Below are 57,671 nucleotides of genomic sequence, written 5' to 3'. Positions count from 1 at the left end.
TGTGCTATGGTATTTTTATCTATAAATCTTGCTAAGGTATCGATATGATGATCTGTATCATCACCTTTTATGAAACCATTTTCTAGCCAAATAATTTGTTTTAAACCAAAAATTTCTTTTAATTTTATATCAATTTGGGTTTTGTTTAGATGAGAATTTCTATTTTCATTTAAAAGACAATGAGAGCTTGTAAGCATCACACCCTCTCCATTAAAGTCAATACTTCCTCCTTCTAAAACAAAATCCACCTTTTTAAGCCCCTCTTTAAATTTTTCTTTAAAAAGCTTAGAATTTACAGCATTATCAAGCTCACTTTGAAATTTATTTCCCCAAGCATTAAAAGTAAAATCAAGAGCCTTTAAACGATTATTTTCTACTATATCTATAGCTCCAAAATCACGTATCCAAGTATCATTTGTATCACATTTAAAAAACTCAACATTTTTTATATCTTTAAAATTTTCAAAATCACTCTGTTTAGGAGCTATAAGTAAAACTTTTTGAAATTCACTTACCACTTTTACAAATTCTTTATAACTTTGCAAAATTTCCTCTAAATATGGACTCCAATCGCTTTTTTCATGAGGTAAAGAAAGCATGAGGTATTCTTGCTCACTCCATTCAGGAATTGATTTTATCATTTAACTACCTTTTTTGATAATAAAATTATAATTGTATCATTTTTTGGAATTTTGTCAAATTTAAGAAGATTGCCTCGATATTTCGAGGCTTTAGTGTATTATTTAAAAAAGATTTTCATTTCATCATTACTTAAAACAAGTTTTCCATTTTCATTTGAAATTTTAAAAGTTCCTTTGAAATTTGAAAGGAAAGAATTTTCAAAATCCATTACATCCATTGGGTGACAAAGCATTTGAGTTGAAGCTACGCGATCACCTTCGATTTGCAAAGTATCTGCCTTAGTTTGGTAAGAACCAAAAAAACGATTACATCCTGAATAACCATAAAATTTATTATTTTCAAAACTAATATTTGGACTTTCCTCTGCGTTTTTTGGATCAAAAGTTTTACCATTAACTATAATTTTTTCTATTTTGAAAAGCTGGTTCTGCACAAGTTCATTATTACCTTTAGAAGTAGATGAAGTAACAGAAGTACTAGCACAACCCGCAAAAAAAGTTGCAGCTAAAGCAATTTGAAGCGTTTTTTTCATTTTATTCCTTTAAATTTGAAATTGGTTAAGTTCGCTTTCGAGATTATGACACACTATTTTTAACTCATCTGCAACTTGAAGCAGAATTTTAGAAATTTCTTCATTCTTTTCACTTACTTCGACATTTTTTTGCATACGAGAAAGTAAATTTTGTATATTCTCTTGGGAAATTTTTATTTTTTCAGTACATTGAGTTACCAAAGCCCTAGCATCTTCGTTGCATAATTTAACCTCATTAGCATCATCAACCAATAAAGTGGTGTCATCATTTAAAGCTTGTATACTTTGAGCATTTTTCTTTAATTCTGCGCTAACCTCATTAATACTTTGCAAAAGCTCTTTTGTAATTTGAGCTACATTTCCCAAAAATTCTTCACTGTTCTGAGCCAACTGCCTAACATCCTCAGCAATTACAGAAAAACCTCGTCCAAATGCACCAGCCCTAGCTGCTTCTATGCCAGCATTTAGGGATAGTAAATTGGTTTTATCTGCAATCTCATCCATCATTTGAGTTGCTTTTTGTATATTACCTGCTTGATTAACCATGTTTTCAACTTTTTTAGCCAATTCATTTTCATTTTGAGATACTGTTGATACTTTATTAGCAACATTAAACAAAGATTTAAGCATTTGCTCTAATAATAAAAAGGATTTTTCATTGGCACTATTTGCCTTATTTGACAAACTAGCAAGTTCTCCAAGTTCATTGCCAACATTTGCACCAAGTTTAAAACTTTGATCTATTTGCTTATGACTTTGTGAACTGATATCACTTAAAGAAATAGCATTTGAATTTAAAAGATTGCTTTGTTTTTCTACATTTTTTGAATTATGACTTGCACCGCTAACTGCCTTGTGAGTTTTTTCGATAAATTGATTGATATATCCACAAGCTAAAGCAATTTCATCTTGACCTTTAACTGAAATACGAGCTTTTAAATTGCCACTTCCTTGAGCTAATTCTTTAGCATGATTTAAAAGCTCTAAAACAGGCTTTCCAACAACAACTTTAAGCATTAAAAGAACCACACAAAGGGTAAAAATCAAAGCAATAGTAAATATTATAATATAAGATTGACTGGTTTTACTTATATCTTTTTGAACACCTTCTAAAGAATGCGATATATCCATAACCCCTATCACACTCCCTACATTAGCATTTGCATGACAAGCAACACAACTTTCATCTGCAATCAAAGGGCGTATCAATCTTAAATGCACAACACCATTTACATTTTCTTCTAAAGCTTGAATTTTAGGATTTGAAAATTGTTCTATAATGCGCTTATCATTTGAAATTTGAGGGGCTTTCATCTCAAAAAGATCTATAGTATCTTTTGAAGGATAAATTTTAATATCACTAATACCCTCTATACTTTTTGCATCTTCAATGGCTTCTTTAATTTTTTCAGGATCTCCTAAATTCATAGCCATTCTCATTGTTTGAAAAACAGAAGTACTTACGGTATCTAAATTTGCCCTGCTCATTTTATTGGCAGTATTTTTAAAGTCCAAATTTAAAATCACTTGCATTACAATAAAACTTATAAGCAACACCACAAAAATTGCAGCAGAAACCTTAAATCCTATAGTTTTAAACATCATAGTTTCCTAAAAATAAAATTTTTCGGAAATATTTTACACATAATTTATTTAATTTTTATTGAATTATGTGTAAAAAACATAACATTCCATTAAACTTAATGTAAAAAATGTCTTACGCCTGTGAAATAAAGCGCCATACCATACTCATCAGCCGCCTTTACCACTTCATCATCTCTTATGCTTCCGCCTGGTTCTACTATAGCTTTAACCCCTACTTTACTTGCTTCATCTATGCTATCTCTAAAAGGAAAAAAGGCTTCACTTGCTAAAACGCAACCTTGCAAATCAAGTCCCATTTCTTTAGCTTTAGCGATTGCTGCCTTTGCTGCATCGATTCTACTTGTCATACCCATACCTATAGCCACCATAGCGCCATTTTTTACATAAACAACATTGTTTGATTTGGTAAATGCTGCTATTTTCATAGCGATTTCAAGATCTTTTAATTCTTCCTTACTTGCCTCTCTTTGACTCATAAGCTTTGCATTTTTAAGCTCATCTTCGCCTACTTCATCGCTGTTTTGATATACAAAACCCCCATCAATATGTTTAAAATCATATTTATCAAAACTGCGGATTAAAAACGGACTTTCTTGAGTGAAAATTTTAATGCGTTTTTTACCTTCAAACACGGTTAAAGCTTTTTCGTCTACATTGGCTGCAATGATTACTTCTACATAAATTTCATTGATTTTATTTGCTAAAGCCTCATCAAGAGTTCCATTGATTGCAACCACTCCTCCATAAGCACTGACGCTATCGCATTTTAAAGCATGTATATAGCTTTGTACTAAATTTTCTTTTATAGCAAAACCGCAAGGATTTCCATGTTTTACTATAGCAATAGCTGGAGCTTTATCGAAACTACTAGCTAAATTTAAAGCTGCGTTAATATCGGTTAGATTGTTAAAACTTGCTTCGCCTTTAAGGGCTTTGAAATTTGCGCTAAAAAAGGCATCAAACTCGTATAAAGCCCCTTTTTGATGTGGATTTTCTCCATATTTTGTATCAAATACTTTTTGTCCTACTATAAATTTACTCGCTCCAAAACCTCCATTAAAGCGTTCATTCATATAATTTGCAATATAAGCATCGTAATTTGCTGTATGCTCATAAGCTTTTATCATCAAATTTAAACGAAAATTCTCATCATTTTGACCTTTTTTTAAAGTCTCAATCACTTTTTCATAATCAAGTGGATCGCAAAGCACCATCACATCTTTATAGTTCTTTGCTGCACTTCTTATCATCGCAGGTCCGCCTATGTCGATATTTTCTATAATTTCATCAAAATCATCGCTCATAATGGTAGTTTTTTTAAAAGGATATAAATTTACACAAACTAGATCAATGCCTAAAATTTCATTTTCTTTTGCTTGTTTGATATGATTTTCATCGCTTCTTTTATGCAAAATCCCACCGTGAATCTTAGGGTGCAAAGTCTTCACACGCCCTTCAAAAAGCTCAGGACTCTTTGTAAAATCACTCACTTCTATAACTTTTATTCCATTTTCTTTTAAAAGCTTAAAAGTCCCCCCAGTTGAAAGAATCTCAAAACCTAAATTTTCAAGCTCTTTGCCAAATTCTACTATGCCTTCTTTATCACTCACACTAAGTAATGCTCTCATTTTTACCTTTCTAAATGTTTTTTAACTTTTTCATAAGCTTCGTTGATTTTTTGAAATTTCTCTACGCCGATTTTAAGCTCTTCTTCGCTGACATTGTTTGCGTTTAAAATATCAGGATGGTATTTTTTTGCTAAATTGCGGTATTGTTTTTTTACCGCATTTAAATCTGCATTATTTGGAAGTTCTAAAATAGTAAAAGCTTCATCAAGACTTAATTCTTTTTTAGAACTTTTTAAATTTGAAAGACTTGCAATAAAAGCATCTAATTCGCTTTTTGCTATATCAAAGGCTTTAGCGATTTGCTCTAAAATTTCACGCTTTTTAGCATTAAAATCTGCATCGATTAAAGCCATAAAAACAAGCACACGCAAGACATTAAAACGCTCATTTTTAGGTAAAGGCACTTCTTTTAAAAAATCTTTTGCCACATAAAAAGCATCGCTTAAATTTTCTTTATGTTCGTTAAAACTTGCTTTTAAAAAAGCTCTTTCTTTTTCATCTTTGGCATTTGCATCTAAAAGATCTTTGATCATTTCAGCTTCATTTTCACTTACCCTGCCATCGCTTTTTGCAATTTTTGCCAAAAGTGCGATAACATAGTAATTCATACGCCTTTTAAACTCATCCATTCTTTCTTCCATAACTCCACGGGCAAAACCCTTAGCAAAGCCTTTGGCTCCTCTTGTAGCTGAGTTTAAAAAATCCTGCTTTCCCCAAGTTTTATAATACCAATAAAACACTAAAATAACGAGTATAATTAAAACTAGAGTCATTGGATTTGCTCTTTAAAACTTTCAAAATAAAACTTATCAAGTTCAGCTTTACTTAGCTCAATACTATCAAGTTTAAAATATTTTTGGCTTGTACTCACACCTAATTTATAAGCTTTTACTCCAAATTCTTTAGCTAAATTTAAAAAAGCTTCTTCATTTTCTTTACTAAGCCCTACTATAGCACGACTTGCACTCTCATCAAAAATCATTTTTTTATCATCAAAACCACTTGTTAAATTTGCACCCACACTAGAAATAGCAAACATTTTTGCCAAAGTCATGGCAATACCCCCTATTCCTACGCTATTAGCACACTCAAGTAAAGAATTTTGATTGGCTTTATAAAGCAAATTCCAAAGTGCAAGTTCAGCTTTATAATCAAGCTCTTTAAGGCTTCCTGATACTTTTTTATCTTGGATTTTCATTACCATAGATCCACCAAATTCTCCTAAACTTTCACCCAAAAGATAAACGCTTAAATTTTCTTTTTCAAAACTAGCTTTTAAGGTTTTATTTGCATCCTCTAAAACCCCTACGCTTACTATAGTAGGACTTGGATAAATACTTACGCCTTCGGTTTCATTATAAAGTGAAACATTGCCGCTTACTACTGGGGTATTTAACTCTTTACAAGCTTCCTTAATACCTTCGCAACCTTGTGCGAATTGCCACATCACTTCAGGATTTTGCGGATTTCCATAATTTAAACAATCGCTTATTGCCAAAGGCTTAGCTCCTGTGCAAGCAACCTTTCTTCCTGCAGAAGCTACTGCTAAAGCTGCTCCTATTTTAGGATTTACATAATTTAAGCGTGAGTTACATTCTATAGCCATAGCCACACTTGCGCCATTTTCTTTAATACGAATAACACTAGCACCTAATTTTCCATCGGCTTTTATGGTATTGGTTTGCACGCTTGAATCAAATCGATCATAAATAAAAGCTTTGTTATTTATATTTTCATTTTGAAGCATTTGTATAAAAAGCTCTTGAATACTTGATTTTAGCTCAAATTTATAGTCTTTAATTTCACTTAAATATTTTGGCTCACTTGTAGGGCGACTTAAAATCGGCGCTTTTTCACTTAAAGGCTCGATAGGAATAAGCCCTACAAGCTCATCATGCCAAAAAAGTTCCATTTTTCCTGTATTGGTAACCTCACCCATAACCACAGCATCTAAATCCCATTTTTTGAAAATTTCTATAACCTTATCTTCATAGCCTTTTTTCGCACAAATAAGCATTCTTTCTTGAGATTCGCTAAGCATTAACTCATAAGGAGTCATACCGCTTTCACGCATAGGAGTTTTATCTAAGTAAAGTTTCATGCCACTGCCACTTCTTCCTGCCATTTCAAAAGAACTTGAAGTAAGCCCTGCAGCACCCATATCTTGAATACCCACAATATAATCGGTTTTAAAAAGCTCTAAACAAGCCTCCATAAGAAGTTTTTCACTGAAAGGATCGCCAATTTGCACTGTAGGACGCAAAGATTTGCTTTCTTCGTTAAAGCTATCACTTGCCATAACCGCTCCACCAAGTCCATCACGCCCTGTTTTTGAACCCACATAAATCACAGGATTTCCTACACCTTCAGCCTTAGCATAAAAGATATCTTCACTTTTACAAACCCCTAAAGCAAAGGCATTTACTAAGATATTTCCATTAAAACACTCATCAAAAGCACATTCTCCACCTATAGTTGGCACACCCATGCAATTTCCATAATGAGAAATTCCATTTACCACACCTTTAACAAGGTATTTTTGATGTTTCCCGCATTTTTCATCATGAATATTGCCAAATTTTAAAGAATTTAGCCCTGCAACCACTCTTGCACCCATAGTAAAAACATCACGCAAAATTCCCCCTACTCCTGTAGCCGCACCTGCAAAAGGTTCGATAAAGCTAGGGTGATTGTGACTTTCTACCTTAAAAACTGCTGCCATACCTTGCCCGATATCAATAACCCCTGCGTTTTCTCCTGGACCTTGAATCACCCAAGGTGCTTTAGTTGGAAAACCATTAAGATATTTTTTACTGGATTTATAAGAGCAATGCTCACTCCACATCGCAGAAATAACCCCAAGTTCTAATAAATTTGGTTCTCGTCCTAAAATTTCTAAAATTTGTGCATATTCTTCATCGCTGACTTTATGTGCTTTTATGGTTTCTTTATCCATTTTTATCCTTTCATTTTCCTAAACAAAAATTACCAAACATTTCGTCTAAAATTTCATCTCTTTGAAAATCTTTAGTAAATCTTGCAAGTTCATTAATAGCTAAATTAAGTTCAAAAGCAAAAAGTTCTAAAGAACTTTCCTCTAAAAGTCCTTTAGCTCTAAAAATCGCTTCACTTGAAATTTTACAAGCATTAATAAGATCTAAAGAACTTACCATAATACCTTCGCTATCAAAAGAATTAAGATAATTTTGCAATTCTTCTTTTAACAAAGTGATATCTTTTTGAGCACTAAGCTTGATAAAATTTTTATTTTGAGTATTTTTGAAAACATTTTCTAAATCACTTTTATTTAAAATCCAAAAGATTTTTTTATCAGTATTTGCTAATAAGTCAAAAATTTTCTCATCTTCTTTATCTTGCACTCTTGAAGCATCAAAGACTGCCAAAATAATATCTGCATCTTCTAAACTTTTTTTACTTAAAGCTACGCCGATTTGTTCTATAACATCTTTACTTTCCCTAATACCCGCTGTATCTATAATGCGTAATAAATGTGTTCCTAATTTAAAGCTCTCTTCTATAGTATCACGAGTGGTGCCTGCTATATCTGAAACAATAGCTCTTTCATAAGAAAGCAAGGCATTTAAAAGCGAGGATTTGCCTACATTTGGCTTACCTACAATAGCGATTTTAAAACCTTCTATAAGTCCTTTTCTGCTTTGAGAAAGTGTATAAATTTCTTTTAAAATTTTAGAATTTTCTTCACACATAGTAGAAATTTGTTCTAATAAATCAGAAGGTAAATCATCATCAGCATAATCAATGCTAGTTTCTACAAAAGCCAAGGTTTTAACCAAATCTGTGCGAATTTTTTCTAAAAGTTCTCCTAAGTTTCCTTGCATGTTGCGTGCTATAATTTTAGCTGCAAGTGCAGATTTTGAAAGTATGAGATCTTGTATATTTAAAGCTTTTAAAGGAGTCATTTTGCCATTTAAACACGCTCTTTTGCTAAATTCCCCTGCTAAAGCAAGTCTTGCCCCTAAACTCACAAGTTCTTCGAGTAAAACTTCACTCACACTAAATCCTCCATGAGTTTGAAACTCTACTATATCTTCTCCTGTAAAACTATAAGGGGCTTTAAAATATATCATTATAGCTTCATCGATAATTTCATTATTTTGATTAAAAAGTTTTGTAAAAGTAGCATGACGGGGGGTGAGTTTGGTTTTGTGGCTAAGCTTTAAGGCAAATTCTAAAGCCCTTTCACCGCTTAATCTTACAATAGAAATCGAACCCACGCCATGAGCTGTGGCAATAGCCGCTATAGTATCACTCATCTTTTTTGAAAAAGTCGTTTATTACAACAAATCTTTGATCATTATTTTGCTTAATTCCTACATACTTATCTGGAAATTCAGCTCTTAACTGCTCTAAAGCGATTTTTATCAAAACCCCATCTAAAGGTTTGGTTTGTCCGCGTCCATGAATTTTAATTTTTTCAATCACGCTTTGTAAATAAAGCTGCATACCTTGAATTTGATTTTCTAAAAATTGAGCGATCTCAAGGCGCACTAAAAGATTATATTTTAAATTGATCCAATTATGCAAAAGATAAGAAATAGCCTTGTAACGATGTGCTTCTTTGCCTATCATCAAAGCAGCATCTTCCCCATCCAATCGAATCAAAACACAATCTTCATCATACATTCTAAGTTCACTAAGCTCTATTTTAAACTGGGAGCTTTCTAAAAGTTTTACAAGCTGAATACGAATCTCATCTAAAATATCCTGAGTATTACGCACTCCTTTGCTTTCTCGATGAAAACTATCAAAAATTTCATCACTTTTTACTATGTATTTTTCTTTTTGACTTTTATTTTTTTCATTTTTTATTTCAATCTTGTTTTCTTGTTTTGGCTCATGTGTTTCTGGTTTGTGATTTTTTGAACTTGTAAATTCTTTTTTAGGATTTTTTTTCAAAATCCTTTTTTTTGCTTTAGCCTCTATAATTGCCTTTTTTCTTCCAAATCCAAAAAAACCTTTTCTTGGATGCTGAATAATCTCATATTCTAAGTCCATCACAGAACATTCTAAACTTCTTGAAGCTTCTGTTAAGGCACTTTGAAGATCAATGGCTTCGATTTTCATTTTTCATGCTCCACTTGTTTTTTTGTGATGTTCTTTAGCAAATATTTTATTGATAACCCATTGTTGAACCAAAGAACAAAGATTATTTGCAAACCAATAAAGCGTAAGTCCTGCTGGGAAAGTGATAAAGAAAAAAGTAAAAATCACTGGTAAAAATTTCATAATCTTAGCTTGCATAGGATCTTGTATAGTCATAGGTGTGATAAGTTGTTGTAAAAACATCGTTGCACCCATTAAAATAGGCAAAATAAAATAAGGATCCATTACCGATAAATCATGTATCCAAAACGCCCAAGGAGCTGCTTTTAGCTCAATAGCATTAAGCAAAACGCGATAAATAGCAAAGAAAATAGGAATTTGTAAAAGTATAGGCAAACAACCACTCATAGGATTTGCACCATGTTTTTTATAAAGCTCCATCATGTGCATATTCATTTTTTGTGGATCGCCTTTATAACGCTCTCTAATATCTTTCATTTTAGGAGCAAGATCTTTAAGTTTATTCATAGAAATCATAGATTTATAAGTTAGTGGGAATAAAATAATACGCACAATTAAAGTCATCACAACGATAGCCCAACCCCAATTTCCTATATACTGATGTAAGAAATTCAAAAACTCAAACATAGGCTTAGCAATAAAAGTAAACCAACCATATTCAACAACTGCTTCAAGGCGTGGATCTATACTTCTTAAAATCACATGTTCTTTAGAACCTATATAACCCCCTGCTTTAAATTCATTATCACTATAAGCAAAAACTATAGGGTTTTTATTAGCATCCTTGCTGATTGCCACATTTAAAGGTTTATCAAAATTATAAAAGAAAGTTGCATAGTATCTATCAAAAGCCGAAGTCATTACGACATTATTAGCACTTTCATCCTTCTCTACATCTCCATCTTTATAAGTTTCGATGGTTTCTTTATTATCCATTACCAAAGCACCATGAACTGTATAACTATCTACGGCAATATTTGGACGATATCCTGGACTTATAAAATAATTTGCATTTTTGCTGAGTTTAACTTCTATCTCATAATTTCCTTTTGGATAAAAAGTAATATCTTTTTCGATTTTCAATCCGGAAAGATTTTGAGTGAGTTTTAAAACTTGACTTCCATTTTCATCAACAAAAAGATTGCTAGAGTTAGCAATATAAGGAAATTTAAAAGCCTCTGAGTTAATACTTGGATCACTAAAACGCATTTCTAAAGGATAAGGACTATTTTCCTTGCTAACAAGATTTATAAATTCCCCTTTCTCATTTTGGTATTTTTTATCTTTTAAATAAAAAGCAGAAATTCTACCAAAAGAGTCAATTTGTGCTTCAAAATGTTTGCTTTGAACCTTAGATATCACACTATCTTGCGAAACTAAAGCCGCACTTGGAGTATTTGTGGTGGTATTTTGTATATTAGGAGTGTTATTTATGCTTGTGTTTTGTTGATTTTGTTGTGTAATGTTTTGTTCTATTTTTAAAGGTTGCTTTGGAATGAAAAAATAATCATAAACAACAAAAAATAAAAAAGAAATCACAACAGCCAAAAGTATACGCTTTTGCTGAAAAATATTATTTGAATTATTCACTGATTTGTCCTTTTAAAGATGATTTTTATAAGATAAAAACTTTTATTTTTATAAGGTATGTATAAAAAACAAAGTTGTTTTTTTGCTAAAAATATAGGCTTAAAACATAAATTCATAGGATAAAAATTTTTAGAAACTCTAGGATAATCAAATCCCCCTTTAAAAAAAGGGTTACATCTTAAAATTCTAAAAAAAGTAGAAAAAAAAGCTAGAAAAAAATTCTTTTTTTGAAACTGCCAAAGTGCATACTCAGAACAACTAGGATAATACCTACAAGCAGCGGGTTTTAAAGGGCTTAAGAATTTCTGATAAAAACGGAGTATTTTTAGGCATATCATTTGAAACATTCTAGTTTTTTCAATCCCCATTTTAGATTTTTTTCTAACCTAGAAAAAGAAAGTTCAGTGATTTCATTTTTAGCTACAAAAATATATTTGCCATCTTGAAGATATCTTTCAAACTTAGCAAACAAAGCCCTTAAAATTCGTTTTGAACGATTTCTAACCACTGCTTTTCCAACTTTTTTACTAGCAACAACTGCTATTTTTTTTTCATAACTATTCAGATAAAAAATGATCACACCTTCGCAATGCCATTTTTTACCTACTTTATATACAGATGAAAATTCCTCGTTTGTGCTAAATTTATCAAAATTTTTCACACAGCAAGTCTTTTTCTACCTTTAGCGCGTCTTGCATTGATCACCTTGCGACCATTTTTAGTTTTCATACGAACACGGAAACCATGAGTGCGTTTTCTTGGAGTGCCATGCGGCTGATAAGTTCTTTTCATTTGATTTTTCCTTAAAAAATTATAAAATAAACTTGTATTTTATCTTAATCTTACTTATAAATTGCTTTTAATTAAGAGTAATTTTTAAATTCTTTTGATAAATTTTGAAATTATTTTTAAAAGGTTAAAAATGTCAGAATTTAAAATTATTGATTTAAGACAAGAAGATTTAGATATTTTACAAGAAATGATCATAGAATTTGCAAAATACGAAGATATGTTAGATTTTCTTCAATGCACGAAAGAAAAACTGGAACATTCTTTACTAAAAAATAAATTTGCTCGTGCTTTTTTGTTAAAAGAAAATGAAAAAACTATAGGCTACATGATTTATTTTTATACTTTTTCATCTTTTTGGGGTAGCGGTGGAATTTATCTTGAAGATATTTATATACGAGAAAATTTTCGTAAAAAAGGTTATGGAAAAGCTGTTTTTAAATTTTTAGGAGAAATTTGCAAAAAAGAAAATTTAAAAAGACTCGACTGGGTTTGCTTAAATGATAATATTTTAGGTATTAATTTTTATGAAAGTTTAAACGCTAAACATCTTAAACAATGGAGAAATTATCGTCTAAGTGGAGAAAATTTAGAAAAATTGTGTGATTTATGATAAGAAGTCTTTATTATTTAAAAGCTATGGGATTTAACTTTGTTGATACACATATAAACCGCTTTGAACAAGCACAAAATTTTCAAGAATTAAAACAACTTGTTTCATCTTGCGCCTTATGTCAATTTTCCAAAACAAGAAAATTTAGTCTTATGGAACCTAAAATAAAAAATGTCAAATTGCTAATTCTTGATGTTTTTGGGCAAAAGAGTGAAAATGAAAGTGGAATTTTACTTAATTCAAAAAAAGGTGAAAAATTAAAACACTATATTTATCAAATTTTAGGGCTTTGCGATGAAGATTTTTATTTTTCTTATTTATTTAAATGTTTTTGTAATGGAAAATTTGATGATTTTTCGCTACAATCTTGCTTACCATTTTTCTGGAACGAACTAAAACTGATTCAACCTGCTTTTTTACTTTGTCTAGGAGAATACACATTTAAAAGCTTGGGATTTAAAGATTATCACATTTTAAAAGGTGAAGTTTTTGCTTATAAAAATTTTTTCATAATGCCAAGTTATGATTTAGATTTTATAGAAAAAAATCCAAGTTATGAAAAAAATTTCATACAAGATTTAAAAAAAATTAAAGGATTTTTATGAAAAAAATATTTTTAATATTTTTCTTATCTTGCTTTTTGCTTAGTGCAAAAGAGCAAAAATTAGTCGATGTAAAACCTGTTGAAAATTTTTATCCTAAATTAAGCGTTCAAGAATGCAACACAAATTGTCTTTTTGATCTTTTAGAATCAAGATTGTATCTTAGTTTTTTAAGTGAATTTGCAGATCAAAACGATCAATTTTTATCTAATGTTTATGCAAAATTATTAAATTCCATTACTGATTTTGAAAAAAATGTTCAAAAAATTACTTCTGTTAAACTTGCGATAATTATCCCAGAAAAAACCATAAAAAGCTACTCAAATACTATAATAAATTCAAGCATAGCCTATCTTTTAAGACAAAGAGCTGAAATCAAAGTAAAAGTTTTTTTAACTGGCACAGAAGATAGTGATAAAATTCGAGCCGCGCTTGATGCAGCACAAGCTCAAGGATATCAGTATGCCATAGCTGGATTTACTCTAAAAGGTGCCAATGAGTTGAAAAATTACTCAGGAAATATGAAAATTTTTATACCGACCATCCATAAAAACAACATACAATTTTCAAATCAAAATATTATTTTTGGAAGTATTGACTATGATGCTCAAATTACCACACTTTTAAGCAAATCAAATGCTAATATCGCAATATTTAGCGATGGCTCTGCCTTATCAAGCAATCTAAATTCAAGAATTCTTGCTCAAAATAATAATGCTAGAATATATACCATAGAAGGCGAGAAGCTTGATTTTAGCAGACTTTTAAGATCACAAGGCGGAGTTAATAATGCCTCAATATTTTTTAACACTCCATTGATCAAAACAGCTCTAGCAAGTTCTCAACTAAGAATTTATAACATTCATCCTTATGTGCTTTTATCCACTCAAATCAACTATAATCCAACATTTTTAAGTTTAACGCAACAAGGAGATAGAGAAAATTTCATCATTGCTAATTCTATCAATAACCACGATGATAACTTAGTCTATCTTAATGAAATTTTTAATCAAAGTATAGATTATAACTGGATTGCTTATGCCACTAGTATAGGAGTTGATTACTTTTATACCGAATTCTTAAATAAAAAAAGTGAAAGTTTATTTGATGAGAAAATCAAAAATTCTCAAGTTGATTACAAAGTGCGTCTTATGCAAGGCAAACAAGCAAGCTTTGAAGAATTAAAATAATTCTTCAAAGAGCTTTTTTAACTGCATATCCATTCTAGCTGGTTTTTCGTTTTTAATAAAAGCTAAAGTTAATTCCATTTTAAAAAGCAAAATTTCATCTTTATAAATTTCTTGTGAAATTTCCACAGAAGCATTTTTGACTTCTAAAATTTTTGTTTTAATCTCTATTATATCTCCAAGTTTTGCAGGTTTTAAGAAATTGCAATTTGCTTTTGCAAGCAAAAAATGTCCCTTAGACGCATCAAAAATATCTACTTTTTTATTGAAAAAAATTTCACTTCTTGCTCTCTCACAAAATTTTAAATAATTACTATGATACACCACTCCACCCGCATCAGTATCTTCATAATACACACGCATTTTCATCGCTTTACCTTAAAAAATATTTTACATTTAAAAAACATTAGATTATACAACGGAAATTCTTTGATATCGCTTTTTAGCTTATATTAAAAATTCCGTCCAATATTAATTTAATAAAGCTTTTTAATAATATTAAATATATATTATAAAAAATAAAATTAAAAAATAACTTTTTTATTATTAATATTATTTAAATATTTTATTTATAATTAATATACTTAAGAATATTATAATTACGCTTTCTTTTGATAATATTTACAGATATTGTTAAATAGTTAAAATATAATAATCAATATTTAAGGATATCTATGCCAGCCATTAAGCTTTTTAACTTCACGGGGAGGGGTGTAGAGAAATTTTGTTTTAAACTTTCTATTGTTACCTTCTTAAGCATCAATGCTTTTAGTCACTCAAGCAAATACTACAGACAATCGAAATTTCAATATTCCAGAGTATTATTTTAATGATAACAAACTTTATGATAAAACCAATTCTACTTATAAAAACCCCAAGGTATAAATTATTATTCTAAGAGTTCTAAACATGATATTAACAATATTACTTTAATTTATAACAATACTAAAGTAAATATTATAAATATAAACGATTTAAATTTTAAACATTATTTACTTGCTTCTGATATGAGAGAAGATAAAGTTCTTTCTTTTAATAGTGTCAATACAGCTAATCATAGTAATAAAAACAGTTAGAGCACTTCCTTTTTTAATCATAGCAAAAACCGATTATGCTAATGCAAGTTATAATAAACTTATATTAGAACAAGGAGAACTTAGTTCAGTTTTTTATCTTAAACCTAAAGATACTCATATAAAAATCTTAGCAGTTCTAAAAGCAATCAACGCATGAATTTCTTAATGAGGTATAGAAACAAGCAAAGTAGATGGAGTAGAATTTGAAAATTTGCTAAACTTAATGTCAATCTTAACAATACTTATTTCTTTAATGATACCTTTACTCATCTTTTTAGCTTAAATTATCAACAAGTTATTAATGAATCTATTTATACTAGATAATAGTAAAACTATATCTTTAGTAGGTCCTTATGGAGTAAGGGTTTATAATAATGAAGATAGAGATAATGCTGTAGTAGCTAGCTTTGGACTTAGAATGGCTACTCCTTTGAAAGATTTTTATATCACTCCTTTTTATGATATAGGTTATTCTTGGTGTGAGAATGTTTCTAAACTATATAGAGTAAGTGAAACAAACTATATGGATGCCTATGATTTGCAACTGCTTTATAATAAAACAGGAAATTTTTATGTTAAGCTTGATTTAGCTAAAGCTTTATAAAAATGATGATTATAGTTCTAAAGCTTATGTGAGTTTTGGGAAGTATTTTGAGTTTTTAAAAATTTATTTTTGATCAAATATTTAATACATATGAGATTTATATTGCCATAAAAGCTTTTAATGTTATAATTTAGCATTAAAAGCAAATGTCAAGGATAAAAATGCAAGAAAATTTACTCAAAAAACAATTTCTAAATCACCCTTTATACGCTAAAATTCAAGAACTTAAAGCTCTCAATCTTGCTTGTAATTTTTCTTTAGATGATAGTGTAAATTTATCTACAAATTCTCAAGCCAAAGATGAAATCCTAGCTATAACAAAAGAACTTAAACCATGGAGAAAAGGTCCTTTTAAAATAGACGATCTTTTCATCGATACAGAATGGCAAAGTTTTATTAAATTTAATATTTTAAAGCCTTTTATGAACGAAATTTCTCAAAAATGCGTTGCTGATATAGGCTGTAATAATGGTTATTATATGTTTAAAATGCTTGAATTTAATCCTGCAAAACTCATAGGTTTTGATCCTTCTATCAAATACCGTTTGCAATTTGAACTCATTAACGCTTTAGCTAAAACTCCTATAGAATACGAACTTTTAGGCGTAGAAGATCTTCCAAGCTATGGCTTGAAATTTGATGTGATTTTCTGTCTTGGGGTGATTTATCATAGAAGTGATCCTATAAAAATGCTAAAAGATTTAAAAGCAGGACTTAATAAAAATGGAGTTGTTTTTTTAGATACCATGTATATAGAAGATGAGAGAGAAATCGCTCTTGTGCCTAATAAAACTTATTCTAAAATTTCAAATATTTATTTTGTACCAAGCATTAGTGCATTAAAAAACTGGTGTGAAAGAGCAGGATTTAAAGAATTTGAAGTTTTGGCTACAAAAAAAACCGATGAAAACGAACAAAGAAAAACAGAATGGATAGACTCTTTTTCGCTGGAAAATTTCTTAGATCCAAAGGATAAAAATCTTACCATTGAAGGCTATGAAGCACCCAAAAGAGTTTATGTGCGTATTAGGATATAAATTCTTTTTGCTTTTTGTCGATCTAGGCTTTAGATATTTTGAAGTAGATAAGTAGAATTTAAAGGTTAGATATGGCAAAAAAAGATAATTTTGAAGAATATGCACAACTTGAAGAATACGCATCTGCAGAAGATATATCTCGTGTTAGAGCAGAATTACTCACTTGTCCTGAATTAAACACCTCGCTTGCTGGAACCATTATAGAAATGGATAAAAACTATGCCAAATCAATTTTAATAACCACAAGCGAAATGGTAGTAGATGATCAAGGATTGATTTTTGATGCCTTTATTTTCGCTGCGGCAAACTATGTAGCACAAGCCTCTATCAATAAAGAATTTTCAGTGATTATTGGATCAAAATGTTTTTTTTATGCTCCGCTTAAATTAGGCGATGTTTTAGAACTTGAAGCTCATGCACTTTTTGACGAAACCTCCAAAAAAAGAGATGTAAAAGTGGTCGGGCATGTTAAAGAAATTAAAATGTTTGAAGGAACGATACAAGTTGTTAGCACTGATGAGCATATATTTAAACTCAAGCGTCCGCCACTTAATACTGTTAAACCTACAGAAAATCAAGAACAAGGTGCCAAAATCAACAATCCAGAAGCCGTAGCAGCTGCATTAATGGCCTCTGTGGGTGGAAAATAATCAAGGAGTCATTTTAATATCCACCCAATTCTTTGGGCAATCCTTATGATAAGTTCCACTTCCATCATAATACTCTTTACAATCATCATAAAAACGATTTGAAATCCCTCTTTCATTTACAAAACATCCAGAAATTCCTAAAGCTAATAGCACTATTAAAGTATATTTTTTCATGTTTTTCCTTAGAATTTATTGTGTTTTCTCCATTTATAAGGCTCTATAGGATTACTCTCTTTCCAAAGACCTAAATGATTTTTCTTAGCATTTTCTTGTTCTTTGGTATAAGCGTTACTATAGTAAGTATCAGCCCAAGCATAGCCTTTGCTTACCAAAAATCGATTAATATCAACATCATTAAGCTTTACAATAGCAACAATTCTACCATAAGTATCTTTATTTTTATAAATAATTTCAACTTGTTTGCCGCTTAAAATTCTACTTAAAGCTTCTTTTGATTGCTTTCCAAAACTTTGTTTAAGTTCTGGTGCATCTATACCAAAAAATCTTATTCTAGCGAGTTTGTTTTCATGATTAACTTCTATAGTATCTCCATCAATAATTCTAACTACTTTTCCTTCAAAACTAGAATTTTGGGCAATATAGTTCTGGATAAAAACAACTACAAGAGTGAAGATTAATACAGAAAAAAGTTTTTTTGGATCACTTAATAATTTTCTTAGATTAAATAATTTTTTATAATTTATTCTCATTTTTTAATCATTTTGCCTTTAAATTTTAAAAAATATGCCATAATTTTATCAAAACAAAGGAGATAAAATGCAAAATGTTATAGAAAATTTTAAACAATTATGCAAAATTCCTCATTGCAGTTATGAAACAGAACAAATGAAAGAATTTTTAAGCTCTTACGCCAAAGATAAAGGCTTTAAGGTGAGTGTAGATAAGGCAGGAAATATCCATGCCATAAAAGGCAAACCAAAAATTTGCTTACAAAGCCATTATGATATGGTCTGTATGGGCGATGCACCAAACTTAGAAGTTTATGAAGAAAATGGCTTTTTAAGAGCCAAAAATTCAAGTCTTGGTGCGGATAATGGTATAGGTATAGCCATCATGATGAGTGCTATGGCTAAATTTGAAAATTTAGAGTGTCTTTTTACAAACGATGAAGAAGTAGGACTCATGGGAGTGAATTCACTCGAGCACACTTTAGAATCTAAAATGCTTTTAAATTTAGATCATGAAAGCGATGATGAGATCATGATAGGCTGTGCAGGTGGAGTAGATATAGAAGCTAGCTTGCCTTTTAATACCCTTAGAAAAAAGGGTAAAATTTATGAGCTTTGCGCGCAAAATTTTAAAGGTGGACACTCAGGCATAAATATCGTACGCAACGAAAAAAGCTCCATCAAAGAAATGGCTAAATTCATACAAGAAAATAAAGGAGAAATCATTTCTTTTGAAGGTGGAGAAAGAATCAATTCTATACCTAAACACGCCAAAGCTTTAGTGCATTTTAAAAATGAAGTAAAGAGCAATAACTGGATAAAATGCGATTTTAAAGAAGAAGGTGAATTTGAAATTTGCGATCAAAGTAACAAACTTTTAAGCCTTATAAATTCTTTTACTCATGGAGTTAGAGCTTATGATGAAAATCTAGGTATAGTTCAAACAAGCATTAACCTAGCTACTTTAAGAATGCAAGATAAACAAATCAAATTCGCACTTTTTGCAAGATCTAATATACTTGATGGACTTAAGCAAGTAGAATTTGAAACTTTAGAATTTTTCAAGGCTTTTGATTTTAAAGTAAGAAGTTTTAATTTCTATCCACCTTGGGAAGGCAAACCAAACGCACTTAGCGACATGGTTTTTAAAGCGCTTAAAAAAGTATCGCCTAATGCCAAAGTTTCAGCTATCCATGCAGGGCTTGAGTGTGGCATTATAGAGAAAAAACAAGAGCTTTTATGCGCTTCTATAGGTCCAAATATCCATAATCCTCATTCAACTGATGAACATTGCGAAATCGCTTCAGTTGAAAAAATATCTAAGGTTGTTTTTGAAGTTTTAAAAGACAATGCTTAATTCTTTAATCTTGCTTCTTGCAAAAACGCGTTTTAACAAAAACACACAAAGCAAGGAGCAAGATCCCACTATAGCAAGATAAATACCTAAATACTCTTTATAAAAAGCATTGACTATAAAAGGGGTTAAAAAACCTAAAATCGCATAAGAAATATTATAAGCAAAACTAAGCCCGCTAAATTTAAGTTCGCTTTTAAAAATTTGCGTCATAAAAACAGGCGCGAAAGTAATAATACCTTGTGCAAAACAAGCCAGTAAAAAATAAAATAAAAAATTCTCATCATAAAAACTAAAAAGCACACCAAAAATAATAAAAGCTATACTAAAAATAGAACAAATCCTATAGCTTCCCCATTTGCTTGCTAAAAAACCTTGAAATAAAGCTCCAAAAATCACCGCTAAAATAGCAAAATTTTGCACCCATAAAGCAGAAGTTTTACTCATAGCTAAAAGACTTTCAAAATACTTAGGCAAAATCATCAAAGTTGCCACACCGCTTGTTAAAACCATGGTCATTAAAAAACAAACAAGCATACTCATTTTATGAGTTTTTAAAGCTTCAAACAATGGAAAATTTAAAATTTTCTTTTCATTTTGAACTTTTATAAATTCTGGAGTTTCGCTGAGTTTATTTCTTAAAAACAAAGCTAAAATTCCAAAAAATCCTCCTATGATAAAAGGAATTCTCCAAGCATAGCTTTGAACTTCTTCTGGGGTAAAATAAGATCTTATGCCTAAAGTGGCAATATTTCCTAGCAATAAACCTATGGTTAAAGTCACTGAAATAAAACCAAGAGCTAAAGGAATTTGGCACCCTTTGACAAATTCGCTCACATAAATCCAAGCTCCGCTCACCTCAGTTCCAACGGCTAAACCTTGCAAAATACGAATAGTGAATAAAATCAAAGTAGCAAATATACCTATACTTTCATAACTTGGCAAAAAAGCTAAAGCAAAACTAGGCAAAACCATCAAAAGCATAGAAATATAAAAAATATTCTTTCTTCCATATCTATCAGCAAAATGTGCCATCACAATAGAACCAAAAGGACGCGCTAAATAAGCAGAACCAAAGGCTATATAAGCATTTATCTGCATCCAAAAAGCATCATTTTGCGGAAAGAATACCTTAGCAAAAATATCCAAAAAAAAAGCAAAAAGCACAAAATCATAAAATTCTAAAATTCCACCCAAAGAAGCATAAATAATATTTTTGTATTTTTTTTGCATATTTTATCCTAAATCAACTAAAGGGCAAAAAGCCCTTTATTAAATTTTTCCACCTTCAATCACTACATCATCAGCCTTAACATCATCTCCAAAATGAACTTTTAAAGTTTCATCATAAGCCTTGTGAAAAAACTGCTCTTGGCCTAGTTTAATGATCAAATTATCGATAAATTCTTTAAGTTCTTTATCACCTTTTTTAACTGCTGGTGCGATAACATCTTTGTTGCCTAACTCTTTGATAGCCATTTTAAAATCAGGATGATCTTTCATCCAAGCAAAAAGCAAGGTATTATCATGACTTAAAGCATCGCCTCTTTTATCCATCAAAGCGGCAAAAGTTTCAGTATTTTGATCGTATTTTAAAGTTTTAATATTAGGATAATTTTGCGTAAAATACGCATCCGCTGTTGTGCCTTTGTTTAAAAGTAAAGTTTTATCTTTTAAATCTTCTACGCTAGTTATATTACTATCCTTTGGCACAGCTACGCCTAAAGCTACCTTCATATAAGGCAAGCAAAAATCAACCTGTTCAGATCTTTCTGGAGTTTGAGTAAAATTAGCCAAAATAATATCTACTTTATTTGATTTTAAAAACTCAACCCTATTTGCAGCTTCAACAAGAACAAATTGCACCTTATTTTCATCGCCAAAAAGTTCTTTTGCTATGCGTTTAGCTAAAGCTATATCATAGCCTTGATTGTTTCCTTTTTCATCCACATAACCAAAAGGTGGTTTATCGCCAAATACCCCAATCCTAATAACTCCATTTTGCTTGATCTTATCAAGAGAATTTAAAGTTTTAGAGTCAGAATTTCCTCCACAAGCAGCCAATACTACTGCAACAAAGGCCGTTAAAACACTTAGAAGTATTTTTTTCATACATTTCCTTTCTTTAAAAATAAGCTTAAAGCTATTGCAAAAATATATAATAATTGCAAAGTTAATTATACTTAAAATTATAAATAATGCATTTGAAACAAACTAAAAAGATTTTCCTATGTGTAAAAATGTAATTAATCTCACACTCTCTTTTAGCATTGTTTAAATTTTAAGTAAAAAAAGATATAATCTTTGTTTTAAAAATTTTTAAGGAGAAAACTATGAAAAAAGGTATTTTTCTCTCTATTGGAATAGCTGTTTTGTTTTCAGCTTGCGGAAATTCCATAGATGAAAAAACAGTTAAAAAATATGAAAATCAACTAAATCAAACAGTTAAACAAGAAATTGCAAACCTTTCTCAGGATTCTGGAATAAAGATTGAATTTTCTGATTTTAAATGCAATGCAGATGGTGATTTTATAGCGTGTTTAAGTTCAAATTTCAAAACTCTTGCAAAAGATAACAACGATGAGTATCAAGAACTATTTCAAGCAAAAAATATCAAAATTCGCTCAAATGAAATTTACAAAGGCGAAGCAAATACATCAATTAACATTAAAGAATATTACAACGATCTTTTTAAAAACCAAAAAAGCATACAATCAAATTTGGTTTTTGAAGATTTTAAACTTGGAGAAAAAGTTGTTAGTGACATCAATGCAAGCTTATTTCAACAAGATCCAAAAATCAGCTCTTTTATCAATAAATTAAGCTCGGATTCTTATACTTTATCATTTGATAACTCCATAAACAAACAAGAAAACAATTATCTAGATAATCTTAATATAAAATTTTATAACGCAAAATTAAATTTCAATACAAATCTAAATATAAATCTAAAAGAAGATCTACTTAATTACCTTGATTCTAAGGGTATAAAATTTAACACTCAAACTTTAGCTATGGATGAACAAGCTATCAATGAACTTCTTAATATAGCAAACTACGAACAAGCTTCAGATTTTAGCAATACAATCCAAAAATACATCATCTTAAATAATTTTAAAATTGATTCAACTCTTAAAACCGAAGGCGTATTTAGTAGCTATATAGCAACTGCTAAGGAAAATTTACAAACCTTAAAAGCTCAAAGTCAAAATGAAGAACAAGCATTAATCTTTGATAAAGCTTTAGCTATTTTAAACAATATCACTCAAAATGATGATTATAAACTCAATCTTGATTTAAAATTTAAAAACATCCCTGTTAGTGACTATAGCACACAAGGAATCGACAGCATAGAAAAACTAAGCATCAACAATCAAGACGCCACAGAAGCGTTAAAAATTATACTTCCATTTATCATGTTTTCTATGTTAATGAGCGGAGCGTCGTTTTAAATTTTAAAATGATAAAAACTTCAAAAACATTAAAAGCAAGATTAAATTCTTTGCTCTTAATGTTTCATAACATTAACAAAAAAGGCTAAAATGAAAATTTTATTCTCCCCTAGCGAAAGCAAAAATGAAAATTGCGTAAAAAATCCTATCAATGAAAACTCATTTATATTTAAAGAATTATTTCCTTATAGAATAAAAGCTTTAAAGCATTATGAAGAATTTATCAAAAACGCAAGTTTACAGAATTTGCAAGAACTTTTTGGCATTAAAAATGAAAATGAAATTGATAAATTTAAACACAATTTAAAACAAGCTCCCACTCAAGAAGCTATATTGCTTTATACTGGGGTAAGTTATGAATATCTTAATTTTAAAGCTTTAGATAAAAAAAGTCAAGCTTATATTTTAGAAAATACTCTTATATTTTCTAATCTTTTTGGCGTTGTAAGAGCTAATGATACCCTACCCTTTTATAAATTCAAGCAAGGGGCTAAAATAGGAAATTTTGCCATAGAGAAATTTTATAAAGAACATTTTAGTAAAGCCTTAGATGAATACTTAGAAAATAAAGAAATACTTGACCTTAGAGCAGGATTTTATGATAAATTCTACACCCCAAAAAAGAAATTTTATACCTATAAATTTGTAAAAAATGGTAAAGTCATCAGTCATTTTGCTAAAGCTTATAGGGGAATTTTACTCTCCATAAGTGCAAAAAACCAAGTAAAAAACAATAAAGAGCTTTTGGCAAACCTTCCTTCAAACCTAAAACTCAAAGAAATTCAAATCAAAGGTTTAAAGGAAGAAATTGTGCTTGAAATTCTAGATTAGTTTTTATTTTAAGTATTTTAAAGCTAGCTTCGCATAATAACTTGCAGCCCTAGCTAAAAGCTTATCATTAAAAACATAACTAGAATTATGTAAATAAATGTCGTTTTCATTTTCTAAAAAAGCATAGGCACATTTTTTCATTTCGCAAAAAAATCCAAAATCCTCACTTGCCATTAAAGGACGATGATTAAATTCACAATTTTTTTCGCCAAATAATTCTTTTGCAACCTCACTAGCAAAATCCACAGCTTCATCGTTGTTCATAGTCACTGGTGCAACAACATTTTTATTGATTTTAATCTCTATATCATTAGCCTGTGCAATACCTTTACAAATTTTATAAATTTTTTCTTCAGTTAGTTTTCTAGTTTCATTATCTAATGCTCTAACACTCATTTTAATCGTTGCAATATCTGGAATGATATTAAAAGCATGCCCTGCATTAAAAGCTCCTATGCTTATAACTGCTGAATTTTGAGGATCAACATTGCGAGATACTATACTTTGCAAAGCCACCACAAGTAAAGAAGCAGCATAAATAGGATCTTTTGCCTTTTCTGGAGCACTTCCATGACCACCTCTTCCAATAACTTCAATGCTATAACTATCCGAAGAAGCCATCATCGCACCTTTTTTAAGATAAAATTTCTTATCGCTACCAAAAGGCATATTGTGCCATCCAAAAACATAATCACTATCAAATTTTTCAAACAATCCATCTTCTATCATTGCCTTAGCACCACCCAAACCCTCTTCAGCAGGTTGAAAATAAAGATTTAGAGTGCCATTAAAATTCTGATTTGCTAAATACTTTGCAGCAAGCAATAAAGAAGTAGTATGTCCATCATGACCGCAAGCATGCATTACATTTTCTTTTTTGCTTTTATAAGGCAAATTTGTGCATTCTTGTAAAGGCAAAGCATCCATATCTGCACGAAGTCCTATTTTTTTATCGTTATTTCCCTTTTTTAAAACCCCCACAACACCTGTTTTTCCTATTTCTTCATAAACCTCATAACCAAATTCTTTTAATTTTTGCGCCACTAATTTTGCAGTACATAATTCATCAAAACCAAGCTCAGGATTTTCATGAATTTGATGACGAATTTTTTCAAATTCGCCTTGTAAGTCTAGTATTTCTGGAATTAAATTCATTCTATTTTTCTCCTTGTATAAAATTTTCTCTTCTAGGTAAAACAAATTGTGCTAAGATCGCTGAAATAAAAATCAAAGCAAAAATATAAACAAAACCCAAAGTAAAACTATGGGTTTTATCAACACTCCAAGATACTACCCATAGGTTAAATGATAGTATAACAAAGGTAATACTCCAAAAAGCACTCATAATATAAGCAGTTTGATTTGGATTAGAATTTTTTAATTCTGAAGGTAGATTAAAGAAAAATGGAAACCACATAGAATAAAAAATGCCTGATAACACAGCAAAAATCTGCATCAATACTAAATTTTGTAAAAACAACATACAAAATCCGCATATAAAAATACACGCTCCTCCAGACAATAGCATTATTTTAAAAGAAATATTTTTTCTTTTAAAAAATAATCCAAGATAAGGACCAAAAATAATAGCAAAATTAGCCAAGGCTGGAATTTCTTTTTTAGCAAAATCAGCTAATTCTTTACTAAAACCCGCATATTGCGCATAAAAAGTTGGTAAAAAAGTAAAAAGAGAATTTAAAAATAAAATAGGCCCTATGTAAAAAATAATCATACCCCAAGTAACACGAGATTTTAGAGCATAAATAAGATCTTTTGCATTATTCTTTTTTTCTTCTTTTTTATTCTCATCTTTACCTACAAAAAGCCACAAAATCAATAAAATCAAATTAATCCAAGCATAAAATGATAAAGAATCTCTCCAATTTCCAAAATAATTTGAGATACTTTCAGCTAAAACAAGTCCTAGGGTAATGCCTACCAAATTTGAAGTCATATTAAAACTAATTACAAAATGTAAAGCTTTTTCTTCAAACCATTGTTGTGCAATAGGCACTAAACAAACTAAAGCACAAGCTGAACCAAGCCCTGTTAAAAATCTTATAATCAAAATACCACTATAACTATCTACAAAACTTAAAAAGATACCCGAACTCATTAAAATACAGCCTAAAAAATATCCCTTTTTTAATCCGAATTTATAAACCAAAAAAGCAGTAAATGAAGCACCAAAAATTTTCGCAACTACTATCATACTAGTGATTAAAGTAGCTTGCTGAGTATTTAGAGCAAGATCATTTGAAATCAAGGGCATTAAAGACCCTGTTGCTGCCCAAGAGATACTAAAAACAGCATAAACACTAAAAATAATAAATTCAACCCCAATGCGTCTAAAATGAAATAAAAGTGATTTTTCCATATTAAAATCCTTTTTGGATATTTATTAAAATATAACATAAAAAAATGAGATATTTATTATCTTTGATTATTTTTTTAATTTAATTATTTTTTTATATATTTTTTTGTTACTTTTTGAAAATTTATATATAAGTTTAAAGATAAAAAAACTAAAATACAAAATAAAAACCCATAAAAGTTTTTTGAAGTATTTAAATGATATATTTCAAAATCTAGTTTTAAAAAGGAAAAATATGGAATTTTTAGCATTTATTTTTTTGATTATTATATTTTTATTTGTAGTCTTTATCATCGTTACTCGCTATGAAAAAAAGATAAAATTACTCAACCAAAACATACAAAATATGAAAGAAGATATAGCCGATCTTAAAGAAACAACTCAAAAAAATCGCTCTTTAATTGAAAAAAATCGCTCTAATATAGAAAATATAATAAAATAAAACTAAGAAAGATTTGCGATAAGTTTATAGTGCTTTTTCTGATTTATCATTAAAGTAAAAATTTTTTCACTTGAATTTTCGCTTTTATTTTTATAAATCATGCTTTTTAAAAACGGAAAAAGCATCGTACTAGAAGTTTTACCTTGTAAAATAATATGCATAGAACCTTTTAAAATTCCATACTTATAGCTCATACCGCTTGGAAATATATCAAGATTAAAACTTAAACTATCTTCATTACTATCATAATTTAAAATTTCAATTTTAACAAAGCTAATTTCTTGATCTTCTTGAGATAAATTTTTAAAAATTTCAAGTTTTTCATGTTTTTTGATAGCAACAACTTCTTGCTTGCTTTCTTTAAAATCAGAAAGAAAATTTTCATTTTTAAAAATTCTTGAAAAAAATTTTAAATTTTTAAATTGCATACTTATTTGTTTTGTGTTTTCATGTATTATTTTTTCGGATTTTAAGATGTTGTGTTTTATATTATCTTCTTGGTTTTGATTATCTTTGTTTGATTTCATGTCAAAATCTTCAACGATAATCATATCTTCAATATTACAAATATTAAAATGTTTTACAATTTCTTCAAAAGTAAAACTGTCATCACTAAATTCCAAAAGCTCTATATTTGAAGTGATAAAATCAACACCATCTCGTTCTTCAATCTTATCTTTAATCACAAAAGCATCAACACAAAAGCACGATCTTTGAATTTCATATTCAGAACTTTTGCCTTTAAATACTATCTTCATCATCACAAAGCTTTTGCTATAAGCTCTAAAGGACTAGCAAAAACAACCTTACTTGAATTTTGTTCTAATGCATTTGAAATTTGCATTCTACAAGCTGAACACTCGGCACTTACCACACTAGCCTTACTTTCATCGATCATTTGTGCTTTTTTAAGCCCTACACTTAAGGCTTTATCATAATAATCCGTTTGCATACTCACCCCGCCAAAACCGCAACAAGTATTAGAATTACTCATTTCCACAAAATGATAATTTGTTTTTAAAAGTTCTCTTGGCTCTTTAAAAACCCCTTGCATTTTTCTTGCATGGCAAGGATCGTGATAAGTAATGCTATAATTAAATTTATTTTTTGTTTTTAAAATTTCTTCCAAAGAAGTAAATTTATAAAAATACTCGCTAGCCATATATATCTTAGATGACACACATTTTGCGCGTTTTGCCCAGTCTAAATCATTTTGCATTATAAAAAAATGTTCATAATCTATCTTTAACATAGCCGAACAAGTGGCCTCAGGAACTATAATAGCATCTAATTTTTCTAATTCTTTTTCAAAATACTCAATATTTTTTTTAGCCAAAACTTCAACACTTTTAAAATCACCCGTAAAAAATTGCGGCGCTCCACAACACACTTGTTCTTTCATCAAATCCACATTGATTTTTAATTCCCTAGTGATTTTAAGCACTGCATTAGCCGTATCTATGTAAAAATAATTCGCCAAACAACCTACAAAAAAACCTATTGTTTTTTCTCCATCATTATTGATAAATTTTGGATTAGAATTTAAGAAACTTTTTTTATTAAAACTTGTAAGTAATCTTCCCTTTTTAACAAAAGGCATGGAAAATCTTGCCTTCATACCTGTATTTTCATTCTCATTTTGAATTTTAAACGCACAACTTTGAAACACATAGCCAAGCTTAGCTACCAAATCTAAAATTGTGCGTCTTCTTAAAAAGAAAAAAATAAGTTTTTTATACCAAGCTATACCAAATTTTTTAGCTATGTCATAACGAACTTCTTCTATGGCATTATCTACTCTTAATTTACTTGGACACACTTCAACACAATTGGTACATAAAAAACAAGATTCAAAAACTTTCTTAGCTTCTTTATCAAGTTCTAGAATTCCCTCTTTATAAGCAGATAAAAGATCTAAAAATCCTCTTGGACTGGTAATTTCATCGCGATTTTCTTCATGTATAGTACAAACAGGTATACATTTGCCACATTTAACACAAGCATCACTTATTTGACTAAATTTCATCTTACACCGTTTTTGAGAATACTTTTTTATCTTCACTAATGTTTTTCATATAAGCATCAAAACACATAGCAATATTTCTTATAAGCAAAACACCTGTTTCATTGACTTTGATAAAATTTTCATCAAAATTAATAAAATCTTTGTATTCTTCTAAAGCTTTTAAATCCTCTTTAAAATACTCCTGAAAATCAATGCAAAATTCTTTTTCTATTGACTTGATATCAAGCTTAAAATTTGCCATTAACTCCATAATCACTGCTTTTCTAAGCTCATCATCATCGCTTAAAGCTACGCCTCTTTCAAAAGGCAAAACTCCTCTATCTAATGCAGCCTCATAACTTGACATATCTTTAAAATTTTGCGCATAATGTCTTTGTCCTTCGCCTATACTTGTAAGCCCAACACCGACTAAATCAGCACCACCTTTAGCAGTATAACCTTGGAAATTTCTATGTAAAGTTCCATTTTCTAAAGCTTTAAAAAGCTCATCATTTTCTTTTGCAAAATGATCCATACCTATCATTTTATAGCCGTTTTTACTCAAAAAATTCTCACAAAATTCTAAAATTTCAAGTTTAACATCAGGACTTGGCAAGGTATTTTCATCAAATTTTCTCATATTTTTCTTAAGCCAAGGCACATGAGCGTAATTAAAAATCGCCAAACGATCAGGATTTAAAAGCATAACTTTTTCTAAAGTTTGTGTAAAGCTTTGTAAATTTTGATAAGGCAAACCATAAATTAAATCCATATTTACAGACTTTATACCTTTACTTCTTACAAGATTTAAAGCATTTTGTGTTAATTCAAAAGGCTGGATGCGATGAATTTCTTTTTGAACTTTTTCATCAAAATCCTGCACTCCAAAGCTGATACGATTAAAGCCATTTTGTGTTAAAACTGTGGCTTGTTCGTCATTTAAAAAACGCGGATCGATCTCACAGCTAATCTCTGCATCTTTAGAAAAATTTCTAAAAATAGATCTGATTTTTAAAATCAAATTTTGAAGTTGTTTAGCACTAAAAAAAGTTGGAGTTCCGCCCCCAAAGTGCATTTGCACCACTTCTCTTTTAGTATCTAAAATAGTACTTAAAATATCAAGCTCTTTAAAAATATAAGTTAAATACCTTTCTTTACTCTCTTCTTTTGCAGTATAAATAACATTGCAACCACAAAAATAACAGGCACTCCTACAAAATGGTAAATGAAAATAAAGCGATAAAGATCTATCTTGCTTTTTTAAAATTTCTATATATTCTTCATATTTGAAATTTGTATTAAACTCTACTGCTGTAGGATAAGAAGTGTAGCGTGGTCCTGCTTTAGAGTATTTTACAAAAGCTTTATAATCTCTCATTTTGATTTACCCTTTCTATCATCGCTTGCATATCTACAAATAAATTTGGATGCTCTTGTTTGATTTTAGAGATTAATTTTTCAAGATCAATACCAACTTCCATAGTACCATTTTGTGCCTTTTGCTTGATTTCATCCATGGCAACCGTCCAAACATCGTTAAAATCTACAGGAATTTGTTGATAAATCGCCTTTTCTAAACGCAATTCAAAATTCTCTTTTTGACTTTGTTTTAAACTTTCAAGTATATTCTTAAGACTTTGTAAAGAAAGCAAAGTGTGAATTTCATCGTTTTCATCAATCACAAACCAAGGCTCAGGAGAATCAAAACTTCCATTTTCAAGAACTAAACATTTTTCGTTTTCATTCTCGCTTTGCTTCATTTTAAAAATCGTTCTATCTTTTTTCTTTATTCCTAGATTTTGACTAAATTCATCAATGCGTTTTAAGCAAATGCTATACTTTTCTAGCTCTTTCATTCTCTTCCTCTCTGATTATCCAAAAAGCAAAGCAAGGCTTTTACCACATAAAGGCGATTTCTTGCTTCTTCAAAAATCACATCTGCATGTTTTTCAAAAATTTCTTCACTCACTTCATAACCCCTATAAGCAGGCAAACAATGAAGCAATATCGCGTCTTTATTGGCAACGCTCATAGCCTTCTCATCGATTATAAATCCTTCAAATTCTTTAATCTTGCGTTCTTTTTCATTCTCTTCACCCATAGAAACCCAAGTATCGGTGATGACTACATCTTTATCCTTTAAGGCTTCAAATTTATCATGACTTAAGGAAATTTTGGCTCCTGAAATCAAAGCCTGTTTCATAGCAAATTCCCAAATTTCAGGGCTAATTTTATAGTTTTTTGGTATAGCTATACTAAATTCAAAGCCCAAAATCGCAGCCGCAATAAGCCAAGAATTGCACATATTGTTACTATCTCCGATAAAAGCAACTTTTGCTATACCATTTTGCATCTTATTCCATTCTTTGATAGTAAGCAAATCTCCTAAAACCTGAGTAGGGTGATAAAGCTCGCTTAAAGCATTGATCACAGGGGCTTTAGAATATCTTGCAAATTCGAGTAAAGTTTCATGTTTATTGACTCTCATCATCACAAAATCAACCATCGCCCCTATCACCCTAGCTGTATCCTTTACAGGCTCGCCACGACTAAGTTGTAAATCATTGCTATTTAAAAATAAAGCCTTTCCGCCAAGCTCTGTTATGGCTAATTCAAAAGCCATTCTTGTTCTTGTAGAATTTTTCTCAAAAATCATTGCTAAAGTTTTATCTTGTAAAAGTTTTTTAGGCTCTTTTTTAAGCTCGCTAGCATGATTTACAAGGCTTAAAATTTCCTCCTTAGAAAAATCTCTTAAAGTTAAAAAATGTTTCATTTTTCTCCTTTTAACATTTTAGCTAATTCTTTGGCATGATAAGTGATGATAAGCTTTGCCCCTGCTCTTTTAAAAGCTATCATAGTTTCATATAAGATTTTTTCATAATCAATCACTCCCGCATTTTTAGCTGCCTTTAGCATAGCATATTCTCCGCTTACATTATAAACACACAAAGGCAAGTTAGAATAAAGGGATATTTCTTTAATTACATCAAGATAAGCAAGAGCGGGTTTTACCATTAAAATATCAGCTCCTTGTGCTTCATCTTCTAAGCTTTCTTCTAAAGCTTCTTTACCATTAGCAAAATCCATTTGATAGCTTTTTCTATCTCCATAACTTGGAGCTGACTCTGCTACATCTCGAAATGGCCCATAATAACTTGATGCAAATTTAGTAGAATACGCCATTATAGGCAAATTTTCAAAACCTTCTTTATCTAAAGCTTCACGCAAAGTAGTGATAATACCATCCATCATCCCACTAGGTGCTATCATATCTACCCCTGCTCTTGCGTGAACTAAGGCTTGTTTGGCTGAAATTTCTAAAGTGGCATCATTATCTACGCTTTTTGTTTTTGGATCGATAAACCCACAATGCCCGTGATCTGTATACTCACAAAAACAAAGATCGCTAATTACAAAAAGATCTGGAAAATTTTTCTTAATCTCTCTTATGCTTCTTGCAACAAGCCCTTCATCATCTAAAGCATCGCTTCCGCAACTATCTTTTTTCTCATTTTCCAAAACGCCAAAAAGTATAATGGCTTTAATGCCTAAATTAACTACATTTTGACACTCTTTTAAAATTTCATCTAAACTCATTTGAAACACATCGGGCATAGAAGAAATTTCTTTTTTTATCCCTGTTCCATTAACCACAAAAAGCGGATAAATCAAATCATTTACACTTAAAGAATTTTCCCTTACCATAGATCTTAAGTTTTCATTAAACCTTAATCTTCTAAATCTTTTAAACATTTTTTTGTCCTTTTTTTGCTAAAATCTTAACATAAATTTGATTATAGAGAGTAGTAAATGAAAATAAAAATTTCAGAAATTGCGAATTTACCTAGCAAATGGGGAAATTTCCAAATACAAAGTTTTAAAGAAAATGATAAAGAACATTTATGTATATTTAAAAATACTCCAAAAGACACACTCAATCTAAGAATTCATTCAGAGTGCTTAACAGGAGATGCTTTAGGAAGTTTAAAATGTGACTGCGGAGAACAGCTTGAATTTTCACTCAAATATATAGAAAAAAACGGCGGAATGGTGATTTATCTTAGACAAGAAGGAAGAGGTATAGGACTTTTTAACAAGGTTAATGCTTATGCTTTACAAGATAAAGGTTTTGATACGATTAAAGCAAATCATCAGCTTGGCTTTAAAGCCGATGAGAGAACTTATGAAATTGTAGAATTTATACTCAAACACTATGAAATTTCTAAGGTTAATTTACTCACAAATAATCCCGAGAAACTAGAGTCCATTAAGGAAAAAATCATCACACGCATACCGATTTTAATAGAACCTAACCGTTTTAATGTAGAATATTTAAACATAAAACAAACTCAAATGGGACATCTTAAATAAATGATTTTTAAAGATTATGATTTTTTACAACACTACGATTTAAAAAACTTTAAAGAAAAGGTAAAAATTTATAAAGAATTATTATCTAAATTTAACCGCATTCACAATCTTACTCATTTAAAAAATATAGATGAAAATATCTTTGATAGTATTAAAATTTTAGATTTTTATGATTTTTCTAAAGCAAAAAATATTGCCGATATAGGAAGTGGTGCAGGATTTCCAGCTGTATTTTTAGCCTTTTTACTGCAAAGCAATTTTCATCTTTTCGAACCCAATCCCAAAAAAGCTGCCTTTTTGCGGACACTAAAAATAGAATGCGAACTTTCAAATTTACATATTTACAAAGAAAAAGTTCAAGAGTGTAAAAATACCTTTAAAGCCGATATCATCACTTCAAGAGCCTTAATGGATGTCAAGCCTTTGCTTGAAATTTGCAAAAATCTAAAAGATGAAAATACAATTTTTATTTTATGGAAAGGCAGTGAAATTTATCAAGAACTTGAAAATATAAAAAATTATGAAATTTTTGAAAATAATTTAAGAAAATACTGTATTTTAAAGTAGCCCTAAGGCTACTTTTTATTCTGCTAAATCAGCATTAAAACTGATATCAACCAAAGGCCAAGAGATTCCACCATGTCCTGGAGCAGCATCACTTAATGCTTTTAATGCTTTAGAACCATTTTTAAAAGTATGCAAATCAAGCTGCCCTTTAGCTTCAAATTTATTATCTTTGATAGTATAAGTTAAAGGTACAATAGTACTTTTTTTATCCATGGTAATTTTTGCTGAAATAACGCCTTTGTTTTCACCTACAATCACATCTTGGAAAACAACTTTAATATCTGCATTTCCCAATAAAGCAGGAAAAAACACTTTTGTGATATTATTGGTTATAACATCATTGCCTTCACCCATAAAAGCATTACTTGGCTTTATAGTAGCTTTAGTTCCTTTAAGATAACTTGCAAAATCCTTTGTATTTTTAGAAAATTTATATTCTACATTCTTAAATTCACCTTCTACTCCTACCATATCCTTAGTTTTATACCCTTCAAAAGATATTTTTAAACTATCTTCTTTAAAAGATACGGCACTTAAAGCAGATGCTAATAAACAAGAACTTAAAATACTTAAAACAATTTTTTTCATTTTAACTCCTTCAAAATGAGATTTTATTAAACAAAAACAATTATATTATCACTTGATTAATAAAAATAAATTTTTTCAAAAAATAATTGTTATTACCAAAGTATATCTTTAAAAGTCAAAGTTAAAAAATATCCTCCAAAAATCAAAACAAGCCCTAAAACAAAAGCCAAACCAAATACTCTAGAGCCACTCTTTAAAAATTTTTTAAAGTCAATTTGCAAACCTAAAGCTGCCATAGCAAAAACAATACATAAAGTACAAAGTGTTTTACCTAAAGAAATAATATCACTCGTAGCAATACCTAAAATACTTTCTTTAGTTGCTAGATATGTATTTAAAACTATCATACCTAAAAATGCGAATGCAAAATAAGGAATAGTAATACTTTTTGCAGTTTTTCCACTGCTTGAATGCTGATTTTTAGCAAAAAAATAAGTCACTATAAGCAAAAAAGGCACAAGTAAAATCACTCTCATCATTTTTATAATCACTGCAACATTAGAAGCACCTTGCTCAAATCCTGCCATATCTTTTGCCATTTCAGCGGCACCTGCAACATTTGCCACTTCATGCAAAGTAGCCCCCATAAAAACCCCCATAGCATTTTGATCAAAAAAGGGAAAAAGATTTAAAGAAAAAGCTATAGGATACAAAAACATAAACACAAGTCCAAAAATCACCACCGTACCTACAGCTAAAATTCCTTTAAAAGGATCACTTTTTAAACTTGACTCCAACGCTAAAACCGCTGCCGCACCGCAAATCGCACTTCCGGCTCCAACAAGCATAGAAGTTTCTTTATCGAGTTTAAAAATTTTCATCCCTACAAATAAAGCAATAATAAAAACAAAAAATATCACTATAACAGAAAGCAAAAACCCTTTCAACCCTACACTTAAAAGCTCAGTTAAAGTGATATTAAAACCATATAAAACAATACCGAGTCTTAAAAGCTTTTTTGCACTAAAATGCACTCCAGCTTGAAAATGATGTTGGTATTTAAAAAACCAAGGAGAAAGCAATACTCCTATGATGATAGCAAAGGCAGTCGCTGCCAAATGAGTAGTATCTTTGATACTTTGAACACTAGAAAGATACATAGCAAAAATCACTATACAAGCAGTAAAAAGCAAACCCTTAAAATTTGAACGCACTATAGCCACGCTATGTGCTAAAAAACTTGTTTTCATTTATTTTCCTTTTTCTAAATTTTGTGTTATTATATTTTTTTTATTAAAATTATAAAAATATATTATTTTAATTTTTATAATAATTTTTTTTTATTAAATAAAGGAATCACTCATGAAAATCAAAGATATGGAAATATTTTTAGATCTTTTAAACACTCAAAGTCCAACTCATACAGCCAACAATTTTTCCATAACTCAACCCAATGTTTCAATAGTAATTAAAAATTTAGAAAATAAATTTGATGGCATTTTATTTGAAAGACTTGGAAAAAAACTCTTACCTACACCAAAAGCTTTAGAACTAGGAAAAAATTGGTTAAAAATTATACAAGCCTACTACCAAAGCTTGGAAAAATTAAACGACGAAAGTATGCTCTTAGGGGAAATAAAAATAGCCTCAACTCAAAGCATTTCTGAACATTTTTTAGCTCCTATTTTATTTGATTTTAAAGCAGAATTTAAAAACATAGAAATTCGCTCTCAAACACAGAATTCAAAAGAATGTTTAAATTTGCTAAAAAACGGAAATATAGAATTTGCAATTATTGAAGCAGAACTTGATCCAGCTTTAGTGGAGTATGAAAATTTAGAAATAAATTTTTGGCAAAATGATGAACTTATAGTAGCTACAAGTGATAAAAAATTCAATGAAAAAGAATTTTATATCGATGAACTTTTAGAACAAAAGTGGATTTTAAGAGAAGTAGGCTCAGGCTTAAGGGATAAATTTTTAAACGAAATTGGTGCAAGCTCAAAAAAACTTAATATTTTTCTTGAGCTTGATAGAATGGCTGCGATTAAAGAACTTGTTTTACAAAAAAAAGCAATCTCTATTTTTTCCAAAAAAAGCATAGAAAAAGAATTAAAAAATTCAACACTTTATGAAATCAAGTTAAAAAATATCAACCTAAAGCGTAAATTTTATACCTTAAAAAGAAAAAATTATAATTTTAACAGAGCTTTAGAAAAATTTGAAAAAATATTTAAATCATAAGCATAATAACCGATTTATATAGAAAGTTAAGCAATTTTTAGATAAAATCTAAAGCTTATATAAATTTCAAGGATAATCAATGAACGCCAAAACTCAAGAAGCTGAATTAGAAGAATTATTTCAAGAAAATGCAAAAGATTATATCACATATGAAAAATTGGTAAAATATCTTACAAAACAACCAAGTGCATCAACCGCTAAAAAAGTGCAAGCATTAGTGAAAAAACACAAAGTGCAACTTTTTTCAGCAGCTGAAATTGCACAAATGAAAAACATAGAAGATGCAAAAAGACTTCAAGAAGAAAAACAAAAACTCCAAGATACAAGCCTTGAGAACGAATTTGATTTAGCCAATGAAAACGATTTATTAGAATGGAGCAGATCAGACTCTCCTGTTCGTATGTATTTAAGAGAAATGGGACAAATTGCTTTATTAAACAAAGATGAAGAAATTGAAATTTCTAAAAAAATAGAACTTGGTGAAGATATTATCATTGATGCTTTTTGTTCTGTACCTTATTTGATAGATTTTATTTTAGATTATAAAGAACCTTTAATAAACAGAGAAAGAAGAGTAAAAGAATTATTTAAAAGCTTTGACGATGAAGAAAAAAATGATGATAAACTTGATGAACTTGATATAGACGAAGATGAAGAAAACGAAACAGAATTAGAAACAGATGAAGAAAATACTAAAAAAAACAGCAAAAAAGAAGATGAAAGAACTTTAAAAGTTATAGAAAAATTTAAAGCTCTAGAAAAAGCTAAAAAAGATTGGCTAAAAACATCCAAAGACAAGGAAAGTGGAGATGAGCTTTTAGATAAATTAAGCATTGCATTCAAAAAAAATATTTTAAAAGAAAAATTAATGGATCTAGGCCCTACTTCAAAACTTATTAGTGAAATCGTAAAATCAATGGAAACTGCACTAAAAAGTGATGAAGAATTTGACAAAGAACTTAAGCGTTTAGAATACCGCTTACCTATGTTTTCTGATGAACTTAAAAAACGCCATGCAGATATTTTAAAAGATATTACAAAATTGAGCAAAGAAGAAATCACAGAGCGAGCTTTAGAAACAACCATGGTAAGCACTTATATGGAAATTAAAAAACTATTTCAAACTAAAGAAGCCAGTGAAAAAAGCTTTGATCTTGAAAAATCACGTTTAAAAGAAATTTTAGAGCAAATTAAACGTGGTAAAAAAATCTCTGATGAAGCAAAAGGAAGAATGGCAAAATCAAACTTGCGTCTTGTTGTAAGCATAGCTAAACGCTACACAAATCGTGGTCTACCTTTCTTAGATCTTATTCAAGAAGGGAATATAGGCTTGATGAAAGCTGTGGATAAGTTTGAATACAAAAGGGGTTATAAATTTTCCACTTATGCAACCTGGTGGATCAGGCAAGCTATTTCAAGGGCTATAGCTGATCAAGCAAGAACCATAAGAATTCCAATCCACATGATAGAAACCATCAATCAAATTAACAAAATTATCCGCGAACATCTACAAAAAGATGGAAAAGAACCTGATGTCAGCGTTATAGCTAAAGAAGTAGGTTTAAGCGTAGATAAGGTTAAACAAGTTATTAAAATTACAAAAGAACCAATTTCTCTTGAAGCTCCAATAGGAAATGAAGATGATGGTAAATTTGGAGATTTTGTTGAAGATAGAAATTCACTTTCTCCAATGGATCATATCTTAAAGGATGATTTAAAAGAACAAATTGATGAAGTTTTAGATCAATTAAACGATAGGGAAAAAGCGGTAATTCGAATGCGCTTTGGCTTAATGGATGATGAAAGCGATAGAACCTTAGAAGAAATTGGGAAAGAGCTTAATGTCACTCGAGAAAGAGTGAGACAAATAGAAAGCTCAGCTATAAAAAAACTCAAACACCCTAAAGTAGGAAGAAAACTAAAAAATTATATAGAAGGTTGGAAGTAAGAGTCAATCTCTTACTAAAAACCTAAATCTTTTTCTTCTTTTAACTTGCGTACATGTTCAAAAAAAACTAATTTTCCGCTATGTTTTTTTAAATTTTTAAATTCCTTAATATCAAATTCTAAACACAAGATAGAAGAAGTTGGAAAAGAAGCTAAACATAGCGAGCTTAATAACTCTCCAAGCTCCATTAAACCAGGATTATGGCCCACTAAAAACACTTCATTAAACTCATCATCAATATTTTGCAAAATTTTTAGCAAATTTTCAACATTGCAAAGATACAATCTTTCATCAAAACAAATTTTATTTTTATCAAAATTATAAAATTTGGCTATTTTTTTCGCTGTTTTAGCGGTTCTAACAGCAGGACTTGATAACACTAAATCAGGATGAATTTCATGCAAGGCAAGATTTTTAAAAAGTTTTTTTAAATCTTCCTTTCCACTCTTAGTAAGCTTTCTTTCAAAATCATCGATATCTCCTCTCTTACTTGCTTTTGCATGTCTTATAATATAAATTTTTTTCATTTTACCTCTTTTATTTTAGCTAAAATATAACCACATATAAACCCGAAAATATGACCATACCAAGCAACATTTACCCCCATAAGCAATGGCGCAAAACTCATAAGTAAAATTGCCACTATAAGTCCTTTTGTGCTATTTTTATCAAGAACAGCATAAAAACCCATTAAAACACAAATTGCACCACTAGCACCTATGACATTTATATTTTCTCCAAAATATTTAAAATCAAAATACACATAAAAAACACTTAAAAGTGAACATAACAACCCGCCAATAAAATAAATAAAAACAAAACGCAAAGCACCCAAATAAGTTTCTAATATACGCCCAAATTGAAATAAAACTATCATATTTAATATAAGATGAGTTAAATTTCCATGTAAAAACATTGAACTTAAAAGTTGCCAATAAGCTCCATTAAAAAATAAAATATTCAAACCAAGGATATTGTAATAATCATAAGAAATCAAAAAATAACATAAAACATTTAAAAAAATTAAAAAAATTGTAAGCAAAGTATTAAACCTTTATTTTTTATAATATTGTCTTAAAATTCACATAAAATTCACATAAATTCTTTACAATTTTACTAAAAAATAATTAGGAAAAATATTGAAAATTAAATTTTTAAGTATTATTACTATTTTAAGTTTATCTTTAAACGCTGATATAATAATTTCTGCTGATAATTTGCCAAGTGTTTCTAAAGAATTTTTACAACATAATTTCAAAGCACCTATAGGGATCGTTCAAAAAGACAAAAATTCCTATGAAGTCTATCTTAGCGATGGGACAGAACTTGAATTTGACATAGATGGAGCTTGGAAAGAAATTGAAAATAAAGCCTTTCCTTTTGAACTAGATTTTTTACCTCAAAATTTAGCTAATATCATTAAAAACGAATTTCCAAATACAAAAGCTAGAGAAATCGAAAGAAAAATCAACCATTACAAGATTAAATTTGATAACGATGTAAAAATTCTTATAGATTTTAATGGAACTATCTTGCACAAAGAAATTGATGATTAAAATATAATCAAATCTGCATTATATTTTTAACATCATCATGTTCTATCTTTTCTTTTTCAAGCAAAAGCTCTGATAATTTTAAAATTTTATCCTTCATAGAATTTAAAAATTCATCCATTTCTTTTTTTTGTTCATTTAAATTTGACTCTTCTAACATATCAAAACTCAACATATAATCAAGCAATTCTTTAATCTTTAAAAAATCATCTTGCGAGTTGGTATAACTTTCATTGTAAATTAATTTCATAGCTCTAGAACCAGCCAAATAAACTTTTATACGATTGATAAGCTCTGATTTTGATCTTATATTATGCTCATATTCTTTAAAACAATCTTCAATGAGAGTTATTTTATCAAATCCTATGTCAAAATAATATGCACTCAAAGCTTTTGCAGCTTGATAAGTGGCTTGAATTTTTTTCTCTTCATCATTAAAACTTAAAATCTTTTTCTTGCCTAAAAGAACTTTATTTAATACAGCATAAAAATCACTTTCCTCAACTAAAGCACTATTTCTTCTTAAAGCATTAATTGCCGCTTCATTGACCAAAGTTTCAAGTCCTGCTCCACTAAAACCTACGCTTGCTTTAGCGATTTTATTTAAATTGATATTATTATTTTTATCCTTCATATAAATTTCTAAAATTTTAAGTCTATCCTTAAAATCAGGTAAAGATAAAAAAATTCTCCTATCAAAACGCCCTGAACGCAATAAAGCAGAATCCATAAGTTCGATTTTATTTGTTGCAGCTATAACTATAACCCCGCTATTGTCCTCAAAACCATCCATTTGGGTTAAAAGTTGATTTAAAGTACTATCTCTTTCAACATTTGACATTTCTCCCCTTGCTTTACCTACAGCATCTATTTCATCGATAAAAACTATACTAGGAGCCATCATTTTAGCTTTTGAAAAAAGCTCTCTAACTCTTTTTGCACCCATACCTACATAAATTTCAACAAAACTTGAACCACTTTGATAAAAAAATGGCACCCCTGCTTCTCCTGCAACTGCTTTTGCTATCAATGTTTTTCCTACACCTGGTGGGCCTACCATTAAAACACCTTTTGGCATTTTTACACCAAATTCTTTATATTTTTTAGGATTTTGTAAAAAATCTACAAGTTCGCTTAGTTCCATTTTAACTTCATCAACACCTGCTACATCATTAAAAGTAATATCTGAAATCACAGGTTTTATATGAGAACTTTCTAAATTAATATTTGAATCTTGAGCTTGAATGTGATTCTTATTTGATATAGGATATTTAGCCAATTCTTTTTTACGGGCAAAATAACCAAGACTTATAAAAAGTGCGATAATAAAAACAAGTAAAATAAAAAACACCCAAAGCGTGTTATCTTTTTTAACCTCTATAGGAACTTTTGCTAAAAGTGTTTTTATATCTATGCCATCTTTTATAATTACGTAATTTTCACCTTCTGCCTTAAGCCAAATTTCGTCTTTATCAATCACAGCTTTTTGGATTAAATTTTGGCTTAATAGACTTTGATAAAGATTTTCATCTATATATTTAGGTTCATTTTTAAAATATAAAATTCCCAAAAGCATACATAAAACCATAAAAGATGCTAAAATTATCTTTTTATTTTTCATTATCTAGCCTTTTAAAATTGCAAAGTTAGACTTTTCTTGCACTTCATATTCAGATATAACAATCCATTCTTTAGCTATATCTTTATCACTTTTAATTTTGATCTTGTTAAAAAACTGATCATAACCCTCAAAAAAACCATCTTTTTGATTTTCTATCAAAACTTCAAGTGAAACTTGATTTTTTTTCCTAAATTCATAATTATTTTTTTCTACTATGGATTTTAAAGTGTTTAGCCTTTCTTTAGCTAAAGTTCCATTTATCACATCCTTCATGGTAGCAGAATGCGTGTTGTTTCTAGGACTAAAAATAAAAGCATGAATATGAGTGAGTGGAAATTCTTTAAATTTTTTCAAAGCTTCTTGCCACATTTCTTCACTCTCACCTGGATGAGCTACTATAAAATCCGTCCCTAAAGCATATCCTTTGCTTGCTATAGTATTAAAAAGCTTTAAATCATTATCCGTATGCGATCTTCTTCGCATTATACGAAGCATTTTTTCACTTGTATGCTGCAATGCAATATGTAAATGCCTTTCAAGCCAAGTTTCATCTAAAATTTCTAAAAAACTCTCATCAATTTGTGCGGGTTCTAAACTACCTAACCTTATGCGTTTTATACCTGAAATTTGTCCCATTTTTTGCAAAAGCTTGCCTAAACTTGTGCCATTTTTAAGCCCATATGAACCTATATTAGTCCCTGTTAAAACAATTTCACTATAGCCATTAGCCCCCAAAATTTCAACCTGTTTCAAAAGAGCTTTTTCATCCACACTTCTTGATCTTCCCCGCACGCTAGGAATAATACAATAAGAACAAGCAAAATCACAACCTTCTTGAATTTTCACAAAAGCTTTGGTATGATTTTCATATTCGCAAACTATATCTTTATCAATAAAATTTAAATTTCCAAGTTCATAAAAACTTGTCTTTGCTCCTAAAAATTCATTGATTTTATCTTTATTTGACGCTCCAAGCACTCCAAAAACTTGCTTTTTATCTAAAAGCTCCTTACCCTTGCTTACAGCACCACAACCTGTAAGTATAACTTTAATGCCTTTTTTTTGCATGGTATTTACATAAGACTTTATCCCGCTATCAGCTCCATTTGTAACCGTGCAAGAATTTACAACGATAATTTGTGCTTTATTCTCATCATTTATAATCTCATAATCTTTTACATAACTTTTTAAAAGCTCTGTATCATAAATATTTGTGCGACACCCAAAGGTTTTAAAAAAAACTTTTTCTTTCAATCTTTATTCCTTGCATGAAAATGCATATTTTCATGATGTTGTTCAAAATGATTTTGATTTAAATTTCCTAAATATAAATTTTGCGATGGATAAGCAATTTTTATATCTTTATGCTTATTAAATTCTTTTATAATCTCTTTACTAATCGTACTTCTTAATACCAAAGCCGCATAAGCATTGGTCATATACCATGCAGAAATTCGCATTCCCCAATGTTCAAAAAACATAAAAAACCTTGGCTCCACTTTAGGATTTTTAATACTATATTCATGTTGTAAACGAGCTATATTTTTTCTAGCAAGCTCAGTATAACCTTTGGCATGGCGTGTAACAATATTTTCCACAATTTCTTGCGCTTTATCAAGATTACTATCAAAAGTAACACTTATATCAATCCCATCAAGCACGGTTTTCATACCATGATGAGTATAATTAGCAAGCAAATTTGTAAAAACATAGTTATTAGGAATAAATATAATACGCCCACTACGACGATTTTTGCTATAAGTTTCAAGCGTAAGCTCTTCATAAAGAGTAATGCGTAAAAAAGAAATATCTATAATATCTCCAATATAGGTAGTATCATTTTGAAAAACTTTTACACGATCCCCTACTCTAAAACTTCCACCAAAAATAATCACACACCATCCAAGCATAGACATAAACATATCTTTCATAGCAATAGCTAAGCCTGCAGAAGCAAAACCAAGTATAGTTACAAGATAAGTAATATTTTCTATATAAGCAAAGAGCAAAATAAGAAAAATAATATTTATATTAATAAAATTAATAATCTTCGTAGCGGTATAATATCTTTCACTATCTTTAATATATTTTTTAGCAATAAATTTCAACATAAAAGCTATAGCTATAACAACAACAATAGCAACAAGTATATTTGCAGCCCTTAAACTTTGAACTTTAATCTCAGCACTTACTCGAGAAAGCTCTTCATCAATTTTTTTCTCATAAACAGAATAAGAAACACTAGCAAAATTTAAAGCTTGCTCAAATTCTTCCAACTTTTTATCCGAAGCTTTTAAAGCTTCTATATTCTCAACACTTGGTTTAAGCTCAACTAATTCCTTAAGTTCTGAGTTTTTTTCCCTGATCTTATCTACTAAATTTTTAAAATCATTAAATTTAAATATATACTCTTCCTTTTCTCCTTTTAATTTCTTAATATGAGAAAAAGCTCCTATAATAGCCAAAGGATTAGTAAGCTTAGATAAAGTTTCTATATTATCAGGGGCACTAAGACTTTGTGCAAAATTTAAATCTTTATATTCTTTAAGCAAGCTCAATTGCTCTTCTAAATTTGCTATCTTGCGTTTAAGTTCTTCTTGTTGGTGAATATCGGAAGTTTTTTTTAAATTAAGATTTAAAATGATTAATTCATCATTTATATCTTGATATTTTATAAAATTTTCATAACGTATATTCCAAATACTAGCACTGATTACAGTATTTAAAGTATTAATTTTCTCATTTATATTATTAATAATAGTCCGATTTACATCACCAAAAGCAAAAACAACAAAAAAGGTTAAAATAATAATTTTTTTCATTGGAATTCTCTTAAAGTTGCAATTATATCTTCTTTAGAAATATCACCTTTTATCAAACCCTTACCCAAAGGACTAGCAAGAACAAAATTGATTTTTTTATTAGAGCTTTTTTTATCCATGAAAAAAGCTTCATAAAATTCATCTACATTGTTGATTTTATATGATATTGGCAAACTGAATTTAAGTAAAATATCTTTTATTTTTTGACTTTGCATTTTATCCAAAAGCCCTAAATTTAAAGCCAATTGATTTGCCATAACCATACCTATAGCCACCGCTTCTCCGTGTAAATAAAGCTTATAATCTGTAAAATTTTCTATAACATGAGCAAAAGTATGACCATAATTTAAAAGCATTCTAAGCCCTGATTCTTTTTCATCTTGTTCAACAACCCTTGATTTAAGTTCTATGCTTCTTGCTATAATTTGAGTAAAAATTTCATTCTCACAAGTAGCATTTAAGAAACTTTTTTCATCAATTTTTTCTATAAAATCAAGTATACTATCATCAAACATTGCTGCCATTTTAATAAATTCAGCTATGCCTGCAGCAAGTTCTCTAGAGCTCAAAGTCTTTAAAAAAGAACTCTCGCAATATACAGCTTTAGGTTGATAAAAAGTGCCAATAAGATTTTTACCAAAATTATTATTAACACCTGTTTTTCCACCTACTGCTGCATCAACGCAAGCTAAAAGTGTAGTAGGAATATTTATAAAATCAATACCTCTTTGATAAATACTAGCAGCAAATCCGCCCATATCACTAATCACGCCACCACCAAAACTTATAAGCACGCTTTTTCTATCCAATTTAGAATTAAACATTTGGTTTAAAATTTCTTCCATGGTGCTTAAATTTTTATATTCTTCACCATCTTTTACAGTGGCAATAAAAATTTCTTTTGCCTTAATTTTAGAAAGTAATGTTTTCAAATGAAGACCTGAAATCTTAGGATTTGAAAGTATAAAAACCTTACTATCAAATTCTAATTCTTCAAGTTCATCAATATAAACCTTATAAGCATTTTCTTTTAACTTAACTTCTACTTGCATTGAACTACTCTTTTTGCGTTTATTCTATCACATTTAATTAATTATTTATTCTACTGGTATGAAAAGTTGGTAATTTTGTCTCATTTTATAATAATGTCTATTTAAATTTGTACTTAAATTTCTGCCAAAATCTCTATTTAGTAATTCTTTTTGAAAACTCACAAATTGTAACAAATCTTCGCGATATTGCAAATTTAAAAGAGGGTTTTCATCATTTTTATTAATAATTTGTATATTTTTATCATAAAGCTTAGATAAACTTCTAAAATACTCCTCCATATCTGTAGTATTTTGAGAATTTGGATTATAATAATATAAAATAACTCCAAAATCAAGCTGTTTGCTTAAATCAGTAATGACATTTGCATTGTTTTCAAGTTCGCTCTCATCGGCACTTAAAATAATCGCTTCTTTAAGCTCATCAAAAGAAGCTTCACCCACTTTCATAATAGGAATTTTTAAATCAAAAAAAGCTTGTTTTTCTTTCTCAAAATTTTTTATATCGGTTACAACTAATCCTATATCATTATTTTGCAACCATGTGGAAATTTGTTTAAAATCCGTGTTGAAATAATCAAAAAACACACCTTCTTTATCCTCAGAAAGTTTTTTTAATTTTTCATACATTACCCCTAATTTAGGATTGATAACATGTATAAAAAATCTTTTTGCATTGCTTTTTTGAGCTAATTTTAAAGTAGTATCAAGCACTCTTTCTTGCATATTTTGATTCATATTTTTCATATCAATTAAAGCAAAAACATTACTTCCAAAAGGCATAGGAAATTGCCCTGCTTTGCCTCTTATATTATGAAAAATACTTTGTAAAACAACAGGATCTCCAACGATCAAAATGCTATCATTTGGCTCTAAAACAAAAGATGGTTTTACAAAATAAATCTTAGAATTTCTATAAATAAGGACTATGCGCCACCTTTTTTGTTGTATTGAACTTATGTGCCTATAAGCAAAAATAGATCCTGCTGGAATTTTTACTTCCATAATCTCTCCAACCCCAAGTCCTATATACTGAGCTGTTAAAGCAATATCTGGTAAAAAATCCATAAATCTACGGCTTAAAGTCATTCTAGCATCAGCTAAATTTGCATGAGTATCATTAACACTTAACCCCCAAAAATCCATTATTTCTATTTCTAAATTTGGATTTAAAGAGCGCAAAGCCTCATAACTTTTTTTAGTTTCAAATTCATCTTGCATATAAATAAAAGCCTGTTTAAAATCTTTACTCATAATATTTTCAAGACGCGCTGTGCTTGTAGGATCAAAATAATGCAAGTCAATATACTCACTAGAAATATTTAAGTTATTTTTTTCACTATTTTGACACACTACTGTAAAAAAGTAACCTAAGCCTTTTTCAAAACAAAGCCTTTCTAAGAAATGCTTTGCTAAAATACCGTCTATTATAATTAAAATATTATTCATTTTAAACTCCAAAAAGGAAATTATAACAAATGGAATTTAAATTAAAGCATAAAGATGGAATGGCAAGGGTTTGTGAAATCGCTACCGCACACAGCACTTTTTTAACCCCTATTTTTATGCCTGTTGGCACAGTAGGAGCGGTTAAAAGTCTTGATGCTAATGATATGAAAAACGAGCTTGATGCAAAAATTATTTTAGCAAATACCTATCACATGTACTTGCGTCCAACTTCCAAAGTGGTAAAAGATTTTGGAGGTTTGCATGGTTTTACGAAATTTGATAGAAGTTTTTTAACCGATAGCGGTGGTTTTCAAGCTTTTTCTTTAAGTAAAAATTCCAAACATTTTAATGAAGGTATAGAATTTAAAAGTCACATCGATGGGAGTCGTCATCTTTTTACTCCAAAAAGTGTTTTAGATACTCAATATGATTTTAACTCTGATATTATGATGATTTTAGATGATTTAGTAGCCCTACCCGCAACCAAAGAAAGGGTTAAAATTTCTGTTGATCGTACTATACTTTGGGCAAAAGAGGCTATTACTTATCATAAAAATATGCAAAATAAAGGTATAGGTATAGGGCAAAATATTTTTGGTATTATTCAAGGTGGTACAAATTATGAAGAAAGAAAGCGTTGTGCTTTAAGTTTAAACGAAATGCCATTTGATGGTTTAGCTATAGGTGGGCTTAGCGTGGGAGAAGAAAATACCTTAATGTATGAAACAGTGCAAAATTTAAACCCTTATCTAGATGAAAATCGTCCGAGATATTTAATGGGCGTAGGAACTCCTGAAGATTTAATAGAAAATGTTGAGCGAGGGGTAGATATGTTTGACTGCGTGATGCCAACTAGAAATGCAAGAAATGGAACATTTTTCACAAGTTTTGGAAAATTTAATATCAAAAAAGCAGAATTTATCAATGATCATGAAGCTATAGATCCTGTTTGCTCATGTTATACTTGTCGTAATTGTTCAAGGGGTTATTTAAACCATCTTTTTAAAGCTAAAGAACTTACTTTTTTTCGTTTGGCAAGTTTGCACAATCTACATTATTATCTTGAACTTACAAGAAAGATGCGTGAAGCAATTTTGAATAATTCTTTTACACAATTTAAAAGAAATTTTTATCACTTAAGAGGCAAATAAAATGCTAGAACTACACGAAAATCTAAAAAAAATCCTACAAGCAAAGAATTTAGAAACTTTCTATAGTGAAATTTATGGACAAAAAATTTTTGTTTATGTGGGATTAAATTTGGAAACTTGGCTTTTTAATGATGAAAAAATTTATAAACTTCAAAATGAAGAATTTAAGCTTTCTAGCATAGAAGAATTTTCAAATTTTATTAAATCCATTTTAGAAGATTTTAAAGTACAAAATACTCATTTTCAAAATCTTTTAGAACACAAAGAAGGTATTATCTTAAAAGGTGGTTTTGTTAAAAATTTTTACAAAAAATCCTTTGTGTTAAGACAAAAAATCAACAAAAATCTAAAGCAAATTAATCTTCTAAGCGAAGCTTTCAATCTTTTGCTTAGTGAACAAGCACAATACAAAAAACATTTAAAAATTTTAAATTTATCCATCGGCATCTTAAGCAAAAACACCAAAGAACATCTAGCAAGAGTTGATACTCTTTATGCATTAACAAGTGCAATTAAAAATGAAAAAATGAATAAAAGTATTTATCTTTTAAGTATACTTTCTTCTATTTTCTTGCCTTTAAATTTGATCGTAGGATTTTTTGGAATGAATACTAATAATCTTTTTTTCAAAGATAGCCCTTATGGTACACTTTATATTTTTTCTTTGATTTGCTGTATTTTGATTGTAGGTTTTATATTTTATCATTCAAAAAAGACTAAAGAATTTGATTTAGATGAAGGTAAAAAAGCTAAAAAACAAACAAAATAAGCAAAATTTTGCTTATTTTAAGAATATTTATATATAATTTTAACTTATTTTTGCGCTCATAGCTCAGCTGGATAGAGCATTTGATTGCGGTTCAAAAGGCCAGAGGTTCGAATCCTCTTGAGCGCACCATATTATTTATCTTCTTTAATTTTTCTTTTAGCTAATCCCATATGCTCGTAAGCATCAATTTCTTTTTTGTAAGATCCAGAAATTTTCTTAAGTTCTTTATTTAAGTAACTGACTGTTTGTGCACTTGCATTAATATTTGCAGCCAAAGCAGAAACAAATTCTAGTTTCTTTTTTGTTGCTTCATCTAATTCTTTAGAAGTTTTTGAACCAAGTTTATGTGTCTGCACATAAAGTTTGGCAAGTTCTTTTAATTCAACATCTGTTAGCTTAACATCGGAAGCAGCAACTATCATTTTATCTAAGTCTGTATCAAATTTTTTAGTCTTTTCAGCTACATGCTGCTTTTGGCTAGTTTTTTGCTTTTTAACTGTTTTTTTGCCATCACTTGTAATAAGATAAGCAATTATGCCTAAAAACAATAAAAGCGCTAAAGCAGCACAAAAAATAACCAAAAAAATATGGCTCATTTAAAGTTTGCCCACAAAATTTCGATTCCTTCTTGCAAAAAGAGTTAAAACCACCATCAACGCAAATCCCCAATAAACATAATTAGGAATTTGAGCCGCTTCGCCTGCAGCGTAAGAATGAAGTCCTGTTAAAAAGTAATTTACTCCAAAATAAGTCATAATAATAACCCAATAAGCAAACATACTCCATAAAGCAAACACAAATTGATTACAATATTTTGGAATCATTCTAAGATGCAAAATTGCTGCATAAACCAAAATGCTAACTAAAGCCCAAGTTTCCTTAGAATCCCAACTCCAATATCTCCCCCAACTTTCATTTGCCCAAATTGCACCTAAAAAATTTCCTACAGTAAGCAAACAAAGTCCAAAAATCATTGCCATTTCATTAATTCTTGTAGCCTCTGTAATATTTCTCAAAATATTAAGATTATATTTTCCATCTTTCTTAAGAAAACACATTAAGAACAGTGTAAAGATACCAAGTAAGGCACAAAGTCCTAAAAATCCATAACTAGCAGTAATAACAGATACATGAATACTAAGCCAATAAGAATTGAGCACAGGAACAAGATTTGTAATTTGCGGATTCATTTCACTTAAATGTGCAACCATTAATACAACACCGGATAAAATAGAAGTTAATGACAAGGCTATAGGACTTTTTCTAGAGAAAAATATACCCGATAAAGACAATGCCCAAGCTATATACACCATACTTTCATAGCCATTACTCCATGGAGCATGACCTGATAAATAAGCACGAAGTCCAAGACCTACTGTATGAATTACAAAAGCTAAAACATTTAAAACATATACCACTTTAAATATAAAAGAGATTTTTAAATTCGGTGCGACCATTTTAGAAAAAACAAGAATCAAAAGTAAAAAACCCGCAATTAAATATACAGGAGCGAGTTTAACGAAAATTTCAGCCTTATTAGAAAAAATTTCCATTTCAACCTTGGTTTTACTAGGCATGACTTTATATCCTATTTTTTCTTGATATTCTTTGATAAATTTCAAGCCTTCATCAGCTCTAGTCCAATTACCATCTTTAAAAGCATTTTCCACGGCGCTAAAATAATTCTGTATTAAAGCCAAAACAATATGCCCTTCATCCCCCTTAAGAGTAGTTACAGCAGAAAAAGGTGCAAGCCAAACATTATTTGGATTATTTTGAACAGGAATAAATTTAAATAATTCACCACTAAAAACTAAATTTACAACATTAGCTCTTTCATCTAGTTTTATAATTTCATTATCAAAAACTCCTCTTGCATTTGGGTTTTTACGATTTGCATTTTCAACATATTTTTGAAGTTTATATCGGTTATTCTCATCAAAGAAATCTTTATAAGAAATATATTTAGCGCTAGGAATTTCTAAAATATTTGCAATAGCATCACGAACTGCTTGATTTTGTGGCATTAAAATAAAAGGTTCTATTTGCCATTTATCTACATCAACGAGCATGGAAAGCATAACAGCGTTAGAATTTTGACCCTTATAGCTATCACTTTGATGAATTTTTTCTAAAATTTCTCTTGATAGCGTATCAAAAGGCACCATTCTTCCATCTGCTGATTTTTGAACTATTAAAGTAGCAAGAGCTTTAGCATGATTAGTATTTACCACAGGTAAGGTTGAATTTAAATCTTGAGCAAAAGTCTTTTCAGAACCAAAAGATAGCAATAAAATAAAAATAATCACACTTGCATGTTTTAAAGTGTCTTTATTAATTAATCTTGCCAAAGTTCTAAATCTAGAATGTGGATTTAAAAAATTCATAAACATTCCAAGACAAAGCAAAAAATAACCTATATAAGTTGGTATTTTACCTGGATCTTTATTTACAGATAAAACAGTCCCTTTTTCATCTTGATCATAAGAACTTTGATAAAATCTATAGCCATCATAATCTAAAACATTATTCATAAAAATTCTATAATCAAAATTTTCATTATTATTTTTTACGGTAATTTCACTTGCATAAGAAGCTGGAGACATAGAGCCTGGATAACGATCTAATACAAAATCTCTCAAATAAATATCAAAAGGCAATTGTTCATAAGAAAGCGCCCAAGAAATAAAGAATTTTTGACCCGCAAGTTCTATCATAATAGGTTTATTATATTCAAAAATATAAAATTCTTTACTTTCATTTTTATAGCTTAATTCTAATTTTAAAGCATTAGAGCCAGTTAATTCTAAGTTTTTATTCTCATTGCTTAAGGCAAAATCTTTAAAATGCAACAATAAAGAATTTTTCCAATTTTGAGGCTCGCCAAAAGTAGAAATCAAGATAGTTCTACCCACTTCCAACCAAGTAGATTTAAACCATAACCAAAAACTTTCATCTTGAGGTCTATTGGAGCCTTCTAAAGCTTCTTGCGCATGCAAAGAAGCAGCTTTAACTACAAAACTAATATCATTAATTTCATAAAGCCTTCTTTCCTTAGCATTTGCCTTTTCTCCAATTTTAAGGTCTAAATTTTGTCCATCTAACATACTTAGAAAATGTAAGTTTTCACTTGAACTTAAAGTTAAATTTTCGTCAATTTTTACAAAAGGTGCTTTAACATTATCATTCATAAAAGCAAAGTTAACCCCTTCTATATTCTTAACTTCACCTTTTTCAAATTTAACATCAACACCTTGAGATCCTTTTTGAGAAAGCATTAAAACCAATAAAGGATCAGAATTATTATTTTCTTTATAAGTATAATGAGCATTTAAGATTAAATCTTTATATTTTAATACAGCTTGATCATCACCTAAATTAAGTTTTAATTTAAAAGAATTAGCAAAAGGCAAATTTCCTATATAACGATCATTAACCGCACTATAGCGTTCTCCATCTTTTATAGCAGAAATGCGCAAAGAAGTCTTAGAACTTTCTATAAGTGAATTTTGAGTATGCTCTCTAATAGGTAAAATACCTTCAAAACCAGCATATCTTGTCATTGCCGAACCCACTAAAATAAATAAAAAAGAAATATGAAAAATCATTAAAGGCAATTTTTTAAGCCCAAACATTTTATAACGAAACATCCCGCATAGTAAATTAATACCAAGTAAAAGTTGTATATATTCAAACCAAAAAGTATCATAAACCATTGCCCAAGCCGTAGGAGTTCCATAAGCACTTTCAATAAAAGTTGCCAAAGCACAAAAAAGCGCAAAAAGCAAAAACAATACAACCGAAACTTTTAAATCCCCTATGCTTTTTATTATATTTTTCATTCTTTTTCCTTTAAATTTTAAAGCCCTAAATATTTCTTTCTAATCTCATCATCACCTATTAAATTTTTAGCCTCGTTTTCCATTACAATGCGACCATTTTCCAAAACATAAGCGTAATCACTTATTTTTAATGCAGAATAAGCATTTTGCTCTACCAAAAGAATAGTTATACCCTCTTCTTTTAAACGCACAATAATATCAAAAACTTCACCCACAATCTTTGGAGCAAGTCCCAAAGAAGGCTCATCCAACATCAAAAGTTTTGGTTCACTCATTAAAGCCCTTGAAATCGCAAGCATTTGCGCTTCCCCTCCACTCAATGTTCCAGCTAAAGCATGCTTTTTGCTTGCAAGTCTTGGAAAAAGTTTATACATTTGCTCTCTTAAATGCTCATAATTTTCAGCATTATTAAAAGCACCTATTTTTAAATTTTCCTCTACGCTTAAATTGATAAAAACACGTCTTCCTTCAGGAACTAAAGCTATACCTTTTTGAACTAAAGTATGAGTTAAATGCCTTTTAGTATCATAACCTAAGAAATTAACCCCACCAGTTCTTTTAACTGAGTTTAAAAGCGCATTTAAAGTTGAAGTTTTACCTGCTCCATTTGAACCTATAAGAGAAACAATATGACCTGTTTCCACTTTAAAATCAATCCCTTTAACAGCTTCAATTAATCCATAATAAACATGCAAATCTTTAACTATTAGCATCAAAATCCCCTAAATACGCAGCAATTACTTCTTTATGATTTACAGCATCGCAAAGTTTACCTTCAAAAATTGTTTTTCCATAATCAAGCACCAATACGCGATCGCACAATTTATTTACAAATTTCATGTCATGCTCTATAAGCAAAACGCTAATTTTATAATCTTTTCGTAATTTAAAAATGAGCTCAGCAAGTTCATCGCTCTCGGAGCTATTCATCCCAGCGGCTGGCTCATCAAGCAATAACAATCTTGGCTGAGTAGCCATTGCTCTTGCAATCTCAACTTTTCTTTGTTGCCCATAACTTAAGCTAGTAGCCTTTTCATGAGCAAATTCTACAATACCAAGTTCTTCTAATATTGCATAAGCCTTCTCTTTAAATACTTGTTCTATTTTTCCAAAACGCCCTAAATGCAAAAAGGCTTCAAAAATATTATATTTCATTTGTTTATTAAAACCAATAAGAACATTTTCAAGCACATTCATACTTGAAAAAAGTCTAATATTTTGAAATGTTCTAGCTATTCCTAAATGCACAATCTTATGAGGTTTTAAGTGATCAATTCTTTCTCCTAGAAATTCAACCGAACCTGAACTAGGTTTATAGTTACCTGTTATAATATTAAAAAGAGTTGTTTTACCAGCCCCGTTAGGTCCAATTAAAGCAAAAATTTCACCCTCATTGATTTTAAAAGAAGTTTCATTAATAGCCCTAACACTACCAAAACTTTTTGAAATTTGTTTTAATTCCAAAATCATTTTTTACTCCTTTTAAAACGCTTTTTAATCCCTCTAATCACATCACTCAACTCGTAATAACCCATTATGCCTTTTCTTGCAAAAAGCATTACTAAAATCAGAACAATAGAAAAAACAACCATTCTAAGTCCTGGTGTTGATTGGATATCAAGATTTAAAGAATCTATTTTTATATTTAACTCATCTAAAAATCTAAGCCACTCGCTTCCACCAATAACCAATATCGCACCTATGATAGCACCTGTAGTAGAACCAAGTCCACCCAAAACAATAATAATCAAAAGCTGGAAAGTAAGTAAAAAATCAAATTGAGTTGGAGATACGGTAGTCAACAGACAGGCTAAAAGTCCACCACCTACACCTTCTAAAAATGCTGAAGTGCCAAAAGCTAAAGTTTTTATCCAAAAAGTATTTATTCCCATGGCACTTGCAGCATCTTCATCATCTCTTATAGCCTTCATTGCACGACCATATTTAGAATAAACTATATTTAAAATTAAAATAACCGCTACAATAGCAATACCACCTGTCCAATAGATCGTGGAAAATTGTGGAATATCTACCAGTCCTCTTGAGCCATTAGTAATAGAAGGAAAATTAATAGCAGCTATTTTAATAATTATTCCAAAGCCTAAAGTTACAATAGCTAAATAATCCCCTCTCACGCGAAATACAGCAAAAGCTAAAATCAGGGCAAGCAAAGATGAACAAATTCCAGCTACAATTAAAGCTAGAATAAAGGAATTTGAATGGATAGCTAAAATAAAAGAACTAGGACCATCTAAAAAAAACTGATCATTTTTTGCATCAGCACTTAAAAGAACTAAAGCAGCTGCATAAGCTCCAATCGCAACAAATCCATTGGGTTCTAGTGAAAATTGTCCAGTTACACCATTAATAAGGTTGTAACTTACAGCCAAAATAATAAAAATAGCAATTTGATTAACAATGTTTAATCCATAGTCCCCAAAAATATAAGGAGAAATGAAAATAAAAATAATTGAAGCAATTAAAAAGATTAAATGTGAAACCTTAATTTTAACCATCATTAAAACCTACTCTTTTCAAAATTTATACCTAAAATTCCCGTAGGCCTAAATAACAATATAAACACCAAAAAAATAAAAGCAAATGCATCTTTAAAGCCTGATAAATCTGGGAAAAAAGCCACAACAACAACTTCAGTAAATCCTATAATAAGTCCACCCAAAACTGCACCTACTACAGAACCTATACCTCCTAAAACGGCAGCAGCAAAAGCTTTCAAACCTATTAAAGTTCCCATGGTAGGTTCAACAGAGTAATAATTTGCAGCCCAAAAAACACCTCCAACTGCTGCCAAAGCTGAACCTAGGGCAAAAACTATAGCAATAATACGATTTGCATCTATACCCATTAAATTTACTGTTTGTATATCAAATGCTAAAGCACGAATAGCTATACCATATTTGCTTTTATACAAAATCCATAACACTGCTATTAAAATAACAAATGTAAGAGCAGGAACCATTAAAGAACCATAAGTTGTTATCACTCCACCAAAATTAACACTTTCCTCAAAATAACTTGGCGGTGTAAAAGTTCTAGGTGTTGAAGTAAAAAGCATATTAAAAAGATTTTGCAAGAAAAAACTAATACCAATTGCTGTAATCAACAATGAAATTCTAGGAGCCTGTCTTAAAGGTTTATAAGCAATTCTATCTGTAGCCATTCCAACACAGGCAGCAAAAATCATTGCTAAAGATAAAGCTCCTAGAAAAGGAACATTTAGGTTAGTCATGCAAAAAAGAGCTGCATAAGCACCAACCATCATAATATCGCCGTGAGCAAAATTAATAAGTCTTAACACACCATAAACCATAGTATAGCCAACAGCAATAAGGGCATACATACTACCCAAACTAAGCCCATTAACAAGTTGTTGTAAAAATAAAGTAGAATCCATAATCTTTCTATTTTTCCTTTAAGGATTGATAATATCTTTATAATTTTGCTTTTGATTTTTAATTTCTTTAACCACTACAGAACGAGTTGCATTTCCTGTTTGATCAATGCTAATAACACCAGAAACACCTTGATAATTTTTAGTTTGGTGAATTTTTTCATTGACGCACTTACTAGTAAGATTATCAACGCAAGCATTCATAGCATTTAGCATTACAAAATACGCATCAGCACCCATAGCCGAAAAATTTGGAACTTCTTTTGTTCCTTTAGCTTTTTCATAAACACTGATAAATTCTTTGCTTAATTTTGTAGTTGGATTATTAGCATCAAAACTATCTGTGAAAATATAACCCTCGCTTGCATCTCCAGCTAAACTAATAAAAGTTTGATCAGCAACTCCATCTGCAGAGCCCATAGGAATATTTAAACCTGCGAGTTTTGATTGTCTTGCAAATAAAGAAGCTTCACTATAATAAAGCGGTAAAAAAATAAATTCTGGATTTAAACTTTTAACTTGAGCTACAATAGCTCTAAAATCTTTATCACCTGAATTAACTCTTAAAATTCTAAGAATTTGACCGCCATTAGACTTGTACTGTTTTTCAAAAGCTTTTGCTAAACCTAAGGAATAGTCAGTGCTTTGATCTACTACAATAACAGCACTTTTGTAATTAAGTTTTGAAAAAACATATTTTGCTAAAGATGAACCTTGAAAACTGTCCATAAAACATACTCGAGAAGAATATATTTTTTTATCAAGCAATCTATCACCAGTTGCAGCAGGAGCGATCAATGGAATTTTATTATCTTCTGCTACGCGCATAACTTGCAATGTATTAGCAGTAACCATTTCCCCTATAAGACCTATAACTTTATCTTGAGAAATTAAACGATTTGCTCCACTCGAAGATTCTAATTTATCACCCTTAGTATCAATAATAGCAAGAGAAACCTTATTTCCATTACTTAAAGTTGATTGCATTGAATTTGCAAGTTTAATCCCTTCTAGTGCACTTTGTCCATATGCTGCAGTAGCTCCGCTAAGCGGTAAAACAACTCCTATTTTGACTTCCGCAGCACTTAAACTTAAACTTAGAATACTTGCTAAAATTAAACTTTTTTTCATTCTCTACCTTTATTTTAATAATTATGGATTTATAATTGTTTTATAATTTTGTTTTTGATTTTGAATTTCTTTAATCACAACAGAACGAATAGCATTACCGCTTTCATCTATGCTAATCACACCACCAACAGCTTGAAAATCTTTAGTTTGATGAATTTTGCTATTAATACATTCACTGCTAAGATTATCAACGCAAGCATTCATAGCATTCAACATTACAAAATACGCATCAGCACCCATAGCCGAAAATGCTGGAAGTTCTTTTGTTCCTTTAACTTTCTCATAAGCTGCAACAAAATCTTTTCCTAATTGTGTAGATGGATTGTTATAATCAAAACTATCAGTGAAAATTACTCCATTAACAGCACTTCCGCCAAGATCTATAAAAGTTTGATTATTAACACCA

General features: G+C 29.8%; 58 protein-coding genes, 1 tRNA gene and 2 pseudogenes (2 of these 61 running past the window's edge). 19 read left to right on the top strand and 42 right to left on the bottom strand.

The window, feature by feature from the left end; translation table 11 throughout:
• The 12 genes from AJ885_RS03605 to rpmH all read right to left on the bottom strand — a co-directional run.
• Nucleotides 1-641, bottom strand: the 5' portion of a protein-coding gene (locus AJ885_RS03605; RefSeq protein WP_002871472.1) for an agamatine deiminase. Its footprint begins 337 nt before the window's first position; only the first 641 of its 978 coding nucleotides appear in the window; it begins with the start codon at nucleotides 639-641; its stop codon lies beyond the left edge, outside the window.
• Between the two features lie 98 nt (nucleotides 642-739).
• The gene (locus tag AJ885_RS03600; RefSeq protein ID WP_002871471.1) at nucleotides 740-1,174 is read right to left on the bottom strand and encodes an META domain-containing protein; all 435 of its coding nucleotides are present in this window, start codon (nucleotides 1,172-1,174) and stop codon (nucleotides 740-742) included.
• A gap of 9 nt (nucleotides 1,175-1,183) precedes the next feature.
• Nucleotides 1,184-2,776 carry a methyl-accepting chemotaxis protein gene (locus AJ885_RS03595; RefSeq protein ID WP_002861702.1) on the bottom strand — a complete coding sequence of 531 codons (1,593 nt, stop codon included), beginning with the start codon at nucleotides 2,774-2,776 and terminating at the stop codon, nucleotides 1,184-1,186.
• A 98-nt stretch (nucleotides 2,777-2,874) separates the two neighbouring features.
• A complete protein-coding gene (gene purH, locus AJ885_RS03590; RefSeq protein ID WP_070210209.1) occupies nucleotides 2,875-4,407 on the bottom strand; it encodes a bifunctional phosphoribosylaminoimidazolecarboxamide formyltransferase/IMP cyclohydrolase in 1,533 nt (510 codons plus the stop codon).
• A gap of 2 nt (nucleotides 4,408-4,409) precedes the next feature.
• Nucleotides 4,410-5,180 (bottom strand): DnaJ domain-containing protein, encoded by a 771-nt coding sequence (locus AJ885_RS03585; RefSeq protein ID WP_058000671.1) that lies wholly within the window; start codon nucleotides 5,178-5,180, stop codon nucleotides 4,410-4,412.
• A complete protein-coding gene (gene purL / locus AJ885_RS03580) occupies nucleotides 5,177-7,363 on the bottom strand; it encodes a phosphoribosylformylglycinamidine synthase subunit PurL (protein WP_070280752.1) in 2,187 nt (728 codons plus the stop codon). The genes AJ885_RS03585 and purL overlap by 4 nt, the downstream gene beginning before the upstream one ends.
• Before the next feature lie 10 nt (nucleotides 7,364-7,373).
• Complete coding sequence (gene mnmE, locus AJ885_RS03575) at nucleotides 7,374-8,702, bottom strand: tRNA uridine-5-carboxymethylaminomethyl(34) synthesis GTPase MnmE (RefSeq protein WP_044780272.1); 1,329 nt, start codon at nucleotides 8,700-8,702, stop codon at nucleotides 7,374-7,376.
• Nucleotides 8,695-9,513 carry a Jag N-terminal domain-containing protein gene (locus tag AJ885_RS03570; protein ID WP_070210211.1) on the bottom strand — a complete coding sequence of 273 codons (819 nt, stop codon included), beginning with the start codon at nucleotides 9,511-9,513 and terminating at the stop codon, nucleotides 8,695-8,697. The genes mnmE and AJ885_RS03570 overlap by 8 nt, the downstream gene beginning before the upstream one ends.
• A 3-nt stretch (nucleotides 9,514-9,516) precedes the next feature.
• Nucleotides 9,517-11,103, bottom strand: a complete 1,587-nt coding sequence (gene yidC / locus AJ885_RS03565) for a membrane protein insertase YidC (protein ID WP_002861707.1) — start codon at nucleotides 11,101-11,103, stop codon at nucleotides 9,517-9,519.
• Nucleotides 11,100-11,441, bottom strand: a complete 342-nt coding sequence (gene yidD / locus AJ885_RS03560; RefSeq protein ID WP_002865962.1) for a membrane protein insertion efficiency factor YidD — start codon at nucleotides 11,439-11,441, stop codon at nucleotides 11,100-11,102. The genes yidC and yidD overlap by 4 nt, the downstream gene beginning before the upstream one ends.
• Nucleotides 11,438-11,764: a ribonuclease P protein component gene (rnpA, locus tag AJ885_RS03555; RefSeq protein WP_002853349.1), complete on the bottom strand. Its 327-nt coding sequence runs from the start codon at nucleotides 11,762-11,764 to the stop codon at nucleotides 11,438-11,440. The genes yidD and rnpA overlap by 4 nt, the downstream gene beginning before the upstream one ends.
• Nucleotides 11,761-11,895 carry a 50S ribosomal protein L34 gene (gene rpmH / locus AJ885_RS03550; protein WP_002776864.1) on the bottom strand — a complete coding sequence of 45 codons (135 nt, stop codon included), beginning with the start codon at nucleotides 11,893-11,895 and terminating at the stop codon, nucleotides 11,761-11,763. Before rpmH ends, rnpA begins: the two co-directional genes overlap by 4 nt.
• Nucleotides 11,896-12,025: 130 nt before the next feature.
• Here rpmH and AJ885_RS03545 point away from each other — a divergent pair, with 130 nt between their 5' ends.
• From AJ885_RS03545 to AJ885_RS03535, 3 genes are read left to right on the top strand one after another with little or no spacing between them, the layout of a single operon-like run.
• A complete protein-coding gene (locus AJ885_RS03545; RefSeq protein WP_002867426.1) occupies nucleotides 12,026-12,505 on the top strand; it encodes a GNAT family N-acetyltransferase in 480 nt (159 codons plus the stop codon).
• Nucleotides 12,502-13,110 carry a uracil-DNA glycosylase family protein gene (locus AJ885_RS10425; protein ID WP_070210213.1) on the top strand — a complete coding sequence of 203 codons (609 nt, stop codon included), beginning with the start codon at nucleotides 12,502-12,504 and terminating at the stop codon, nucleotides 13,108-13,110. The genes AJ885_RS03545 and AJ885_RS10425 overlap by 4 nt, the downstream gene beginning before the upstream one ends.
• On the top strand, nucleotides 13,107-14,297 hold the full coding sequence (locus tag AJ885_RS03535) for a hypothetical protein (protein WP_070210214.1): 1,191 nt from the start codon (nucleotides 13,107-13,109) through the stop codon (nucleotides 14,295-14,297). The genes AJ885_RS10425 and AJ885_RS03535 overlap by 4 nt, the downstream gene beginning before the upstream one ends.
• On the opposite strand, the gene AJ885_RS03530 is transcribed toward AJ885_RS03535, so the two are convergent.
• Nucleotides 14,289-14,663 (bottom strand): YbgC/FadM family acyl-CoA thioesterase, encoded by a 375-nt coding sequence (locus tag AJ885_RS03530; protein WP_002871461.1) that lies wholly within the window; start codon nucleotides 14,661-14,663, stop codon nucleotides 14,289-14,291. The two genes, AJ885_RS03535 and AJ885_RS03530, sit on opposite strands and share 9 nt — an antisense overlap.
• A 305-nt stretch (nucleotides 14,664-14,968) precedes the next feature.
• On the opposite strand from AJ885_RS03530, the pseudogene AJ885_RS10610 reads away from it, so the two are divergent.
• The 4 genes and pseudogenes from AJ885_RS10610 to AJ885_RS03510 all read left to right on the top strand — a co-directional run.
• Nucleotides 14,969-15,538 (top strand): annotated as a pseudogene (locus AJ885_RS10610) (hypothetical protein); the annotation flags it as partial.
• A 39-nt stretch (nucleotides 15,539-15,577) separates the two neighbouring features.
• A pseudogene (locus AJ885_RS03520) lies at nucleotides 15,578-16,047 on the top strand (ShlB/FhaC/HecB family hemolysin secretion/activation protein); the annotation flags it as partial.
• Nucleotides 16,048-16,120: 73 nt separating this feature from the next.
• Nucleotides 16,121-17,011: a tRNA 5-methoxyuridine(34)/uridine 5-oxyacetic acid(34) synthase CmoB gene (cmoB, locus tag AJ885_RS03515; protein WP_079860267.1), complete on the top strand. Its 891-nt coding sequence runs from the start codon at nucleotides 16,121-16,123 to the stop codon at nucleotides 17,009-17,011.
• A gap of 71 nt (nucleotides 17,012-17,082) precedes the next feature.
• Nucleotides 17,083-17,661, top strand: a complete 579-nt coding sequence (locus AJ885_RS03510; RefSeq protein WP_070280748.1) for a hypothetical protein — start codon at nucleotides 17,083-17,085, stop codon at nucleotides 17,659-17,661.
• Here the strand turns inward: AJ885_RS03510 and AJ885_RS03505 are convergent, their stop codons facing one another.
• Together AJ885_RS03505 and AJ885_RS03500 are read right to left on the bottom strand one after the other, a co-directional pair.
• Nucleotides 17,662-17,835, bottom strand: a complete 174-nt coding sequence (locus AJ885_RS03505; RefSeq protein ID WP_070210218.1) for a hypothetical protein — start codon at nucleotides 17,833-17,835, stop codon at nucleotides 17,662-17,664.
• Nucleotides 17,836-17,843: 8 nt separating this feature from the next.
• Nucleotides 17,844-18,371: a thermonuclease family protein gene (locus AJ885_RS03500; RefSeq protein WP_002853671.1), complete on the bottom strand. Its 528-nt coding sequence runs from the start codon at nucleotides 18,369-18,371 to the stop codon at nucleotides 17,844-17,846.
• 67 nt (nucleotides 18,372-18,438) lie between these two features.
• Between AJ885_RS03500 and AJ885_RS03495 the strand changes: the two genes are divergently transcribed.
• Nucleotides 18,439-19,707: a M20/M25/M40 family metallo-hydrolase gene (locus AJ885_RS03495; protein WP_070210219.1), complete on the top strand. Its 1,269-nt coding sequence runs from the start codon at nucleotides 18,439-18,441 to the stop codon at nucleotides 19,705-19,707.
• On the opposite strand, the gene AJ885_RS03490 is transcribed toward AJ885_RS03495, so the two are convergent.
• Complete coding sequence (locus AJ885_RS03490; RefSeq protein ID WP_070210220.1) at nucleotides 19,690-20,937, bottom strand: MFS transporter; 1,248 nt, start codon at nucleotides 20,935-20,937, stop codon at nucleotides 19,690-19,692. The genes AJ885_RS03495 and AJ885_RS03490 overlap by 18 nt on opposite strands.
• A 39-nt stretch (nucleotides 20,938-20,976) precedes the next feature.
• The gene (locus AJ885_RS03485; protein WP_070210221.1) at nucleotides 20,977-21,816 is read right to left on the bottom strand and encodes a cysteine ABC transporter substrate-binding protein; all 840 of its coding nucleotides are present in this window, start codon (nucleotides 21,814-21,816) and stop codon (nucleotides 20,977-20,979) included.
• 221 nt (nucleotides 21,817-22,037) lie between these two features.
• Between AJ885_RS03485 and jlpA the strand changes: the two genes are divergently transcribed.
• Nucleotides 22,038-23,156: a lipoprotein adhesin JlpA gene (jlpA, locus tag AJ885_RS03480; RefSeq protein ID WP_070280746.1), complete on the top strand. Its 1,119-nt coding sequence runs from the start codon at nucleotides 22,038-22,040 to the stop codon at nucleotides 23,154-23,156.
• A 90-nt stretch (nucleotides 23,157-23,246) separates the two neighbouring features.
• Nucleotides 23,247-23,987: a YaaA family protein gene (locus tag AJ885_RS03475; RefSeq protein WP_004305720.1), complete on the top strand. Its 741-nt coding sequence runs from the start codon at nucleotides 23,247-23,249 to the stop codon at nucleotides 23,985-23,987.
• A 3-nt stretch (nucleotides 23,988-23,990) separates the two neighbouring features.
• Here AJ885_RS03475 and AJ885_RS03470 read toward each other — a convergent pair whose 3' ends face one another.
• Together AJ885_RS03470 and AJ885_RS03465 are read right to left on the bottom strand one after the other, a co-directional pair.
• A complete protein-coding gene (locus tag AJ885_RS03470) occupies nucleotides 23,991-25,142 on the bottom strand; it encodes a M20 aminoacylase family protein (RefSeq protein WP_044779510.1) in 1,152 nt (383 codons plus the stop codon).
• A gap of 1 nt (nucleotide 25,143) precedes the next feature.
• Nucleotides 25,144-26,364, bottom strand: coding sequence for a CynX/NimT family MFS transporter (locus AJ885_RS03465; protein WP_070280744.1), 1,221 nt, complete (start codon nucleotides 26,362-26,364; stop codon nucleotides 25,144-25,146).
• 232 nt (nucleotides 26,365-26,596) lie between these two features.
• Here AJ885_RS03465 and AJ885_RS03455 point away from each other — a divergent pair, with 232 nt between their 5' ends.
• Nucleotides 26,597-26,803, top strand: coding sequence for a membrane protein (locus AJ885_RS03455; RefSeq protein WP_002853356.1), 207 nt, complete (start codon nucleotides 26,597-26,599; stop codon nucleotides 26,801-26,803).
• Nucleotides 26,804-26,805: 2 nt separating this feature from the next.
• Here AJ885_RS03455 and AJ885_RS03450 read toward each other — a convergent pair whose 3' ends face one another.
• From AJ885_RS03450 to hemB, 6 genes are read right to left on the bottom strand one after another with little or no spacing between them, the layout of a single operon-like run.
• The gene (locus tag AJ885_RS03450) at nucleotides 26,806-27,567 is read right to left on the bottom strand and encodes a DUF5416 family protein (RefSeq protein ID WP_079860268.1); all 762 of its coding nucleotides are present in this window, start codon (nucleotides 27,565-27,567) and stop codon (nucleotides 26,806-26,808) included.
• Nucleotides 27,564-28,829: a (Fe-S)-binding protein gene (locus AJ885_RS03445; protein ID WP_004305711.1), complete on the bottom strand. Its 1,266-nt coding sequence runs from the start codon at nucleotides 28,827-28,829 to the stop codon at nucleotides 27,564-27,566. Before AJ885_RS03445 ends, AJ885_RS03450 begins: the two co-directional genes overlap by 4 nt.
• A gap of 1 nt (nucleotide 28,830) precedes the next feature.
• Nucleotides 28,831-30,186 carry an oxygen-independent coproporphyrinogen III oxidase gene (gene hemN / locus AJ885_RS03440; RefSeq protein ID WP_070210224.1) on the bottom strand — a complete coding sequence of 452 codons (1,356 nt, stop codon included), beginning with the start codon at nucleotides 30,184-30,186 and terminating at the stop codon, nucleotides 28,831-28,833.
• Nucleotides 30,173-30,664: a DUF2603 domain-containing protein gene (locus AJ885_RS03435; protein WP_070210225.1), complete on the bottom strand. Its 492-nt coding sequence runs from the start codon at nucleotides 30,662-30,664 to the stop codon at nucleotides 30,173-30,175. Before AJ885_RS03435 ends, hemN begins: the two co-directional genes overlap by 14 nt.
• The gene (gene argF, locus AJ885_RS03430; protein ID WP_004305704.1) at nucleotides 30,661-31,581 is read right to left on the bottom strand and encodes an ornithine carbamoyltransferase; all 921 of its coding nucleotides are present in this window, start codon (nucleotides 31,579-31,581) and stop codon (nucleotides 30,661-30,663) included. The genes AJ885_RS03435 and argF overlap by 4 nt, the downstream gene beginning before the upstream one ends.
• Complete coding sequence (gene hemB / locus AJ885_RS03425) at nucleotides 31,578-32,561, bottom strand: porphobilinogen synthase (RefSeq protein ID WP_004305703.1); 984 nt, start codon at nucleotides 32,559-32,561, stop codon at nucleotides 31,578-31,580. Before hemB ends, argF begins: the two co-directional genes overlap by 4 nt.
• Before the next feature lie 57 nt (nucleotides 32,562-32,618).
• On the opposite strand from hemB, the gene ribA reads away from it, so the two are divergent.
• Together ribA and rsmG are read left to right on the top strand one after the other, a co-directional pair.
• Nucleotides 32,619-33,179, top strand: a complete 561-nt coding sequence (gene ribA, locus AJ885_RS03420; protein ID WP_002854114.1) for a GTP cyclohydrolase II — start codon at nucleotides 32,619-32,621, stop codon at nucleotides 33,177-33,179.
• On the top strand, nucleotides 33,180-33,746 hold the full coding sequence (gene rsmG, locus AJ885_RS03415) for a 16S rRNA (guanine(527)-N(7))-methyltransferase RsmG (protein WP_004305702.1): 567 nt from the start codon (nucleotides 33,180-33,182) through the stop codon (nucleotides 33,744-33,746).
• 15 nt (nucleotides 33,747-33,761) lie between these two features.
• On the opposite strand, the gene AJ885_RS03410 is transcribed toward rsmG, so the two are convergent.
• Nucleotides 33,762-34,334, bottom strand: a complete 573-nt coding sequence (locus tag AJ885_RS03410) for a hypothetical protein (RefSeq protein ID WP_070280740.1) — start codon at nucleotides 34,332-34,334, stop codon at nucleotides 33,762-33,764.
• Between the two features lie 92 nt (nucleotides 34,335-34,426).
• A complete protein-coding gene (locus tag AJ885_RS03405; protein ID WP_004305700.1) occupies nucleotides 34,427-35,524 on the bottom strand; it encodes a YeiH family protein in 1,098 nt (365 codons plus the stop codon).
• A 112-nt stretch (nucleotides 35,525-35,636) separates the two neighbouring features.
• Between AJ885_RS03405 and AJ885_RS03400 the strand changes: the two genes are divergently transcribed.
• A complete protein-coding gene (locus tag AJ885_RS03400) occupies nucleotides 35,637-36,518 on the top strand; it encodes a LysR family transcriptional regulator (RefSeq protein ID WP_004305699.1) in 882 nt (293 codons plus the stop codon).
• Between the two features lie 79 nt (nucleotides 36,519-36,597).
• Nucleotides 36,598-38,466, top strand: a complete 1,869-nt coding sequence (rpoD, locus tag AJ885_RS03395; RefSeq protein ID WP_004305698.1) for an RNA polymerase sigma factor RpoD — start codon at nucleotides 36,598-36,600, stop codon at nucleotides 38,464-38,466.
• A gap of 14 nt (nucleotides 38,467-38,480) precedes the next feature.
• Here the strand turns inward: rpoD and AJ885_RS03390 are convergent, their stop codons facing one another.
• A complete protein-coding gene (locus AJ885_RS03390) occupies nucleotides 38,481-38,993 on the bottom strand; it encodes a SixA phosphatase family protein (protein ID WP_004305696.1) in 513 nt (170 codons plus the stop codon).
• A complete protein-coding gene (locus tag AJ885_RS03385) occupies nucleotides 38,990-39,508 on the bottom strand; it encodes a rhomboid family intramembrane serine protease (RefSeq protein ID WP_004305694.1) in 519 nt (172 codons plus the stop codon). Before AJ885_RS03385 ends, AJ885_RS03390 begins: the two co-directional genes overlap by 4 nt.
• Before the next feature lie 97 nt (nucleotides 39,509-39,605).
• Here AJ885_RS03385 and AJ885_RS03380 point away from each other — a divergent pair, with 97 nt between their 5' ends.
• Entirely contained in the window at nucleotides 39,606-40,022 is a 417-nt protein-coding gene (locus tag AJ885_RS03380; RefSeq protein ID WP_004305692.1) for a PepSY-like domain-containing protein, read from the top strand.
• Nucleotides 40,023-40,029: 7 nt separating this feature from the next.
• Here the strand turns inward: AJ885_RS03380 and AJ885_RS03375 are convergent, their stop codons facing one another.
• The 5 genes from AJ885_RS03375 to AJ885_RS03355 are packed head-to-tail and all read right to left on the bottom strand — an operon-like array spanning nucleotide 40,030 to nucleotide 46,960.
• Entirely contained in the window at nucleotides 40,030-41,640 is a 1,611-nt protein-coding gene (locus tag AJ885_RS03375) for an AAA family ATPase (protein ID WP_070210226.1), read from the bottom strand.
• Nucleotides 41,641-41,643: 3 nt separating this feature from the next.
• Entirely contained in the window at nucleotides 41,644-42,894 is a 1,251-nt protein-coding gene (gene mtaB / locus AJ885_RS03370; protein WP_002880606.1) for a tRNA (N(6)-L-threonylcarbamoyladenosine(37)-C(2))-methylthiotransferase MtaB, read from the bottom strand.
• Nucleotides 42,891-44,462: a mechanosensitive ion channel family protein gene (locus AJ885_RS03365; protein WP_070210227.1), complete on the bottom strand. Its 1,572-nt coding sequence runs from the start codon at nucleotides 44,460-44,462 to the stop codon at nucleotides 42,891-42,893. Before AJ885_RS03365 ends, mtaB begins: the two co-directional genes overlap by 4 nt.
• A complete protein-coding gene (gene aroB, locus AJ885_RS03360; RefSeq protein WP_070210228.1) occupies nucleotides 44,459-45,514 on the bottom strand; it encodes a 3-dehydroquinate synthase in 1,056 nt (351 codons plus the stop codon). The genes AJ885_RS03365 and aroB overlap by 4 nt, the downstream gene beginning before the upstream one ends.
• Nucleotides 45,515-45,559: 45 nt before the next feature.
• Nucleotides 45,560-46,960, bottom strand: coding sequence for a COG3400 family protein (locus AJ885_RS03355; RefSeq protein WP_002880603.1), 1,401 nt, complete (start codon nucleotides 46,958-46,960; stop codon nucleotides 45,560-45,562).
• A gap of 29 nt (nucleotides 46,961-46,989) precedes the next feature.
• Between AJ885_RS03355 and tgt the strand changes: the two genes are divergently transcribed.
• The 3 genes from tgt (at nucleotide 46,990) to AJ885_RS03340 (ending at nucleotide 49,009) form a co-directional block, all read left to right on the top strand.
• Entirely contained in the window at nucleotides 46,990-48,111 is a 1,122-nt protein-coding gene (gene tgt, locus AJ885_RS03350; RefSeq protein WP_002880602.1) for a tRNA guanosine(34) transglycosylase Tgt, read from the top strand.
• 1 nt (nucleotide 48,112) lies between these two features.
• Entirely contained in the window at nucleotides 48,113-48,880 is a 768-nt protein-coding gene (locus AJ885_RS03345; protein ID WP_002880601.1) for a magnesium transporter CorA family protein, read from the top strand.
• Between the two features lie 52 nt (nucleotides 48,881-48,932).
• Nucleotides 48,933-49,009: transfer RNA gene (locus AJ885_RS03340), tRNA-Arg, on the top strand.
• A 2-nt stretch (nucleotides 49,010-49,011) separates the two neighbouring features.
• Here AJ885_RS03340 and AJ885_RS03335 read toward each other — a convergent pair.
• The 8 genes in view from AJ885_RS03335 to AJ885_RS03300 are tightly spaced (at most 21 nt apart) and all read right to left on the bottom strand, a layout consistent with a single transcriptional unit that may run on beyond the window.
• Entirely contained in the window at nucleotides 49,012-49,461 is a 450-nt protein-coding gene (locus tag AJ885_RS03335; RefSeq protein ID WP_079264403.1) for a hypothetical protein, read from the bottom strand.
• 15 nt (nucleotides 49,462-49,476) lie between these two features.
• A complete protein-coding gene (gene ccsA / locus AJ885_RS03330; RefSeq protein WP_070280738.1) occupies nucleotides 49,477-52,722 on the bottom strand; it encodes a cytochrome c biogenesis protein in 3,246 nt (1,081 codons plus the stop codon).
• 17 nt (nucleotides 52,723-52,739) lie between these two features.
• Nucleotides 52,740-53,435, bottom strand: coding sequence for an ABC transporter ATP-binding protein (locus tag AJ885_RS03325; protein ID WP_002881782.1), 696 nt, complete (start codon nucleotides 53,433-53,435; stop codon nucleotides 52,740-52,742).
• The gene (locus AJ885_RS03320; protein WP_002881779.1) at nucleotides 53,422-54,192 is read right to left on the bottom strand and encodes an ABC transporter ATP-binding protein; all 771 of its coding nucleotides are present in this window, start codon (nucleotides 54,190-54,192) and stop codon (nucleotides 53,422-53,424) included. The genes AJ885_RS03325 and AJ885_RS03320 overlap by 14 nt, the downstream gene beginning before the upstream one ends.
• Nucleotides 54,189-55,241: a branched-chain amino acid ABC transporter permease gene (locus AJ885_RS03315; RefSeq protein ID WP_002881777.1), complete on the bottom strand. Its 1,053-nt coding sequence runs from the start codon at nucleotides 55,239-55,241 to the stop codon at nucleotides 54,189-54,191. The genes AJ885_RS03320 and AJ885_RS03315 overlap by 4 nt, the downstream gene beginning before the upstream one ends.
• Complete coding sequence (locus AJ885_RS03310) at nucleotides 55,241-56,137, bottom strand: branched-chain amino acid ABC transporter permease (RefSeq protein ID WP_002881774.1); 897 nt, start codon at nucleotides 56,135-56,137, stop codon at nucleotides 55,241-55,243. Before AJ885_RS03310 ends, AJ885_RS03315 begins: the two co-directional genes overlap by 1 nt.
• Before the next feature lie 18 nt (nucleotides 56,138-56,155).
• The gene (locus AJ885_RS03305; RefSeq protein WP_070210231.1) at nucleotides 56,156-57,265 is read right to left on the bottom strand and encodes an ABC transporter substrate-binding protein; all 1,110 of its coding nucleotides are present in this window, start codon (nucleotides 57,263-57,265) and stop codon (nucleotides 56,156-56,158) included.
• A gap of 21 nt (nucleotides 57,266-57,286) precedes the next feature.
• Nucleotides 57,287-57,671, bottom strand: partial view of an ABC transporter substrate-binding protein gene (locus AJ885_RS03300; protein WP_070210232.1) — the 3' portion only. 731 nt of this gene lie beyond the right edge of the window; the window shows 385 of its 1,116 coding nt (coding positions 732-1,116); the start codon falls outside the window, past its right edge; the stop codon is at nucleotides 57,287-57,289.

It is taken from the genome of Campylobacter sp. BCW_6464, from assembly GCF_001762775.1.
In the GTDB taxonomy this organism is placed as follows: domain Bacteria; phylum Campylobacterota; class Campylobacteria; order Campylobacterales; family Campylobacteraceae; genus Campylobacter_D; species Campylobacter_D jejuni.
This window is presented reverse-complemented; position numbering and strand designations above follow the sequence as displayed.

Excerpts from the sequence above, each read along its gene's own strand:
- AJ885_RS03510 (WP_070280748.1), top strand. The coding sequence starts at position 17,083 with ATGGCAAAAAAAGATAATTTTGAAGAATATGCACAACTTGAAGAATAC.
- ribA (WP_002854114.1), top strand. The coding sequence starts at position 32,619 with ATGAAAATAAAAATTTCAGAAATTGCGAATTTACCTAGCAAATGGGGA.
- AJ885_RS03410 (WP_070280740.1), bottom strand. The coding sequence starts at position 34,334 with ATGAAAAAAATTGTTTTAAGTATTTTAAGTTCTTGTTTATTAGCATCT.
- AJ885_RS03325 (WP_002881782.1), bottom strand. The coding sequence starts at position 53,435 with ATGCTAATAGTTAAAGATTTGCATGTTTATTATGGATTAATTGAAGCT.
- AJ885_RS03485 (WP_070210221.1), bottom strand. The coding sequence starts at position 21,816 with ATGAAAAAAATACTTCTAAGTGTTTTAACGGCCTTTGTTGCAGTAGTA.
- AJ885_RS03530 (WP_002871461.1), bottom strand. The coding sequence starts at position 14,663 with ATGAAAATGCGTGTGTATTATGAAGATACTGATGCGGGTGGAGTGGTG.
- AJ885_RS03445 (WP_004305711.1), bottom strand. The coding sequence starts at position 28,829 with ATGAAATTTAGTCAAATAAGTGATGCTTGTGTTAAATGTGGCAAATGT.
- AJ885_RS03400 (WP_004305699.1), top strand. The coding sequence starts at position 35,637 with ATGAAAATCAAAGATATGGAAATATTTTTAGATCTTTTAAACACTCAA.
- tgt (WP_002880602.1), top strand. The coding sequence starts at position 46,990 with ATGGAATTTAAATTAAAGCATAAAGATGGAATGGCAAGGGTTTGTGAA.
- AJ885_RS03545 (WP_002867426.1), top strand. The coding sequence starts at position 12,026 with ATGTCAGAATTTAAAATTATTGATTTAAGACAAGAAGATTTAGATATT.
- purL (WP_070280752.1), bottom strand. The coding sequence starts at position 7,363 with ATGGATAAAGAAACCATAAAAGCACATAAAGTCAGCGATGAAGAATAT.
- AJ885_RS03310 (WP_002881774.1), bottom strand. The coding sequence starts at position 56,137 with ATGGATTCTACTTTATTTTTACAACAACTTGTTAATGGGCTTAGTTTG.
- rpmH (WP_002776864.1), bottom strand. The coding sequence starts at position 11,895 with ATGAAAAGAACTTATCAGCCGCATGGCACTCCAAGAAAACGCACTCAT.
- AJ885_RS10425 (WP_070210213.1), top strand. The coding sequence starts at position 12,502 with ATGATAAGAAGTCTTTATTATTTAAAAGCTATGGGATTTAACTTTGTT.
- AJ885_RS03355 (WP_002880603.1), bottom strand. The coding sequence starts at position 46,960 with ATGAATAATATTTTAATTATAATAGACGGTATTTTAGCAAAGCATTTC.
- aroB (WP_070210228.1), bottom strand. The coding sequence starts at position 45,514 with ATGCAAGTAGAAGTTAAGTTAAAAGAAAATGCTTATAAGGTTTATATT.
- rsmG (WP_004305702.1), top strand. The coding sequence starts at position 33,180 with ATGATTTTTAAAGATTATGATTTTTTACAACACTACGATTTAAAAAAC.
- AJ885_RS03475 (WP_004305720.1), top strand. The coding sequence starts at position 23,247 with ATGAAAATTTTATTCTCCCCTAGCGAAAGCAAAAATGAAAATTGCGTA.
- AJ885_RS03570 (WP_070210211.1), bottom strand. The coding sequence starts at position 9,513 with ATGAAAATCGAAGCCATTGATCTTCAAAGTGCCTTAACAGAAGCTTCA.
- AJ885_RS03315 (WP_002881777.1), bottom strand. The coding sequence starts at position 55,241 with ATGATGGTTAAAATTAAGGTTTCACATTTAATCTTTTTAATTGCTTCA.
- ccsA (WP_070280738.1), bottom strand. The coding sequence starts at position 52,722 with ATGAAAAATATAATAAAAAGCATAGGGGATTTAAAAGTTTCGGTTGTA.
- cmoB (WP_079860267.1), top strand. The coding sequence starts at position 16,121 with ATGTCAAGGATAAAAATGCAAGAAAATTTACTCAAAAAACAATTTCTA.
- AJ885_RS03405 (WP_004305700.1), bottom strand. The coding sequence starts at position 35,524 with ATGAAAACAAGTTTTTTAGCACATAGCGTGGCTATAGTGCGTTCAAAT.
- AJ885_RS03465 (WP_070280744.1), bottom strand. The coding sequence starts at position 26,364 with ATGGAAAAATCACTTTTATTTCATTTTAGACGCATTGGGGTTGAATTT.
- AJ885_RS03490 (WP_070210220.1), bottom strand. The coding sequence starts at position 20,937 with ATGCAAAAAAAATACAAAAATATTATTTATGCTTCTTTGGGTGGAATT.
- rpoD (WP_004305698.1), top strand. The coding sequence starts at position 36,598 with ATGAACGCCAAAACTCAAGAAGCTGAATTAGAAGAATTATTTCAAGAA.
- AJ885_RS03345 (WP_002880601.1), top strand. The coding sequence starts at position 48,113 with ATGCTAGAACTACACGAAAATCTAAAAAAAATCCTACAAGCAAAGAAT.
- AJ885_RS03375 (WP_070210226.1), bottom strand. The coding sequence starts at position 41,640 with ATGAAAAATAAAAAGATAATTTTAGCATCTTTTATGGTTTTATGTATG.
- AJ885_RS03455 (WP_002853356.1), top strand. The coding sequence starts at position 26,597 with ATGGAATTTTTAGCATTTATTTTTTTGATTATTATATTTTTATTTGTA.
- yidD (WP_002865962.1), bottom strand. The coding sequence starts at position 11,441 with ATGATATGCCTAAAAATACTCCGTTTTTATCAGAAATTCTTAAGCCCT.
- AJ885_RS03505 (WP_070210218.1), bottom strand. The coding sequence starts at position 17,835 with ATGAAAAAATATACTTTAATAGTGCTATTAGCTTTAGGAATTTCTGGA.
- AJ885_RS03365 (WP_070210227.1), bottom strand. The coding sequence starts at position 44,462 with ATGAAAAAAATTATTATTTTAACCTTTTTTGTTGTTTTTGCTTTTGGT.
- argF (WP_004305704.1), bottom strand. The coding sequence starts at position 31,581 with ATGAAACATTTTTTAACTTTAAGAGATTTTTCTAAGGAGGAAATTTTA.
- AJ885_RS03595 (WP_002861702.1), bottom strand. The coding sequence starts at position 2,776 with ATGTTTAAAACTATAGGATTTAAGGTTTCTGCTGCAATTTTTGTGGTG.
- purH (WP_070210209.1), bottom strand. The coding sequence starts at position 4,407 with ATGAGAGCATTACTTAGTGTGAGTGATAAAGAAGGCATAGTAGAATTT.
- hemB (WP_004305703.1), bottom strand. The coding sequence starts at position 32,561 with ATGTTTAAAAGATTTAGAAGATTAAGGTTTAATGAAAACTTAAGATCT.
- AJ885_RS03305 (WP_070210231.1), bottom strand. The coding sequence starts at position 57,265 with ATGAAAAAAAGTTTAATTTTAGCAAGTATTCTAAGTTTAAGTTTAAGT.
- AJ885_RS03500 (WP_002853671.1), bottom strand. The coding sequence starts at position 18,371 with ATGAGAATAAATTATAAAAAATTATTTAATCTAAGAAAATTATTAAGT.
- AJ885_RS03600 (WP_002871471.1), bottom strand. The coding sequence starts at position 1,174 with ATGAAAAAAACGCTTCAAATTGCTTTAGCTGCAACTTTTTTTGCGGGT.
- AJ885_RS03435 (WP_070210225.1), bottom strand. The coding sequence starts at position 30,664 with ATGAAAGAGCTAGAAAAGTATAGCATTTGCTTAAAACGCATTGATGAA.
- AJ885_RS03585 (WP_058000671.1), bottom strand. The coding sequence starts at position 5,180 with ATGACTCTAGTTTTAATTATACTCGTTATTTTAGTGTTTTATTGGTAT.
- AJ885_RS03535 (WP_070210214.1), top strand. The coding sequence starts at position 13,107 with ATGAAAAAAATATTTTTAATATTTTTCTTATCTTGCTTTTTGCTTAGT.
- jlpA (WP_070280746.1), top strand. The coding sequence starts at position 22,038 with ATGAAAAAAGGTATTTTTCTCTCTATTGGAATAGCTGTTTTGTTTTCA.
- AJ885_RS03320 (WP_002881779.1), bottom strand. The coding sequence starts at position 54,192 with ATGATTTTGGAATTAAAACAAATTTCAAAAAGTTTTGGTAGTGTTAGG.
- hemN (WP_070210224.1), bottom strand. The coding sequence starts at position 30,186 with ATGAGAGATTATAAAGCTTTTGTAAAATACTCTAAAGCAGGACCACGC.
- AJ885_RS03390 (WP_004305696.1), bottom strand. The coding sequence starts at position 38,993 with ATGAAAAAAATTTATATTATAAGACATGCAAAAGCAAGTAAGAGAGGA.
- AJ885_RS03495 (WP_070210219.1), top strand. The coding sequence starts at position 18,439 with ATGCAAAATGTTATAGAAAATTTTAAACAATTATGCAAAATTCCTCAT.
- AJ885_RS03470 (WP_044779510.1), bottom strand. The coding sequence starts at position 25,142 with ATGAATTTAATTCCAGAAATACTAGACTTACAAGGCGAATTTGAAAAA.
- mnmE (WP_044780272.1), bottom strand. The coding sequence starts at position 8,702 with ATGAGTGATACTATAGCGGCTATTGCCACAGCTCATGGCGTGGGTTCG.